This is a genomic window from Micromonospora sp. RTGN7, assembly GCF_033804645.1.
In the GTDB taxonomy this organism is placed as follows: Bacteria; Actinomycetota; Actinomycetes; order Mycobacteriales; family Micromonosporaceae; genus Micromonospora.
Genome location: NZ_JAPZLF010000018.1, coordinates 56433 through 111777 on the forward strand (window position 1 = coordinate 56433; position 55345 = coordinate 111777).

A 55345-nucleotide genomic window follows, 5' to 3' on the forward strand; every position below is an offset into this window, starting at 1 on the left:
CCCGGCGAACGACACCCCGAGCACCGCCACCGCCGCGACCAGCACCGGCAGGCCCGCGGGGCGGCCCACGGCGAGGACCAGCGACCCGGCAGCGAACGCGCCCTGCGCGCCCAGCAACGCCCGCTGCTTGCCGACCCGGCGGGCCACCGTCAGCCAGCCGGGGGTCACCAGCAGCGCCGGGGCGACGAACGCCGCGACCAGCACGGTGGTCAGCGCGGGGCGGCCCAGCGCGTACTCGGCGTAGTAGGGCACCCCGGCGAGCACCAGGTGCGTGGTGGTCGACATGGCCAGGTACGCGGCGACGAGCCAGCGGAACTGCCGGTCACGCAGGGCCGCCGTCAGGGCCCGCCACCCGCCCGTGGGGTGCCCCTGCCCGCCCGCGCCAGCGGCCCGGCGCAGCCGGCCGATACCCACCACCCCGACCAGCATCGCCACTGCGGTGACCGCCCCCAGGAGCAGCCCCATCCGCTGGTAACCGGCCCGGGTCGCGGTGTCCCCGCCGGTCAGTAGCGGTGCCAGCAGGCCGGCGACCAGGATCCCGGCGGTGAGCACCACCATCCGGAACGCCATCAGCCGGGTCCGCTCGTGGTAGCCGATGCGTAGGTCCGCCGGGGTGGCCAGGTAGGGCACCTGGTAGGCGGCGAAGAGCAGGTTCCCGGCGATGAAGCAGATCGCCACCCAGCCGGCGGCGGGCGCGCCGGTGAGCCCGCCGGGGACGGCGAACAGCGCGGCGAAGGCCACCGGCAGCAGGCAGCCGAGCAGCAGCAGCGCCCGCCGGTCGCCGCGGCGGGCCAACTGCACGTCGCAGCGGTGCCCCACCCACGGGTGCAGCAGCACGTCGACGACCTTCGGCGCCAGTAGCGTCAGGCCGGCCAACCACGGCGTCACCGCCAACACATCGGTGAGGAAGTACAGCAGCAGCAACCCGGGTACGGTGACCCACACACCCATGCCGAGCGAGCCGGTGGCGAAGCCGACCAGCGGCCCACGTGGTAGCCCGATGCCAGGGGCGCGGTGGGGGGTGTCGAGCCCGGTCATCGTTTGGTCCTTCCGCGACGGCACACCGCCCCCAATCCAACGGTTGCTGGATTGTAGGGGGACGATGGTGGCTGTGACCACACCCCGCCGTCGACCGGGTCGGCCCCGGCGTTCCGAGACCCGTGACACCCGCGAGGTGGTGCTCACCGCCGCCACCGCGCTGTTCGCCGCCCGGGGCTTCGACGCCGTCGGGCTGCGAGAGGTCGCCGCCGCCGCCGACGTCGACGTGGCGACGGTCTCCCACCACACGGGTACGAAGGCGCAGCTCTACGACGCCTGCTTCGCCCGGGTGTACGCCGCCGAGCGGGAGGTGCTGCAAGCCGCGGCGGGGCGTGCCCGCGATGCCCTCGACGCCAGCGCGCAGCAGGCCCTACGTGCCCTGCACGACCTGCTCGACGTGTTCGTCGACTTCCTGGAGGACCGGCCGGAGACCACCGCGTTGTGGCTGCGCCGCTGGCTGGAGCCGCACCGGCACGCCGAGCTCGACCAGCGCTATGCCGTCCCGCTGTACGACCTGGTCGAGCAGTTGCTGGCCGCCGCGGCGGCCAGCGGGGCGCTGGTCGAGCCGACCCCGCACGTCACGGTACGTAGCCTGGTGTGGGCGGTGCACGGGCACGTGGTGGCGCTGGCTGCCACCGGGGTGTCCCCGGCCCGGGAACGCCGAGAGTTCCGGGCGTTTCTGCACCGCTTCATCGACGCCCTCTACGGCCCCGCCGCTTGACTGGCGGACCCCGACCGCCGCATATTATCCAACACACGTCGGATTAACTGTCGGGAGGGGAACGCATGGGGACACCACCACGCGTCGCGGTCGTCGGGGCCGGCGCCGCCGGCCTGGCCACCCTCAAGGCCCTCGCCGACGCCGGCGTCCCCGCCGTCTGCTTCGAGGCCGCCGACACCGTCGGCGGCCTGTGGGTGTACGGGTCCCCCGACTCGCCCGCCTACCGCACCCTGCACCTGAACACCAGCAAGGCCCGCACCCAGTTCGCCGACCACCCCATGCCCGCGCACTGGCCCGACTACCCCGACCACACCCGCATCGCCGGTTACCTGCACGACTACGCGCGACGCTTCGGCCTGCTCGACGCCGTCCGCCCGGGGCACACCGTCACCGGCGTCACCCGGGGCGACGACGGCCGCTGGACCGTGCGGGCCACCGGCCCGGACGGCCCGACCGAGGTCGACGTCGAAGCGGTCGTCGTCGCCAACGGCCACAACCGGGTGCCCCGCCTGCCCGACCCCGGCTACCCGGGCCACTGCACCGCCGAAAAGATCCACAGCCACGCCTACCGCAGCCCCGACCAGCTCACCGACCGGCGAGTCCTGGTCGTCGGCGGCGGCAACTCCGCCATGGACATCGCCGTGGACGCCTCCCACACCGCCCGGCGCACCCTGCTGTCCCTGCGTCGCGGGGTGTGGGTCGTGCCCAAATACCTGCTCGGCCGCCCGTCGGACACCCTCAACGGGGCCCTCGCGCGCAGGCTGCCCTGGCGGCTACGTCAACGGATCAGCCAGAGCATGCTCGCCGCGACCGTCGGCTCCCCGGCCCGCTACGGGCTGCCCACCCCCACCCACGGATTTCTCCAGGACCACCCCACCCTCTCCGACGCGCTGCTGTCCCGGCTCACCCACGGCGCCGTCGAGGCCCGCCCCGGCATCGCCGCGTTCCACGGCGACCGGGTCGAGTTCACCGACGGCCGGGTCGACGAGATCGACCTCGTCATCTGGTGCACCGGCTACCGCATCGACATCGACTTCCTCGACCCGGCGCTGCTCGGCGCCGGCCCCGACTCCCTCCCGCTGTACCGGCACGTGTTCCACCCCGACGCCCCCGGCTTGACGTTCGTCGGGCTGATGCAGTCCACCGGCTCGGCGTTCCCCCTGGTCGAGGCGCAGGCCCGGCTCGTCGCCGCGCACCTGGCCGGCCGGTACGCGCTGCCCGACCCGGCCCGGCAGCGGGCCGCATGCCGCGCCGAACTGCGCGCCGCCACCGCCCGGTGGGGGCAGCGACGCCCGGCGATGCGGGTCGACTTCGACGGGTACCTGGCCGAACTGGGCCGGGAACTGGCCGCCGGTGCCCGCCGCGCCCGGACCCCCGGGGCGGCGGCGTGAGCACCCTTACCGGGCGGCGGGTCCTGGTCACCGGAGCACGGGGCACCTTCGGGAGTCACCTCTGCGCGGTCCTGACCGCGGCCGGCGCCCGCGTCATCGGCCTCGACCGGCATCCCGGCACCACCGCCGGAGTGCCGGTACTCGGCGCCGACCTGACCGACCCGCACGCCGCGCCCGCCGCCGTGCACGCCGCCGTCAACCGGCTCGGTGGCCTCGACCTGCTGGTCAACAACGCCGGCGTCGGCGGGCCCGCCCCGGCCGAACTCCCGCCCGACGACACCGTGCGCCAGCAGATCGAGGTGAACCTGATCGCCGCTTGGCGTACCACCGCGGCGGCGCTGCCCGCCCTCGTCGACGCCCGCGGTCGGGTGATCTTCGTGGCGAGCCGGATGGCCGTGCTGCCCCTGCCCCTCGCCGCCGCGTACGGGGTCAGCAAGCGGGCCCTCGTCGCGTACGCCGACGCGCTCCGACTGGAGGTCGGCACCCACGTCGGGGTCAGCGTGGTCTACCCCAGCATGGTGACCTCACCCATCCACGACAGCACCGTCCGCGCCGGGCTCTCCCTCGACGGGGTGTCCCGGCGGGAACCCGTCGAGGGCGTCGTCGCCGCGATCCTGCGCGCCGCCACCGCCCGCCGTGCCCCCCGCGACGTGGCCACCACCGGCCGGGGACGCCTGGAGATGGCCCTGGCCCGACACGCGCCCGCGCTCGCCGACCGCCTGGTGCGGCGTACCGTCGCGGCCCGGGTCGCCGCCGGTGACTTCGACGGCGCACCGCTGGCCGCAGGCCTGGTCCGGCGCCACCGCGACGCCGCCGGCTGACCGCCGCCGGCGGGCTGTCAGGGCGTCGCCGCGGCACCGATCGGGACACCCAGAGGTGGACCAGGTTCGGGCCGGGGGTCAGCACCAGCCCCAGGTGATGGGCCACACTACGGGGATGCCGGTCCTGCTGCGGGCCCCCGCGACCGCCCACCGTCCCGAACTGGTGCTCCGCCCATGGTGCGACACGGACATCGCCGAGCTGATCGAGGTCTACCGCGACCCGGAGCTGCGCCGTTGGGTGCGCAGCCCCGTCGACGACGTCAACGACGCCCGGCGGTGGGTGACCCGTAGCCGGCAGGGCTGGGCCGCCGGCAGCCGGTTCAGCTTCGCGGTGCTGGAGCCGCGACCTGCCGCGGACCGGCTCGTCGCCACGGTGGTGCTCAAGGAGGTCCTGCCCGGCCGCGAACAGGCCGAGGTCGGCTACTGGACGGCCGCCTGGGCGCGTGGGCTCGGCGTCGCGCCACGGGCGGTGGAGGCGGTCACCCGCTGGGCGTTCGCCCGGTTCGCCGCGACCGGGCTGGCCCGGCTGGAACTGCTGCACCAGGTAGACAACCTGGCTTCCTGCCGGGTGGCGGAGAAGACCGGCTACCTGTTCCAGGAGGTCCTGCCGGCCCGCGCGCCGTTTCCCCGTGACGGGCACCGGCACGCCCGCGCCGCGCCGCACCGCGCCCAGGCCTGAGTTGCCGCGTCGACCGGTCACGGGGAGTTCGACAATCGTCCCGGCATGGGCAAACCGATCCCGGGACGGAACTCGCCCTACGACGGTCGGCGGCCTCCTCGACGGCGCCCATCGTCACGTCACGTCCTCCGGGTCTCACACCCCAGGAGAGGATTCGCGCTCCGCGGTGGCGACCTTGACTTATTGATCGCTACCGATTTATCTTTTAGGAAACTTTCCTAACAGGAGGACGCCATGGGCGGTCGTACCGGTCCGCGAAGATCCACCCGCCTGCCATTGGCCGTCACGGTCCTGCTGGCCGTGGTCGGCGCCGTCGTCGCGCCGTCGACCGCGGCCCATGCCGCCGCTGGTCTCACCGCCAACTTCTCCTCGTCCGATAACGGTTCGTGGCGGATGGACAAGTACGTCATCAGCAATCCGACGACGACCGCTATCTCCGGGTGGACCATCGAGTTCGATCTGCCGGCTGGGGTGACCATGGGTAACGCCTACCACGGCACCGTCACCCGGGTCGGCGACCACGTCACGGTCGCCAACGCGCACTACAACGGCACCGTCGCCGCCGGTGGCAGCACCGAGCCGTACAGCTTCTGGTACATCGCGACCGGTACGGCCACCGCGCCGACGAACTGCCGGATCAACGGGAACAAGTGCGATGGCAGCCCCGACCGGGCACCGGGCACGCCGACCGGCCTCACGGTCGCCGGGCGGACCACCAAAACCCTGTCGCTGACCTGGACCGCCGCCGCCGCCACCGACTTCCCGATCGCGGGGTACGACGTGCTACGCGGCGGGACCGTCGTCGCGTCGGTCACCGGCACCGCGGCGACCGTCGGCGGGCTGACGCCGAACACCCCGTACACCTTCGCCGTCGTGGCCAAGGACACCCGCGGCAACACCTCGCCGGTGAGCGCCACCGTGTCGGCCACCACGCTCAACCCGGCCGACGACACCGTCGCCCCGCCGGCACCCGGTGGCCTGCGCAGCACCGCCGTGACCGCCAACAGCGTCACGCTCGCGTGGAACGCCGTCACCGACGCCAGCGGCATCGCCGGGTACGACGTCTACCGCGGCACCCAGCTCGCCACCACGGTCAACGGTACGGGCACCAGCGTCACCGTCGGCGGCCTCACCGCACTGACCGCGTACACCTTCACCGTCCGGGCCCGCGACACCTACGACAACGTCTCGCCCGCCAGCGCGCCGGTCACCGCCACCACCGACGACGTGATGGGCGCCGGCCGGTACGCCAAGGTCGGCTACTTCGTCCAATGGGGAATCTACGGCCGGCAGTACTTCGTGAAGAACCTCGACACGTCCGGCGCCGCGGCGAAGCTGACCCACATCAACTACTCCTTTGCCAACCTCGACCCGGTGAACCTGACCTGCCTGCAAGGCGTCACCCGGGGCACCACCCAGAACCCGCAGGACCCCGACCAGGGCACCGGCGCGGGCGACGCCGACGCCGACTACGGCCGACCGTTCAGTGCGGCGCAGTCGGTGGACGGCGTGGCCGACACCGGCTGGGAGAAGCTGCGCGGCAACTTCAACCAGCTCAAGAAGCTCAAGGCCAAGCACCCGCACCTGAAGATCCTGATCTCGCTCGGCGGCTGGACGTACTCCAAGTTCTTCTCCGACGCCGCGGCGACCCCCGCGAGCCGGGAGAAGCTGGTCCGCTCGTGCCTGGACATCTACCTGCGAGGCAACCTGCCGGTAGCCGGCAACTCCGGCGGGCCGGGCACCGCGGCCGGCATCTTCGACGGCATCGACCTCGACTGGGAGTGGCCCGGCGCCGAAGGGCACCCCGGCAACCACTGGGGGCCGCAGGACAAGGCCAACAACACGGCGCTGCTCGCCGAGTTCCGCCGGCAGATGAACGAACTCGGCGCGACCACCGGCAAGCGGTACCTGCTGACCGCGTTCACCCCGGCCGATCCGGCGAAGATCAACGCGGGGTGGGACATCAGCCGCACCGACGGCACGCCGAGCGTCTTCGACTATCTCGACTTCGCCAACGTGCAGGGGTACGACTTCCACGGTGCCGGCAGCGACAACTCGTGGGAGCCGAACCGCACCGGACAGCAGGGCAACCTGTACCGCGACGCGCAGGACCCGTACCCGTTCGAGTTCAGCGTCGAACGCGCCGTGCGCACGTACACCGACGCCGGGGTCAACCCGCGCCAGCTCACCGTCGGCTTCGCCTTCTACGGCCGGGGCTGGCAGGGGGTCGCCGCCGGGACCCTGCCGGGCGGCGGCTCGGCCAACGGGGAGTGGCAGACGGCCACCGGGGCGGCGCCCGGCCAGTTCGCCGAGGAAGCGGGCACCCGTGGGTACGCCAACCTGCTCGCGATGGTGCCCGGCTGCACCGTCCACCACGACACCCAGTCGGTCTCGTCGTACTGCTTCACCGGCAACGGCGGGCAGTGGTGGACCTTCGACGACCCGTGGGCGATCGGCCAGAAGACCACCTGGGCAAAGCAGCAGAACCTGCTCGGCGGCATGATCTGGGAAATGTCCGGCGACACCACCGCAGGCACCCTGATGTCCGCGGTGAACACCGGCCTGCCGTCACCGCGCTGACACCGACGCCGGGGGCGGCGGGCGCACCAAGCCCGCAGCCCCCGGGCAGGTACGCGAGGACTTCGTGCTGGAGACCGTGTACTGCGACACCGGCACCGCCCGGCTGCTGAAAGGGCGGACATGCGGCCCGGTGTTCGTCACCCACCGCCGACCGGGGCCGGGCAAGGTCGTCAGCCCGCGCGATGTCTGCCCGGACACCAGACTGGCCCGGCTGTCGTACGGGCAGGCCTGTGCCCTGCTGGACGGGCACACCGTGACGCGCGGGCCGGGCATCGGCTGGGACCTACGCGAGTACCGCCATTCCTTCCTTACTCACCTCGGCGAGCAGGGTACGAACCTGCTGATGCTGATGGCCAAGTCCCGACACAAGAAGCCGGAGAACGTCTGTCGCTACTTCAAGCCGTCCTCGGAAGCGATCGCCGAAGTCACGAACCTGCTGACGCCCGGCGACAGCACTCGCTGACCTTGAGTCCAAGATTTCGTGAATTCAGGATTTCTTGTACTGTCGTGGGATGCTGACTGTTGCCTCCGACATCGAGGTACTGGCGCGGTTCGGCCGTGCGCTCGCCGATCCGATCCGCTGCCGGCTCCTGCTCGCGCTGCGCGAGGCCCCGGCCTACCCCTCCGATCTCGCCGACCAACTGGGGATCTCCCGTACCCGGCTCTCCAACCATCTGGCGTGCTTGCGTGGCTGTGGCCTGGTCGTCACCGTGCCCGACGGCCGCCGCACCCGCTACGAGCTGGCCGACGAACGCCTTGGCCATGCGCTCGACGACTTGCGCACCACCGTGGTCGCGGTCGAGACCGACCGCACCTGTGTGGAGGCTGAGACGAAGGGGTGCTGCTGATGACCGCCCTATCCCTAAGCCCCACCCCGGCCCGCCGTGACGCGCTCGCCCGCCGGATACGGCTGCTGGTCGCGGCGACCATCACCTACAACGTCATCGAGGCGGTCGTCGCCATCACCGCCGGGACGCTCGCTTCCTCCACCGCGCTGGTCGGCTTCGGCCTGGACTCGGTCATCGAGGTATCCTCCGCGACGGCGGTCGCCTGGCAGTTCTCCGCCCGCGAGCACGCGGTGCGCGAGGCACGGGAGAAGACCACCCTGCGGATCATCGCACTGTCGTTCTTCGCGCTCGCCGCGTACGTCGCCGTCGACGCTGTACGCGCGCTGATCGGAACCGGCGAGGCCGACCGCTCGATCCCTGGCATCGTCATCGCCACGCTCTCACTGGCGATCATGCCGTTCCTGTCCGCCGCCCAACGCAAGGCCGGCCGCGAACTCGGCTCCGCCTCCGCGGTCGCGGACTCCAAGCAGACCCTGCTGTGCACCTACCTCTCCGCCGTCCTGCTCGTGGGCCTGGTCTTCAACGCCGCTTTCGGCTGGTCCTGGGCCGACCCGATCGCCGCCCTGGTCATCGCCGCAGTCGCGGTGAAGGAAGGCCGCGACGCCTGGCAGGGCAAGGGCTGCTGCGCCGCCCCCACCGCCGCGGTGGTGCCGCCGGTTGCCACCGCGGCGGACGCGTGCGGCTGCCGCCCCGGATGCGACTGACCCTTCCGGCGCCGGCCCCCACTGCCCTGCGGGGGCCGGTGCGGAGGCCAGCAGCCTCGTCGCGATTGGCGCCTCCAGCAGGTCCAGCGCATCATCGACCGCCCGCGTCGTCAGATAGCAGCCGGTCCCACTCCGACACCCGCCTGCCTGGTGGCACTGTCAGCAGCGAATCCAGGACCGCGCGCTGACCGGTGTTCAGCAGCCAGCCCGTACAAGGTGTCCCCGCCGAGCACGAGCAGCAGCACCACGGTCCCACGTCTGCTGGTTCGCCGCCTCCCGCACCGAGGCCACCAGCCGGGGCGGCGTCGTCACACCCGCACCCCACCCCGGCCCGAGCATCCGGGCCAACTCGTCGACCGGGGTCCGGACATCCGCCCCACCTGTCCCCGTCATCTCCGGACCGTGGACGCGGGAGCAACAGCCCAATTATCGAATTACCGGTAACGACAATCCAGAAATCAGGGCATACAAAACAGGCAAAACGACTGCACACCATAATGACAGTTATGTGCGCGCGGATCGCGATGAGCTGGGTGTGGCCCGCCGCGTCGACACCGCATGATGTTGAGCGCCAGCTGGTCTTCAGCGGTTAGCGCCGCAGGCCTTCGGTAGGCACGACACCGTTCTTCATTGGATGGGCGTGCAGGAGCTGGTTGAGTCGCCGGCGTGCGGCGTGGTCGAGCATCCCGGGTGCCAGGTTGAGGGTGAGGGTGTCGCCGGCGATGGTCAGCCGGGTGCCGTACCCGGGTGGCGAGCTGCTCAAGCGGACCGGACAGCTCGCAGGAACCTTCGAGGAAGCCGCGCAGCATCGGTCGACGAACATCGTCACCCACGCAGTGCTCGCTGGCCCGCGCGGCGGCAGGACCATGATCGGCAGGTTCTTGTGGTCGCCCTCCCACACCTGAATGCGGTAGGAGGCGGCGCGGCGCAGGTAGACCAGCTTCGCCCGCCGAGCCCGGTCCCCGTCGGCGGCGGCCTGCGTTGGGGTCAGCTCTACGGCAAACGCGCGCTGCAGGGTGCGCAGCGAGACCAGCTCAGCGCCGGCCACCCTTCAGCGAGACCGGCCGCGACCAGCCGCACCATCGCCGTCGTACGCTGCCCCGCCGCGTGGGCCTGGCGTAGCTGATACACCGCGGCGCTCCACTGCTCAGCGCTGGGCCTTACCATCTCGCCTCCGCGCGGTCGCGAGTGAAGTTCACCAATGTTGGTGGAGATCACACCGACGACGGTGGGCGGTGTGAAGCGCCGTCGGTGCCACCACGTTCTGCGATGGCGCAGATTCCTCGATGAGCCCCGCCGGCGGCGTCGGGCAGCCTCATCGGCCCGAGCGTTCCGCCGTGGTGCCAGCATGTCGTAACGGTCAGTGGCTACAGATCAATGGCGACTGGGCGGAGTTGCATGACCCGATCGACGCTGCGGGACTGGCAGCCATCACTGGTCCCGGACGATGATGCCTAGGTTGTGCGCCAGCGCCGGGGCCGCTTGTGCCAGCTGGCCGTGGTCGATGACGGCTCCGCGCAGACTTTCCCATCCGTCGGCGATGTCGAGCTCGCGGGCGCCGCGCAGGTCCAGCTTCTTGGCGGTCACCTTGGTGAATCGGGCTCGGTGTAGCGACGAGCCGGGGAAGGTCACGCCGATGAGGGTGGTGCCGCTGAAGTCGGTCTCGGTGAGGTCGCAGTCGCGGAACTCCACGTCCTGCAGGCGGGTGCCGCGCAGGTTCAGGCTGTCGATCTTGCAGCGTTGCAGGGTGACGCGACGCCAGGATCCGCCGTAGGCCTGCACGCCGGCGAGCAGTCCGTCGAGGAGCGTGACGTCGAGCAGTTCCGTGGCCGCCCAGTTGGCGCCGATCCAGCGGGTGCGCGCGATCCAGGTGTCGCTGAACCGAACCTGGCGGAAGTCGCCGCCGGTGAACGTGACGCCGGTCAACGCGCTTTCACTGAACTGGGCGCCGCTGGTCTGCGCGTCGTCGTGCTCGGTGCCGTCGAGGTGGATGTGTGTGTAGTCCTCGTCCTGGGCGAGGCCGCCGGTGAAGGGTTGCAGGTGGCGGGCGTACCGGAGGGCGGCGAGTTCTTGGGGCACGGTCAAGGGTGATGTCCTCGGAGGTGATGTCGGTTCAGGGTTTCATAGCGGGTGAGGTGTAGACGGTCGGGACACGGAAGCCGCCGAGCCAGGTGGCCGGGCCGGCGTTGCCGCGGCGTTCGAAGAGCAGGTCGCGGTGCGGGCCGAGGTGGAACCCGCGGCCCTGCCAGCCCATCACGGTGGGGTCGAGCACCGGCAGGAGTGCCGCCCAGGGGCCGGGGTCGTCGACTCGGTCGAGATCGTCGGCCCGCAGCCAACCGGCGGTGCCTGTGTCCAGGGTGACCGGCACGGCGCCGAGGCCGGCGAGCGCCTTGCGCACCACGGTCTTGGTGGCGCCCAACCACCAGACGGGGTCGTTCTCGGTGCCGGGGCCGAACGAGTACAGCCACCGGTGCACGAGCTCGCGGTAGCCGGCGGCCGCGCTCACCGGCTCAGGGGTGTCGCCGAGCCGTTCCCGCATCAGCGTCCAGCGCGGCCGGGACGTGCGCCAGCCGCCGGTAATGGGGCCCGGACGATGTCGGCGGTGGCGCCGAGGTGGGTGAGTACGCGCGAGGCCGTCCAGGGGTCGCCCGGGGTGACGGTCACCTTGACGTCAATCATCGGAACGGCAAGGCGCCGTGGCGGGCTCGGTGGCGGGCAGGACGGTCATCGCCCGAGCGGCCGCCTCCGGCGACCCGGCGCGGCATCCGGGTACCAGAGCGAGCCGGGCGCGGCGTTCATCCTCGGTCACGTGGCGCACCCGGTGATGGTGCCACAGCAAGCCACTCGAAGCTCTGGTCGGTGTCCGTGTCCCACTGAGAGCCGTGGACGCTCTGGCACGTCGACCCGGCCGGCCCCCAGCCCCGGGCGGCCGGGCCCGGCGCCCAGGTCGACCACGACGGGCCGGACGTCCCGCATCCACTCCGGCACGGCGCCCGCAACCGCAGCGGCCACGCTGCCGCATGGATGCCATCGGCACACCGAGCCGACCCGCTCATGGTCGATGGAAGTGCTCCGGCATCGACTTGTTGTCGCAGAAGGCGCGGTACATGACGTGCAGGCCCACCCGGCCCAGTGTCGGATGGGCGAAGGCGCCGGGGACCGTGCCGATCACGCGGAAGCCGTGCCGCTTGTACAGGTCAACCGCCGAGTGATTCGACTCGACCACGGCGTTGAACTGCATTCCCGCGTATCCGTGTCGCTGGGCCCAGTCCAGCGCGAATCGGCACAGCGCAGTACCCACACCGCGGCCGCGCGCATCGGCGGCGACCATGAAGCTCGCAGTGCAGACGTGTGATCCGGGACCCGGACGGTTTGGTCCCATCTTGGCGGTGCCCAGAACACGATCGTCGTCGACCGCAACGACGGTGAGCCCAGGCGGCGACTCAACCCAGACGTCGTGGGCTTGTCGAGCAGTCATCTGAGGGTCGTACGGAAACGTCTCCTCCGACTGCACGACCTCTCGCACGATCGGCCACACTCCATGCCAGTCAGCCTCGACGAACCTCCGGATCAGCACCCGGCGACGGTAGCGACGCCGGGCAACGAGGGCAACGGATTACCCGCGGACGCTGCGGCGCTCACGTCGTGCCACCTGCCTCGGCGTCGGCGGCCGGGGCTGCTCGTCGGGCACTCCGACGAGATCAGCGAAGCGGGGATCGACGGCGAGTAGGGGGCGCGGCCCGTACAACGCCATCGCGGTGAGCAGTTCGTCGCTGCCCCGTTCGCTCCACACCGGCCGGTGCTGCGGGTCCAGGTCGGCGTGATCACGCCGGGCCTGGCGTAGCAGCCGCCGGGCGGCGGCCCCGGTCTCCGGCACCTCGCTCAGCCACCACCCGCCGAGCAGGGTCACCCCGCAGCCCAGCAGCAGGCCGACGACGGAGGCGGGGCCGCCGGCGTCGCGGGACTGCACGGCGCTCTCCACCAGGCGCAGGATCCCGACGGCGGCGACGGCGAACAACGGCACCGCGCCGAGGGCGATGCGCCGGCGCTGCCACCGGGTCAGCAGCCACCCGTCGCGCAGCAGGCCGGCGACCAGCCTGCGCAGTGCCCGGTTGACCGCAGGGTCGGCGAGGACGGCGGCCCAGGTCTGCGGCCTCCGCACCGCGGCGTGCACTGCCCGCACCAGGGGCGCCGACCGGGCCGGGGGCGCAGCGACGGCGACCATGGTGGCCAGCTCCGCCAGCCGTAGCGCGTCGGCGCGGCGCAGTGTGGCCGCGGCGACCTGGCAGGCCAGGGCCGCCCGGTCGTTCAGGTACGCCAACTCCACCAGCCCCGGTTTGCCGCCGGCGGTACGCCGGCCGATCAGCCCGCGCACCGCCAGCGCGACGGCCAGCGCGGCGACGACCGCCACCGTGTAGTCCAGCAGGAAGTGCGGACCGTCGACACCCCAGAGCACGTGATCGATTATGGCGGGCACCGAGCCCGTGGAACAGCCCGCGAGGACGGCGTATACCGGCGCGCCGGCCCCTGACCCGCACTGGGTTGACGACGGCCTCGACGTGCGGTAAATAAGAGCCAGGAAGTTGAGTCGCTGCGACTCAACTAGATACCTTCGGCCAGGAGATCCGAGGAGGCACCACCATGCTGATGCGTACCGACCCGTTCCGTGAGATCGACCGGATCGCCGAGCAGTTCTTCGGCACCACCTCCCGCCCCACCGTGATGCACATGGACGCCTACCGCGACGGCGACCAGTTCTACGCCGCATTCGACCTGCCGGGCGTGGACCCGAACAGCATCGACTGCACGGTCGAACGCAACGTGCTGACCGTCCGCGCGCAGCGCCGCCGCCCGACCGGGGAGCGCGTCGAGCTCGTTGCCGCGGAGCGTCCGATGGGCACCTTCAGCCGGCAGTTGTTCCTTGGCGACACCCTCGACACCGACCGCCTCGAGGCCGGCTACGACAACGGGGTGCTGACGCTGCGCATCCCGGTCGCCGAGCGGGCCAAGCCACGGCGGGTGTCCGTCAGCACCAGCGGCAGTGGCCACAAGCAGCTCGACGCCTGAACCGCGCCGCGGCGGTTGTGGGGGGGGGGGGGGGGGGCCCCCCCCCCCCCCCCCCCCGACCCCGGACCGAAGGAAACCGCCCGGGCGCGCCTCACCGCCGATCCGAACGCTGGCTGAGAGTCTTTCTCGCATGCTGCGTCCTGAGTTTCCGGTGCTGTCGCGTGGTGCGGCCCGCCCGGCCCTGCCCGATGGCGGGTCGGGTGACTTCACCGAGGCGTGGCTGCGTAACCGACGGCTCTCCGAACACACCCGCGACGCGTACCGGCGGGACGTGGCGGGCTGGCTGGCCTGGTGCGCCGCGGGTGAGCTGGACCCGCTGCGCGTCAACTTCCTCGACGTCAACTCCTACGGCCGGGAGTTGGAGGGCGCCACGGCGGCACGCAGCGGCCGGCCGTTGAGCCCGGCCACCGTGGCCCGCAAGCTGTCGGCCCTGTCCAGCTGGTACGACTTCCTGGTCAAGCTGCGGGCCGTCGAGGCGAACCCGGTCTCCGGCGCTGACCGGCCCCACGTCGACCGGGACCACTCGGCGACGGTGGGGTTGACCCCGGAGGAGGTGGACGCGCTGCTGGCCGCCACGGAGGCCGAGACCGGGCCGGCCGCCGCGCGTAACCGGGCGGCGGTGGCGCTGCTGGCGGACCTGGGGCTGCGGGTGGGGGAGTTGGTCTCGCTGAACGTGACCGACCTGGGTGCGGAGCGGGGGCACCGCAGCGTCCGGTTCGTCGGCAAGGGCGGCAAGCCGCGCCGGCGGGCGCTGACCCCGTCCACCGCGTATGCCGTGGACGCCTACCTGGCCGAGCGGGCGGCGGCGCAGCAGGTGGCGGTGCCCGAGCTGGCCGGTCCGCTGCTGGTCACCGCCACCGGCGCCCGGCTGGATCGGCACTCGGTCTTCCGGCTGGTCCGCCGGCTGGCCCGCACCGCCGGCATCCCTGCGTGGGCGCAGCTGTCGCCCCACTCGCTGCGGCACGCGTTCGCCACGACCGCTCGCGCGGAGGGGGTGCCGCTGGAGGACGTGCAGGACGCGATGGGCCACGCCGACCCGCGGACCACCCGCCGCTACGACCGGGACCGGCACAACCTCGACCGCGATCCGGCGTACGTGATCTGGGCGGCGCGGGCCCGACGTCGGGGCTGAAACCCCTTACGGAGTGAGCAATCACTCCGCAAGGATGGGGGTATGACGACAACCGACCCTCCCCGTCGACGGGCACCGGGCATGACCCCCGACCACCGCCGCGCCGCGATCGTGCGGGCTGCCCTGCCGCTGCTCGCCACGCACGGCGCGGCGGTGACCACCGCCCAGGTCGCCCGGGCGGCCGGCATCGGCGAGGCCACCGTGTTCCGCGCCTTCACCGACAAGCAGGCTCTGCTCGACGCCTGCCTGGCAGAGGCGCTGCGCCCCGACACCGTCGTCGACCGGCTCGCCGAGATCCCCATGCGGCAGCCCTTGGCCGACCGCCTCACCGAGGCCGCCGACACGCTGCTGGCCCACCTGGACCGCATCGGCGCGGTGCTGCGCGCCCTGCACGTCCCCGACCACCCGACGACCCGTTCCCGACCCGACCCCGGGGCCCGCGCCCGGTCCACCACCGCCGTCCGCGACGCCGTCACGGCGCTGCTCGCCCCGGACGCCGACCGGCTGCGGCTGCCCACCGACCGGCTGGCGGAGCTGTTTATCGGCCTGCTGCCCACCCGCGACCAGTTCGCCGGCGGGCCGGTCACCCCCGCCGAACTGGTCGACGTGTTCCTGCGCGGAGCGCTGAGCCCCGGCGCGGCGGTGAGCGTCACTCTGAACCACACCATCGTGCCGGCCGTCGACCACCACGCCGCCGCCCGCTTCTTCGCCGACGTCATGGGGCTGTCCGTCCTGCCGCCGGCCGGTCGTGACGGGCACTTCGCCCCGGTGCGGGTCAACGACCAGCTCACCCTCGACTTCGCCAGCCTGCCCGGAACGCCGGGCCACCACCTTGCCTTCGACGTCGACCCCGACACCTTCGACGCCGCACTGGGGCGGTTACGTGAGGCCGGCGTGTCGTTCGGCGACGACCCCCGCACTCCGGACAACGGGGGCACCGACCATCCGCTCTGCCCGCGTGGGCTGTTCTTCGGCGACGACGCCGGCAACCTCTACGAGTTGATGTCCCCGGTCTGAGTCGAGCCGTCGGGTGCGCTGCTGGCGCCGGGTGCGCCGACCGTGGACGACGTGGGGTGGGCCAGGGCCGGGGCGAGTTGCTGCGCGCCGGGCGGCTGTCCGCCTACGGTCACAGGTGATGGGCGGTGAGCAGGCGTGGAGCCGGCCGGCCCGGCGGGGCCGGCCGGTGCGCACCGGTGTGCTGGCCGCCGGTGCGGGGCTGGTGTTGTGCCTGGTCGGGGTGGCCGGGTTGGGGGCGTGGAACGTGCAGGTGGTGACCGGGTCCTCGGGCCCGGTGCGGGACACCGCCGAGGGGTTCCTGCGGGAGGTGTCCGCGGGCGACGCCGATCGGGCGTACGGGCGGTTGTGCGCCGATGCGCGTAGCCGGTGGAGCGCGGCGGGGTTCGCCGCGTGGCTGCGGACCCCGCCGCAGGTCACCGGCTACGAGATCACCGACGTGGGGGTGGCCACCCGAGGCGGTCGTCCCCGGGGCACGGTGGTGGTGCGGCTGACCCGTGACGGCGGCGGCAGCGAGGAGCGGGAGCTGCCGGTGGTGCGGGAGGCCGACGGGTGGCGGGTGTGCGGCGACCCGTTCTGACCGGCGGGCGGGGCGCCTACCGGTCGCCGAGGTCCCCGGCGCGGTAGTGCCGTCGGCACAGCACCTGGTAGCGGACCTCGGCGCTGTCCATGGTGTCGCCGATGACGACCTGTTCGCCCTCGCGGACGACCCGGCCGTCAACGACGCGGGCGTTGAGCAGCCCCTCCCGGCCGCACCAGCAGAGCACCTCGACCTGGATGCGGGCCACCGAGTCGGCCAGTTCGAACAGCCGCCGGGCGGCGGGGAACAGGCAGGACCGGAAGTCGGTGGCCAGGCCGAAGGCGTACACGTCGACGTCGTAGTTGTCGACCAGCTCGGCCATCTGTTCGATGTGTTCGAGATCGTAGAACGACGCCTCGTCGCAGATGAGGTAGTCCACGCGTACCCCCTCGGCCCACGCGTCGCGGACCAGGTCGCGCAGGTCCAGGCCGTCGACTTCGATCGCGGAGTGGGCCAGGCCGATGCGGGTGGTGACCTGCGGGCCCAGCGACCGGTCGATGCGGGTGGTGACCAGGCCGCGGCGGCCCTGCCGGGCGTGGTTGTAGTTCATCTGCAACGCCATCGTGGATTTGCCGCAGTCCATCGGTCCCCAGAAGAACTTCAGCGCGGCGGCGTGCAGCGGCCGGCCGTTGACGCCCCGGGCGGCGGCGCAGCCGGTGGGCGGGTGCTCCAGGCCCGGAAGGGGCCGGGCCAGACAGATCGGGGCGGCGTCGTGGGTCACGTCGGGGCAGCCTAGTCCATCGGCGCCCACCTATCGGGGCGGTGCGTGGGTCGCCGCCGCCTGCGGCGGCGACCCGGTGCTGGCGGCGGCTACAGCACCCTCGGTGGGGTGTTGCCGGCGGCGATGATGGCCCGGCGGATCGGCACGAGGGCCAGCAGCGCGAAACCGACCACGAAGAAGATCAGCAGGGAGACCAGGCCCACCCGGTAGGAGGCGGTGAGCTGGAACACCAGGCCGAACGCCAGGGGGCCGAGCCAACTGGTGCCCTTGTCGCTGATCTCGTAGAAGCCGTAGTACTCGCCCTCCTTGCCGGCGGGGATGAGCTGGCTGAACAGCGACCGGCTCAACGCCTGGCTCCCGCCGAGGACCAGGCCGATGGCCCCGCCGAGGAGCATGAACTGTAGTGGGGCCTCGGCGGGCAGCCGGAACGCCGCGATGATGACCCCGATCCACAGTACGAGGCTGAGCAGCACGGTCTTCCACGCCCCGATCCGGCGGGCGAGAGCCCCGAGGGCGAGCGCGCCGCCGAAGGCGAGGAACTGCACCAGCAGGATCGTGGTGATCAGGGTGCTCTGGCCCAGCTTCAGCTCCTCGGTGCCGTACTGGCTGGCCAGGGTGATCACGGTCTGGATGCCGTCGTTGTAGACCAGGAACGCCAGCAGGAACAACAGGGTCAGCGGGTACGCCCTGACCTCCCGCACGGTGCGGCCGAGCTGCCGGAATCCGCCGGTGAGCACGTTGCCGCCGCCGCCGCGCAGCGCCTCGGCGGTGGGGCGTTCGCGCAGCCAGCGCAGCGGCACCAGGGTGAACACCGCCCACCACACCCCGGCCGACACGATCGACCAGCGGGCCAGGTCCAGGGTGCGCTGCGGGTTGCCCTCCTCGCTGAACATGGTCACCGCGATCAGGTTCAGCGCCAGCAGCACCCCGCCGCCGAGGTAACCGATGGCCCAGCCGCGGCTGGAGATGCCGTCGCGTTCGTCGGGGCCGCCGAGCAGCGGCAGGAACGAGTTGTAGACCACCACGGCGGCGCCGAAGGAGATGTTGGCGACGATGAACAGCGCCCCGCCGAGCAGGTACCGATCGCCGGTGACGAAGGCCATCGCGACGGTCGCCCCGGCGCCGGTGAACGCTGCCGCGCCGAGCAGCCGCTTCTTGTGTGTCGAACGGTCGGCGACCGCCCCGATCACCGGCAGCACGAACACCGTGAGCAACACCGACAGGGAGATCAGGTACGGGTAGTAGGAGCCGGCGGCGACGCGGATGCCCAGCGGGTGGACGTACCCGTCGCAGCTGTCCGCCCCGAGTTCACAGCCAGCGGCCAGTTCGGCGACGGTGGTCAGGAACGGGCCGAGGAAGACGGTGATGACGGTGGTCTGGAAGGCCGAGTTGGCCCAGTCGTAGAGGTACCAGCCGCGCCGTTCGCGGGCGGTGGCCGCCGGTGGTGGGGTGTCCACCACCGGGGTGACCGTCTCGGCCATGGGTTCCTCCGCCGGGTTGTCAGGCGGCCCAGTGGCCGCGGCTGCGGTAAACGTCGCGCAGCACGCCGACGTGATCGGTCATGATGCCATCCACACCAAGATCAAGTAACTCGTGCATCTGGGCAGGTTCGTCGATCGTCCAGACGTGCACGTGCAACCCGAGCCGGTGGGCGTAGGCGATCAGCCGACGGTCCACCACCGGGATGCGCCCGTAGGTCGGTGGCACCTGCGCGGCCACCACCGACGGGTGCAGCCGCACCGGCCGCCCGTGCAGGGACGCCAGCCGCAACCGGGCCACACCGCGCATGCCGAGGCCGGTGGCGACCTGCCCGCCGGTGGCCGCCCGCAGCCGGGCCAGCCGGGCGTCGCTGAACGAGGCGAGCAGTACCCGGCCGCCGGCGTCGGCGCGGTCGACAGCCGCGACGGTCGCCTCGACGCCGTCGTCGGCCTTGACGTCGACGTTGAAGCGCACCTGCGGCCAGCCGGCGAGGACGTCGTCGAGGCGGGGCACCACGGCGGCGCCGCCGACGCGCACCGAGGCCAGGTCGGCCCAGCGCAGGTCGGCGATGCGCCCCGGCGCGCCGGTGAGCCGGCGAAGGGTGGGGTCGTGGAAGACCACGGCCACCCCGTCCGCGGTGGCGTGCACGTCGGTCTCGACGTACCGGTAACCCAGGTCGATGGCCCGGGTGAACGCGGCGACGGTGTTCTCGTCGCCCTCGGCCGCGCCGCCCCGGTGGGCGAACGCCAGCGGCGCGGGGGCGTCGAGGTAACCGGAGCGAGCCTGCACGTGGGGCAGTATGCCCGGCCGCGGCTTTCCCTGTCCGCCGGGTGACCGGTCGCGGTACGCCCGCGCCGCGGTTTCCCGGTTCCGGGGCGGGGCGTTGCCCGCGGTCCGAGGCGGCGCTAGGTTGGACGTCGTGACTGCCGGGTCGGCCATGGGCCACGAGCGAGCAGGGCACCCGGCCGGGGCATGAGCGCCGGGCGTCCACGCGCCCCGCCGTGCCTGCCGAGTGGCCCACCTGCCTGCTTCTCCCACCCGCACCACCGCGCGGTGGTGCGTTCCCGCGCGGTGGTCGTCGCCGAGGCGACGACACGCGCCCCGGTCACGTTCCCACCCGCACGGGGACGTTCACGCAGCTCAGAAAAGGACAACCGGATGCCCGACGATTTCAACCAGCAGGTCATCAAGGAGTTCCGCGCCCACGGCGGGCGGGTCGGGGGGTGGTTCGAGGGGGCCCGGCTGCTCCTGCTGACCACCACCGGGGCGCGCACCGGCGTCCCGCACACCACCCCGCTGGGCCACCTGACCGACGAGCGGGGCCGGGTCCTGGTCATCGCCTCCGCCGGGGGAGCACCGCGGGACCCGCAGTGGTTGCGCAACCTGCGGGCCGACCCGCGGTGCTCCGTCGAGGACGCGACGTCGACCTGGCGGGGGCCGGCCGGCGGGCGGGCCGCCCCCCACCGCCCCCCCGCCCACGCCCGCCCGGGGGGCGCCGCCCCCCGCCCGCGGCCGGGGCCGCCCGGGGGGGTCCCCGGCCGGGCGACCGGGTGTCGGGCGTTCCCGTCTTCGGCGGCGCGTCCTGCGGCGCCCGGGCCCTGTGTCACACCGACCCCCGCCCTGACGGGCCCGCCATCGGGTCGGCGAGGGGGAGCCATGTCGGAACCGCCGTAGGCGCCCGTCAGGGCAGTCGGCGGCGGTGCGCGCGGCTGATGTCGCTCGGGCGGCCCGGGTCGACGTGCCGGGGCCGGTCGGGTTCGTCGGGGCGCAGCGGGACGAGGGCGTCGGTGACCGCGTCGATGATCGCGTCGGTGGCCAGGCGGGCCGAACCCGGGGCGGCCGGGTCGACGCCGCTGAGGTCGACGGGCGCGCCGAAGTGCACCCTCAGCACCGGGCGGCGGCGCACCGCCCGCGCGACGGCGCGCAGCATCCCCTTCGGGGCCTGGTAGGGCAGCACCTCGTGGGAGCCCCACTGGGCGACGGGGACCACGGTGGCCCCGCTGGTGAGGGCGAGCCGGGCGGCGCCGGTCTTGCCGCGTTCGGGCCACATGCCGGGGTCCAGACCGATGCGGCCCTCCGGGTACACCAGGACGACCGACCCGTCGGCCACGGCGGTGGCGGCGTCATCGAGGGCCCGGTGCACGGCGGCGGTGCCCCGGTCCACGCGGATGTGCCCCGCGTGGCGCATAGCCGAGCCGAGCAGCGGGGCGCGGAACAGCCCGGCGGTGGCCATGATCCGGGGAGCCACCCCGCGGGCCCGGCACGCGGCGGCGAGCACCACGGGGTCGAAGGGGCTGATGTGGTTGGCGGCCAGGATCAGCGGGCCGCGGCGCAGCGCCTCGGGCACGTCGCCGCTGACCCGCAGGCGGGCCACGAGGGCGACGACGACGTGGGCGAGCAGCAGCGCGGCGCGCCAGATCAGCGGTGGCCGCCAGGCCGGGCAGGTGGTGTCCATCAGCGCGCATGGTCGCACGCGCGGACCCGGTCACGCGGCACGGGGGAGCGGGAGCGGGCCGTACGGCGGTGGTGATCAGGGTCATTGGTCCCGGGCCTCTTCGGGACTACCGCCCCTGCCGCATCGTCTACGACGAGCAGTAGTATCTACTACGTCTCGTAGTATGCAAAAATCCTGGGGGTAACTGGTGGACGCGTTGGACGTCGCCCGCTGGCAGTTCGGTGTCACCACCGTCTACCACTTTCTCTTCGTACCGCTGACCATCGGCCTGTCGGTGCTGGTGGCGATCCTCCAGACCCTGTGGCACCGCACCGGCAACGAGAAATACCTGAAGCTCACCAAGTTCTACGGCAAGCTCTTCCTGATCAACTTCGCCATGGGCGTGGTGACCGGCATCGTGCAGGAGTTCCAGTTCGGCATGAACTGGAGCGACTACTCCCGCTTCGTCGGCGACATCTTCGGCGCCCCCCTGGCCATCGAGGCACTGGTCGCGTTCTTCCTGGAATCGACCTTCATCGGCCTGTGGATCTTCGGTTGGGACCGGCTGCCCAAGCGGCTGCACCTGGCCGCCATCTGGGCCGCCGCTATCGGCAGCAACCTCAGCGCGTACTTCATCCTCGCCGCGAACTCGTTCATGCAGAACCCGGTCGGCTACCGGATCAACCCCGAAAGCGGCCGGGCCGAACTCACCGACTTCGTGGCCGTGCTGACCAACAAGGTCGCCATGATCACCTTCCCGCACACCATCGCCGGCGCGTTCCTGGTCGCCGGCTCGCTGCTGGTCGCCGTCGCCGTGTGGCACCTGGTGCGCAACCGCGACTCCGCCGACACCCCCGCCTACCGCTTCGCCGCGAAGTTCGGCTCCTGGGTAACCCTCGTCTCCGCCGCCGCCGTCGTCATCACCGGCGACATCCAGGGCAAGATCATGACCCAGGTGCAGCCGATGAAGATGGCCGCCGCCGAGGGCCTCTACACCACCGAGTCGCCCGCCTCGTTCTCCGTACTCACCGTCGGCAGCCTCGACGGCAGCCGCGAGGTGTTCGCCCTCAAAATCCCGTACCTGCTGTCCTGGCTGGGCACCGGCGACCCGAACGGCACCGTGCAGGGCATCGACGACCTCCAGGCCCAGTACACCGCCCAGTACGGCGCCGGCAGCTACACCCCGATCATCCCGGTGACCTACTGGAGCTTCCGCTTCATGATCGCCTTCGGGCTGGCCGCCGCCGCAATCGCCCTGCTGGTGCTCTGGAGCCAACGCAAGGGCCGCACCCCCACCAGCAAGTGGCTGCTGCGCGCCGGGCTGGTCATGCCGCTGCTGCCCCTCGCGGCGAACTCCTTCGGCTGGATCTTCACCGAGATGGGCCGCCAGCCGTGGATCGTCTTCGGCGAGATGCTCACCCGCGACGGCGTGTCCCGCAGCGTCTCCATGACCGAAGTACTCACCTCGTTCGCCGCCTTCACCCTCATCTACGCCGTCCTCGCGGTGATCGAGGTCAAACTGCTGCTGCGCTACGCCAAGGCCGGCGTACCCGACCTCACCGACAACCCCGACATCGACGACACCCACGACGACGCCGAGCGCCCGCTCGCGTTCGCCTACTGATCACCGGAGACAACCGTGGAACTCACCACCATCTGGTTCCTGCTCGTCGCGGTCCTGTTCACCGGGTACTTCATCCTCGAGGGCTTCGACTTCGGCGTCGGCATGCTGCTGCCCGTACTCGGCCGCAACGACAAGGAACGCCGCGTCCTGATCAACACCATCGGCCCCGTCTGGGACGGCAACGAGGTCTGGCTCATCACCGCCGGCGGCGCCATGTTCGCCGCCTTCCCCGAGTGGTACGCCACCCTCTTCTCCGGCTTCTACCTGCCGCTGCTGCTGATCCTGCTGGCCCTGATCATCCGCGGCGTCGCCTTCGAATACCGCCACAAGCGCCCCGAACCCACCTGGAAACGCCGCTGGGACGCCGCCATCTTCTTCGGCTCCCTCATCCCCGCCATCCTCTGGGGCGTCGCCTTCGCCAACATCCTGCGCGGCGTACCACTGGACGTCGACCACGAATACGTCGGCGGCCTACTCAACCTGCTCAACCCCTACGCCCTGCTCGGCGGCGCCACCACCGCCGCCCTGTTCCTCACCCACGGCGCCGTGTTCATCGCCCTCAAGACCGTCGGCGACATCCGCCACCGCGCCCGCACCCTCGCCGTACGCCTCGGCATCGGCACCGCCGTCCTCGCCGTGGCGTTCCTCTCCTGGACCCTCACCATCCGCTCCAGCACCGCCGCCGTCGTCCTCGCCGTCGGCGCCGCCCTCGCCCTGCTCGCCGGCCTCGCCGCCGCCCGCGCCCACCGAGAGGGCTGGGCGTTCACCGGCACCGCCGTGGCCATCGCCCTCGCCGTGGCCACCCTCTTCGCCGCACTGTTCCCGAACGTGCTGCCCTCCACCGGCGACCCGGCCGGCACCCTGACCGCCACCAACGCCGCCTCCACCCCCTACACCCTCAAGATCATGACCTGGGTGGCGGTCATCTTCACCCCCATCGTCCTGGCCTACCAGGGCTGGACCTACTGGGTGTTCCGCAAGCGCATCGGCGTCGCCCACATCCCCGAGCACTGACACCACAACACACAACACCCGGAAACGGGGGCCGGCGCGGATTTCGCGCGCCGGCCCCCACCGGCATCGGCAGACACCCCGGGCCGAAAACCGGCCACCAGCAGCCCACCCACCGCTATGGTCGCCCGATGCACCCCGCCGTCGACGTCCGGGAACTCACTCCCGACGACCTCACCGCAGCCTGGACACTCGGCCGCCACGCCTTCGGATCCGACCCCCAACCCCCACCGCACGCCACCACCGACCAGCCCGGCCTGACCCGCTACGGCGCCTTCGACACCACCGGACAACTCCTCGGCAAAGCCGTCGACCTGCACCACGACCAATGGTGGAACGGCCGCCCCGTCACCGCCGCCGACGTCGGCGGCGTCGCCGTCGCCCCCGCAGCCCGCCGCCGCGGCGTCGCCCGCGCCCTACTCACCGGCCTCCTCCGCGGCGCCCACGACCGCGGCGCCGCCGTCAGCGCACTCTTCCCCACCACCACCGCCGCCTACCGCGCCTGCGGCTGGGACGTCGCCGGCGCCCTACGCACCCTCGACATACCCACCGCAGCCCTACCACCCCACCGACCCCCACCCCACCTGACCGTCCGCGACGGCGGCCCCGCCGACCTACCCGCCGTCACCGACCTCTACGAACACGTCGCCCGCCACCGCCGCGGCCTCCTCACCCGCCGCGGCCCCCTCTACGACCACCCCACCGACGCCCTGCCCACCGACGGCCTCACCCTCGTCGAACAAGACGGCCACCTCGTCGGCTACGCCACCTGGAACCGCGGCCGCGGCTACGGCCCCGACGCCGTCCTCACCGTCGACAACATCCACGCCACCACCACCGACGCCGCCCGCACCCTCGTCGGCCTCCTCGCCACCTGGGCCAGCGTCACCCCCACCCTGCGCCTGAGCCTGCTCGACGGCGACCCCATCACCGCCCACCTACCCATCGAAATCGCCCGGGAACACCACCGCGACACCTGGATGCACCGACCCGTCGACATCACCCGCGCCATCACCCAACGCGGCTGGCCCACCCACACCCACGGCACCACCACCTTCACCCTCCACGACGACCTCGCCGACTGGAACACCGGCACCTGGCGCCTCGACATCGCCGACGGCACCGCCGAACTGCACCGCACCACCACCGACACACCCCTACACCTGACCGTCCGCGGCTTCGCCCAGCTCTACACCGGCGCCAGCAACGCCGAAACCCTCCAGCACGCCGGCCTGCTACACACCGACGCCACCGCTGACCCCCGCCCCCTCGACCTGCTCGCCGCCGCCGGCCCCGCCCACCTGCACGACTACTTCTGACCCCCACACACCACCGCGCCCCCGCCGCTGTTGCGACGGGGGCGCGGTGGGGGACAGGCACACCTGCCGACGGATCAGCCAGCCTCCCGCAACTCCGCCAACCGCGCCTCAATCTCCGCCAACTCCGCCCGCAACCTCCCCGCCTGCTGCTCCGCCTCCGCCCGCTCCGCACCCATGATCTGCTCCACCGCCTCCTGCACCCCCGGAACATCCACCAACGCCACCATCCGCAACGCCTCCGCCGGCTTCACCACATACGGCTTCGCCAACGACTTCGCGCCCTGCTGCGCCGCCACCGTCCACTCACCATCGGCGTACGCCAACGTCACCGTCAACCCCGCCGGCCCCTTCGCCTTCACCGCCTTCACCGGCCGCCGCACCGGCTTCGACTCCACCTGCTGCTCCACCCTCGGCTCCTCCCGCCGCGCCGCTGGCACCCGCGGCGTGTCCAGCACGAACTCCGGCTCCGGCGCCACCACCGGCGGCTCCGACTCCGACTCCGGCTCCGGCTTCACCTCCGCCACCTTCCGACCCGCACCCCGCGGCGCCACCGCCACATCGGCGGGGGAGAACGGCAACTCGTCACGACCGAACCGCACCACCACGAACTCGTCGGACACCGACGGATCAGTCAACTCCACCACCTGACCCACCTGACCGGCGACCTGCCCCGCCGACGAGGTGAACACCACCCTCGGCTTACGTCCGGCAGCCAATGCCTCCCGGATGTTCTGCACCTCATCACTGGACAAACCCTGGCCCGCGCCCATCACAACCCTCTTCCGTACACCTGTCTGATTCCTGCCTTGATACCAGCACGCTCCGACACCCGGAAGATCAACCCCCCAACGCCCGCAACGCCCGGTCCGCGTGCTCGTTCATCCCCAACTCGCTGTGCACCACCTCCACCACCCGCCGGTCGGCACCGATCACAAACGTCATCCGCCGCGTGCTCAACGGCCCCAACGGCAGCCGCCGCAACACCCCTAACTGCCGCGCCACCACACCCTCGGAGTCCGACAACAACGGATAGTCGAACCCGTGCAACCGGGAGAACTCCGCCTGCTTCTCCACCGAATCCCGACTGATCCCCACCCGCGAAGCCCCCACCGCCGCGAACTCCGCCGCCAGATCCCGGAAGTGACAGCTCTCCGCCGTACACCCCCGCGTCATCGCCGCCGGATAGAAGAACAACACCACCGGCCCCGACACCAGAAACTCCGACAACCGCCGCGGCACCCCCGACTCGTCGGGCAACTCGAAATCCTCCACCACGTCACCGACCCGCACATCTGCCACCTCGACCACCCTCCACACAGCCCGCGTCCCGACGCCGGCAGCGTAAGCGATCACCGGTGCCACCGCGCTGCCCACCACCGCCCGCCCCCACCGGTAACCTCACCACCACCACGGGGAAGGAGTAACCCATTGAACCCGGTCACCATCATCACCGGCGCAAGCCGAGGCATCGGCGCCGCCACCGCCCGCCGCCTCGCCCACGACGGCCACCACATCGCCATCGGCTACCGCCACGACCACGACGCCGCCAACGCCGTCGCCGCCGACATCCGCGCCACCGGCCGCCACGCCGTCGCCGTCGCCGCCGACACCCGCGACCCCGACGCCATCACCCGCCTCTTCGACGCCGCAGCCGACCTCGGCCCCCTCACCGGGCTGGTCAACAACGCCGGCGTCACCAGCCCCATCGGCCCGTTCACCGACCTGCACCCCGACGACCTGCGCCACGTCGTCGACGTCAACCTCATCGGATACGTCCTCTGCGCCCAACAGGCCGCCCGCCGCCTCACCCACGGCGGGGCCATCGTCAACGTCTCCTCCGCCGCGGCCACCCTCGGCAGCCCAGGGGAGTACATCCACTACGCCGCCGTCAAAGCCGCCACCGACACCCTCACCATCGGCCTGGCCAAGGAACTCGCCCCCCACGGCATCCGCGTCAACGCCGTCGCTCCCGGCATCATCCGCACCGACCTGCACGCCCACTCCGGCGAACCCGACCGCCCCGACACCGCCGCCGGCCGCATCCCCCTCGGCCGCGCCGGCGAACCCGACGAGATCGCCGCCGCCATCACCTGGCTACTCAGCCCCGACGCCAGCTACACCACCGGCACCGTCCTCCGCGTCTCCGGCGGCCTCTGACCAGGCACCCTTTCAGCGGCGGGCCCGCCACCGCTTGGCGCGCAGCAGGTAGCGCAGCACCCCGACCGGGCCCGTCGAGGCAGGCCAGTTGTCGGTACGGAAGTAGGCGTCGGCCCCACCGTCCAAAAAACCACCGAGCCGCAGAGGAAGTCGGCGGCCGGCGACAGCACGAACGCCACCCACTCGCCGACGTCCGCCGGCTTACCGTGTCCGCCGATCGGCACAGCCAACTGCTCGACCGCCGCCTTCTAGCCCCGGGCCATCTGCTCATCATGGTGCCCGCTGCGGTCAACGCGGGCCGCCAGCCGCTCGGACCCTGGGCCGCTCCGTCAGCCCGTGAACAACTTCGCCGCCGTCAGCACCGTCTGCACCACCCCGTACCCCAGCAGCGCAGCCACCACCAACCACGAGATCCACAACCGACCCACCTGCCCGGACGGACCCTTCCTCATCGCGCCATCCCTCCTTCCACCCCTTCCGGGGCGACGGACGCCGGCTCGTGGAACCGCTCCGGCACCGGCCGCACCAGCAAGTTCGCCACGAACCCCACCGCCAGCACCACGACCATCGTCAACAACGCCGGCCGGTATCCCGCCGCCGTCAGCGTCCCCGGCTCACCCTTCGCGTCCAGGAACCCGTTGACGATCAACGGCCCGGCGACCCCCGCCGCCGACCACGCCGTCAACAACCGGCCGTGAATCGCTCCCACCTGGAACGTGCCGAACAGGTCCCGCAGGTACGCCGGCATCGTGGCGAACCCACCCCCGTAGAACGACAGGATCACGCACGCCAACAACACGAACAGCGCCGTCGCCACCTGCCCGAACAACGCCAGCAGCAGGTACAACACCATCCCCACGCCCAGGTACACCATGTACACCGGCTTGCGGCCGATCAGGTCCGACGCCGACGACCACACGAACCGGCCGCCCATGTTGAACAGCGACAGCAGCCCCACGAAACCACCCGCCGCGGCCACCGACACCGCCGACACGCCCCCCTCGCGGAAGAAGTCCTGGATCATCGGGCTGGCCTGCTCCAGGATGCCGATCCCGGCGGTCACGTTGCAGAACAGCACCACCCACAACAGCCAGAACTGCCGCGTACGCACCGCGTTCGCCGCCGACACGCTCGCCGTGGTCACCATCGGCTTCGCCGTCGCCCGCGCCGGGTCGAACCCCGCCGGCCGCCAGTCCGCCGCCGGCACCCGCACGTTCGCCACCCCGAACATCATGATCACGAAGTAGCCGATCCCCAGCGTCACGAACAGCCACACCAGCGCCGACCCCGACGCCGTCGAGCCCGCGTTCCCCGGGTTGTAACCAGGGTCGAAGAGCGACAGCAGCTGCCGGGACAGGGGAGAGGCCACCATCGCGCCACCCCCGAACCCCATGATCGCCAACCCGGTCGCCAGTCCCGGCCGGTCCGGAAACCACTTGATCAACGTCGACACGGGGGAGATGTAGCCGATTCCCAACCCGATCCCGCCCAGCACCCCGTACCCCAGGTACAACAGCCACAACTGACCCGCCGCGATCCCCACCGCACCCACCAGGAACCCCATCGCCCAGAAGCACGCCGAGACGAACATCGCCTTACGCGGCCCGTTGCGTTCCACCCACGTGCCGGCGACGGCCGCCGACAACCCCAGCATCACGATCGCGATGCTGAAGATCACCCCGATCGCCGTCTGGCTCGCGTCGAAGTGGGCGATCAGGGAGTTTTTGTACACGCTGGTCGCGTAGACCTGCCCGATGCAGAGATGGATCGCCAACGCCGCCGGCGGAATCAGCCAACGGCTGTACCCCGGTGGCGCGACGGTGAATCGACGATCGAGTGCGGAGAGCATGTTGCCTTCTTCCCGAAAGTTGGCGAAGAACTCTCCGCCTCACGTTTTGTTCCGCACGCCCTCGGACCAGCCGTGTACGGGGCACAAGGCGGGTGAGTCGACGCACGGCGGCGACAGGCGCGTCGGCGACGGCGATCGAACACGCACTACCTGGCGGCGCGGCTGCTCGTACGGCGGATGCCGCCGCCTGTGGTCGTCGGCCGCACGCAGACCCAGCGGACTCTTCGACGAACTGGACAGTGCCCTTCGAGGGGTGACGCGTTCGGACGGCAGTCCCGGCGTCCGAAGCAGCTCCAGTATCCGATTCGATAATCCACATTATGTAAAGTAGAACTTTCCGGGGCCTCCTCCGGAAGCGGTTCGCCCTCGGCGGCGCCCGTGCCGCACCCGACGGCCGGAACGCCCGACACCGACGCCACGGGCGCCCCCGGGCGGTCTCGGCCCGTACGGACGGCGCGGCGACGAGCGCTTCCGGTCGACTGACCACCTGAAGCCGGCCGAGCAGGTCCGGCGGCCTTCCACCGGCCCGCTCGGCGGCGCTGACGCCAGATGCCTCTCCGGGGACGCCGGTCGTCCCGCCACCCGCCTTCGGCAGGTCCATCCCAGTGGCGCTCCATCGCCGAGCCCCGGCCGCCCCCAACGGACGGGACCGACTCCGCTCCCCCTTCGCAGGACTCGCCGACAACCCGAAAATCATGCATAATATCCCTTATGCATGACAAGCAGGACGAATCGGCAATAGGGCTGATCGAGGAGTTCCTGACCGCCCGCGCCACTCGCAAGCCGTCCCCGCACACGCTGGAGGCCTACCGCCGGGACCTGCGCACGGTGGCGGCCCTGGCCGCCGAGGGTGCCGCCCCTCCCCTGCCGACGGAGGCCCTGGCGGTGACCGCCCTCTCCCCCAGGGTCATGCGGGCGGCGTTCGCCCGGTTCGCCGCTCCCCGCGCCGTGGCGTCGGTGCACCGGGCCTGGTCGACGTGGAACAGCTTCTTCTCGTTCCTGGTCGCCGAGGGGGTGGTGGCGGGTAACCCGATGCCGGCGGTGGACCGGCCGCGCGCTCCGCTCCCCCAGCCCAAGCCGTTACTCGGCGAGGACACCCCGGAGCGGTTGCTGGCGGCGGTGTCGCGGGAGGACGGTCGGCAGCGGGACCCGTGGCCGGAGCGGGACGTGGCGGTGTTGGCGTTGGCGCTGTGCGCGGGGCTGCGCCTGTCGGAGCTGCTGGCGTTGCGGGTCGCTTCGCTGGTGGGGCGGCCGGGTGAGCGTCGGGTCGACGTGACGGGCAAGGGGGGCCGGCCGCGGGTGGTGCCGATCGAGCCGGAGCTGGACCGGGTGCTGGTGGCGTACGTGGACAGCCGGGTGCGGCGGTTCGGGTCGCGGTCGGTGCGGCCGGATTCGCCGTTGCTGATGGACCGGCGGGGTGAGCCGCTGCGGCGGGGTGGGTTGCAGTACCTGGTGGAGTCCTGTTATCGGCGGGCGGGGGTGGTCGACCGGGTGCCGCGTGGGGCGCAGTTGCACGCGTTGCGCCACACGTTCGCGACGCGGTTGGCGGAGGACGGGGCGAGCGCGGCGGAGATCATGCGGTTGTTGGGGCATGCGTCGTTGGCGTCGTCGCAGACGTACATCGAGGTGACGGCGGGTCAGCAGCGGGCGGCGGTGCGGTCGAACCGGACCAACCGGGCGTTGGTGGGTTTGGTGTCGGTGGAGGGTGTGGCGCGGTCGGTGGGGTGACCGGTGGGTGTGGGTGTGGCAGGGTGGGTACGCGACTGGCGGCACCGGGGATGGGTTTGACCATCGGGGAGCTCGTCGCGGGGGTCGTCCGCCTGGGCTCCCGCGGACGAGGTGGTGTCATGTCTTCTTCCTCTTCTTCTTCGGTTTCTGCGGGTGCGGCGCGGTTGTTGCCGGGTGCTCCGGTGGCGCGGCAGGTGTTGGGTGAGGTGGCGGCGGAGGTCATCCGGTTGCGGGCGGCGGGGGTGACGCCGTCGTTGGCGACGGTGTTGGTGGGTGACGACGACGCGAGCGCCGGTTACATCCGAATCAAGCAGCGGCAGGCCGCGGAGTTGGGTTTCGCGTCGCCGCATGTGCATCTGTCGGCGTCGGCGTCGCAGGCCGATCTGCATCGGGTGATCGAGGACTTCAATGCCGATGGTGGGGTGCACGGGGTGTTGGTGCAGCATCCGGTTCCGGGGCATCTGGACTATGACCGGGCGTTGCAGGTGCTTGATCCGGACAAGGACGTCGACGGTATGCATCCGGTGAACATGGGGCGGTTGGCGTTGGGGTTGCCGGGGCCGTTGCCGTGTACGCCGGCGGGGATCGAGGCGTTGTTGGCGTTCCATGGGGTGCCGGTGGCGGGTCGTGAGGTGGTGGTGTTGGGGCGGGGTGCGACGTTGGGGCGGCCGTTGGCGATGTTGTTGGCGCAGAAGCGGCCGACGGCGAACGCGGCGGTGACGGTGGTGCACACGGGGGTGGCGGACTGGCCGCGGTACACGCGGCGGGCGGAGATCCTGGTGGCGGCGGCGGGGGTGCCGGGGATCGTGCGGCCGGAGCATGTGCGGGTGGGTGCGGTGGTGGTGGGTGGTGGGGTGCGGTATGAGGGTCGGCGGTTGTTGCCGGATGTGGATGAGTCGTGTGCGCGGGTGGCGGGGGCGATCACGCCGCGGGTCGGTGGGGTGGGGCCGACGACGGTGGCGATGTTGTTCCGCAATGCGGTGGCGGCGGCGCGGGGGGCGGCGGCGCGGGGTTGACGTAGTCACCGGGGGCCTGCGGTGTGATCGGGTGGCGGGGTGGTGGTGCCTGTACCACCCGAATGTTCTTTTCCCTCCGAGTTCGCTGACCGTTGTGGTGCGGCGGCGGCCGGTGGCCGGTCGTGCCGCGGCCTGAGGGGGCTGTCCCGGTGTTCGTGCGGTTTCAGCCGAGGTCGACCACGAGGGGGCGGTGGTCGGAGATGGTGGTGGCGGGGGTGGTGACGGCGGTGACCGGTGGGAGGCGGTGGCGGTGGTCGCGGTCGGCGAGGATGTGGTCGAGTTGGACGCGGGGGTGGGCTGCGGGGTAGGTGGGGCGGCGGCCGAGTGGGGTCCAGCCCGAGACGAGCCTGCTGAGGCCGGCGGGGAGGTTGAGGTCGCCGAGGAGGATGCGGGGGGCGGGTAGGGCGCGGAGGGCGCGGATGGTGTGGCGGAGTTGGTGTGCGTTCCAGCCGGGGACGAAGGACAGGTGGGTGGCGGCGACGGTGATGTCGCCGTGGGGGGTGTCGAGGACGGCGGCGAGGACGACGCGGGGTTCGTCGCGCAGGAGGGTGAGGCCCCGGCCGGGGATGTAGGCGGGTGAGCGGAGGGGTGCGGGTTCGAGGCGGGTGATCTGCCAGGTGCGGACGGGGTGGCGGCTGATCAGGCCGATGCCGTAGCAGGGTTCGCCGTGTCCGTCGTCGTCGTGGCGTAGGGGGCGGAACTGTTCGCCGGGGGTGCCGACGATGGCGGCGGCGAAGCGGTGTTCGGGTGCGTGGAGGGCGCGGGCGGCGATGGCGGTGAGGTCGAGGTTCCCGCTGCGGGTCTGGTCGCGGTCGACTTCCTGTAGGGCGAGGACGTCGGCGTCGAGGGCGGTGACGGCGGTGGTGAGCCGGTCTGGGTCGACGAGCCCATCGGTGAGGGATCGGCCGTGGAGCAGGTTGAAGGTGGCCAGGCGCACTCTTTGCACCTTACGTGGGTCGTGGGAGGGTTGCCGGATGTTGAGGGTGTTGGTGTGTTCGATGGTCGTGTTTGTGGTGGTGGGGTGGGCGGGGTTGTGGTTGCGGCGTCGGCGGGGGCGGTAAGGGTGGGCCCGGGGGGTGATCCGTTTGGCCGAGCGCGCTGGTTTCGTCTTCGAGGAACGCGAGGAACGCGAGGAACGCGAGGAACGCGAGCCGGACGGGATGCAGCGGTGGGTGAGGCGGGACACAGGGGTTCTCGGTAGGTGGGCCGGCCTGCGGTCGGGTGGGCAGAATTACCGCCCGTGGATTTCTTGTCGCTGACCACGCTGCTCGCCGCGGCCGCCATGGCTGGTTGGGTCGACGCGGTGGTGGGTGGTGGTGGGTTGTTGTTGCTGCCGGCGTTGTTGGTGGTGGCGCCGGGGTTGCCGGTGGCGACGGCGTTGGGGACGAACAAGCTGGCGGCGATCGCGGGGACATCGACGGCGGCGGTGACGTATGCGCGGCGGACGAAGGTCGATTGGGCGGTGGCGGGGCCGTCGGCTGCGTTGGCGGTGGTGACGGCGGGGGTGGGTGCGGCGTTGGCGGGGCTGGTGCCGGCGTCGGCGTACCGGCCGGTGGTGTTGGGGGTGTTGGTGGCGGTGGCGGTGTTCGTGGTGGCGCGGCCTCGGTTGGGGGTGGTGGCGCAGCCGCAGCGGCGCACTCGGGGGCGGGTGGTGGCGGTGGTGGCGGTGGCGGGGTTGGGTGTCGCGGCGTACGACGGGTTGATCGGTCCGGGTACGGGGACGTTCCTGGTGGTGGCGTTCACGGTGTTGGTGGGTGCGGATTTCGTGCAGGGGTCGGCGATGGCGAAGGTGGTGAACGCGGGCACGAACCTGGGGGCGTTGGTGGTGTTCGCGGCGACGGGGCATGTGTGGTGGTTGTTGGGCGCGGCGATGGCGGTGTGCAACGTGCTGGGGGCGGTGGTGGGTGCGCGGATGGCGTTGCGGCGGGGGTCGGGCTTCGTGCGGGTGGTGTTGTTGGTGGTGGTGCTGGCTTTGGTGGCGAAGTTGGGCTACGACCAGTGGTTGTCCTCCTGACCCCCCGAGGGCCTCGGGGGGTCAGGGCGGGGGGTCAGGCGTGGCGGACGACGTCGTCGTAGTCGAGTCGGGGCAGTCGAGGGAAGGCGTCGGGGCCGGGCTTGCCGAGGTTGACCACGAGCAGGGAGCGCCAGGTGGTGTCGGTGAAGAACTCGCGGTCGACGCCGTCGGTGTCGAAGCCGGCCATGGGTCCGGCGGCGAGGCCTGCGGCGCGGACGGCGAGGAGCCAGTAGCCGATCTGGAGGGCGGCGTTGAAGCGGGCCATGGTTTCGCGGGCGGGGTCGGCGGCGAAGTCGTCGCGCATCTCGGGTCGGATGGGGAAGGTGCGGTGGGTGAATTCGTGGAAGTGGGTGTCGGCGGCGAGGACGGCCACGACGGGGGCGGTGGCGGTCTTGGCGCGGTTGCCGTCGGCCATGTGGGTGAGGAGGCGTTCGCGGGTTTCGCCGGGGCGGATGTAGAGCACCCGCAGGGGTTGGGTGTTTGCGGCGGTGGGTGGGTACTTGGCGAGGTCGAAGATGGCGCGCAGTTGGGCGTCGGTGACGGGTTCGTCGGTGAAGGTGTTGGCGGTGCGGGCGTCGGTGAACAGTTGGGCCTGGGCGGTGGGGTGGAGGGCGATCAGGTCGGGCGTGACGGTGTCGGTCATAAGTGGTGTTTCCTTCACTCCAGGACTGGATGACTTCTTCGACGGTAGCAGCTAGTTATTTCGAAGTTGATTCGCGGTGGGGGCGCCCGTATCCTGGGTTTCATGACGCTGCGCTCCCCCAACGGCCAGACCCCACGGTCGTGCGACGGGGGCCTGACGCAGGCGTTCGCATTCCTGGGAAAGCGGTGGAACGGGGTGCTGCTGGGGACCCTGGCGCACGGGCCTGCGGGGTTCGCCGAGTTGGCCCGCGCGTTGCCGGGGATCAGCGAGTCGGTGTTGTCGGACCGCCTCGGCGAGCTGGGCCGGGTGGGGTTGGTCTGCCGCACGGTGCGGGAGGGCCCCCCGTTGGGGGTGAGCTACGAGCTGACGGAGCGGGGCGCGGCGGTGTTGCCGGCGTTGGACGCCCTGGCCCGGTGGGCGGACGAGAACCTGCCTGCCGAGAGATGCTCCTCCGGCTGAGCGTGTGATCATCGGCGGATGCCGTTGCGCGCCGAACACGACCGGGTGCTGTTGGGGCGGCTGTTGGGCCGCGATCCGGCGCTGCACGCGTACCAGTTGGGTGACCTGGACGACTTCTTCTGGCCGTACACGTCGTGGTTTCGTCGCGGCGAGCAGGTGGCGCTGCTGTACCACGCCGTGGTGCCGCCGACGTTGCTGGCGTTCGCCGACGCCGCTGGCCGGCGGGAGTTGGCGGCGCTGCTGGCCGAGTTGGCGCCGGTGCTGCCGGCCCGGCTGTACGCGCACCTGTCCCCCGGCCTGGCGCCGGTGCTGGATGGCTGGTTCGAGGTGGTCGACGGTGGCCGGCACGTCAAGATGGCGTTGACCGACCGGGGGCGGCTGGCGGCCGCGGTCGGTGAGGGGCAGCCGCTGGGGGCGGCCGACCTGCCGGAGCTGACCGAGCTGTACGCGGCGGCGTACCCCGGTAACTGGTTCGATCCGAGGATGCTCGACACCGGCCAGTACGTGGGGGTGCGCCGCGCCGGGCTGCTGGTGGCGGTGGCCGGGGTGCACGTGTATTCCCCGACGTGGCGGGTGGCTGCGCTGGGCAATGTGACCACCCGGGTCGGCTACCGGGGTCGGGGGCTGGCCCGTGCGGCCGTGGCGGCGCTGTGCCGCCGACTGGTCGGGCGGGTCGACCAGGTGACGTTGAACGTCAGGGCGGACAACGTGGCGGCGGTGCGGCTGTATCGGGGGCTGGGGTTCACCGCGGTGGCCGAATACGGCGAGTACGCGTTGACCGCGCGTTCAGCGGTGCCGGGTGGGTGAGTCGAATCGGCCGGCGCGGATCTGGCGCAGCGCTTGCCGTCGAATGTCCCCGGTGAGGGTGTCGACGTAGAGGCGCCCGGCGAGGTGGTCGGTCTCGTGTTGCAGGGCGCGGGCGAGGAATCCGCTGCCGGAGATGGTCAGCGGCTCGCCGTGCTGGTCGAAGCCGTGGGCGGTGGCGTGCAGCGCACGGTGGGTGGGAAAGTACAGCCCGGGGATGGACAGGCAGCCCTCGTCGTCGTCCTGGGGTTCGTCGGACAGTTCCAGCGTCGGGTTGATCAGGTGGCCGCGGTGGCCGTCGGCGTCGTAGACGAACACCTGGGCGCTCACGCCGATCTGCGGGGCGGCGACGCCGGCGCGGCCGGGGGCGCCGAGCAGGGTGTCCATCAGGTCGCCGACCAGGGCGCGCAGGTCGGCGTCGAAGCTGGTCACCGGTTCGCAGGTGGTGCGCAGCACGGGGTCGCCGATGATCCGGATTGGCCGCATCGTCATGGCAGCAGGTTAGTCGGTGCGTGGCCCGCTGCCGGCGCGGGGTGCGCGGCAGGGGGCTGGGGGCGGGGACGTCGGACCCCCCCTCACTGGGAGCGCTTCCACACCGTCCGGGCCACTGCGCCTCGTCCGTTCAGTGGATTTCCCCCCGACATGTCGTGAGCCTGCTCGATGCGACTCCCGTTCGCTTGGTACTGTGCGTCACTGGTCATGTGAACCATGACACAGTGCCCCCACAGTCCGGAGAATCCGATGTGCCAGCACCTACCCACCTGCCCCTCCGCCGAAGCGACCGACAGGGAAGCCGCCCGGGTCCTGGCCTGCTTCCCTGAGCAGGGCTGGAGCCTGCTCTGCAACGGCGTCATCGCCTTCGAGGACACCGGCGAGCTGCTCCCCGACGGCAGCACCATCGCCCCCCGCCGCGGCCCGGCCCGACACGCCCTCGCCGCCTGAGCAGTTCACCCAGCGTCAACCCGATCCACGCAGGTCGACCACCGGCTGACCCCCCGGTCGGGACCCCCTCCCAGGTCGACGCACCCGCCGGGGCGGCGCGAACCACCGCCCCGGCGCGCCACGTCAGTCCTCGAACGCCTCCGGCGACGGGCACGAGCAGACCAGGTTCCGGTCGCCGTACGCGCCGTCGACCCGCCGCACCGGCGGCCAGTACTTCCCGGCCCGGTCCACCCCCACCGGATACGCCCCCACCGACCGCGGATACGGGTGCGACCACTGGTCACCGGCCGCCATCGCCGCGGTGTGCGGGGCGTTGGACAGGGGATTGTCCCCCGCCGGCCACTGACCGGAACCCACCTTGTCGATCTCCGCCCGGATCGCGATCATCGCCGCGCAGAACCGGTCCAGCTCGGCCAGGTCCTCACTCTCGGTCGGCTCCACCATCAGGGTCCCCGCCACCGGGAACGACATCGTCGGCGCGTGGAACCCATAGTCGATCAGCCGCTTCGCCACGTCGTCCACGCTCACCCCGGTCGCCTTCGTCAACGGCCGCAGGTCCAGGATGCACTCGTGCGCCACCAGGCCCTTGTTGCCGGCGTACAGCACCGGGAAGTGGTGTCGCAGCCGCGCCGCCACGTAGTTCGCCGCCAGCACCGCCACCCCGGTCGCCCGGGTCAGTCCCGCCGCGCCCATCATCCGCAGGTACGCCCACGGGATCGGCAGGATCCCCGCCGACCCGTACGCCGCCGCGGAGATCACCGGACGGCCCACCTCCGGCCGCCGCAGCGGGTCACCCGGCAGGAACGGCGCCAGGTGCGCCCGCACGGCCACCGGACCCACCCCCGGCCCACCCCCGCCGTGCGGAATGCAGAACGTCTTGTGCAGGTTCAGGTGCGACACATCCGCCCCGAACTTCCCCGGCTTGGCGAACCCGACCAACGCGTTGAGGTTCGCCCCGTCGACGTACACCTGCCCGCCGGCGTCGTGGACCTTCGCGCACAACTGCGCGATGCCCGTCTCGTACACCCCGTGCGTCGACGGGTACGTCACCATGATCGCCGCGAGGGCCCCCCGATGCTTGTCGATCTTCGCGTCGAGGTCGACCAGGTCGATGTTGCCGTCGCCGTCGCAACCCACCACGACCACCCGCATCCCCGCCATCACCGCGCTCGCCGCGTTCGTGCCGTGCGCCGACGACGGGATCAGACACACGTCCCGGTGCCCCTCACCGCCACCCCGGTGATACGCGCGGATCGCCAGCAGCCCCGCCAACTCCCCCTGCGACCCGGCGTTGGGCTGCACGCTGACCGCGTCGTAGCCGGTCACCTCCGCCAGCCAACCCTCCACCTGGGCGATCATCTCCCGATACCCGGCGGTCTGGTCCGCCGGCGCGAACGGGTGCAGGTGCGCGAACTGCGCCCAGCTCACCGGCTCCATCTCGGTGGTCGCGTTCAGCTTCATCGTGCACGACCCCAGCGGGATCATCCCCCGGTCCAGGGCGTAGTCGAAGTCCGCCAACCGCCGCAGGTACCGCAGCATCGCCGTCTCCGAGTGGTGGCTGCGAAACACCGGGTGGGTGAGGAAGTCCGACGTGCGCACCAACGACGCCGGCAGCGCCACGTCGACGTCACCGTCGACGCCGTCGACCCCGAACGCCGCCCAGACCGCCGCCAGATGCGCCACCGTGGTCGTCTCGTCGCAGGTGACCCCCACCCGGTCGGCGTCGACGAACCGCAGGTTCACCCCGCGCCCCGCCGCGTCGGTGACCACCCGCTCCGCCCGCCCCGGCACACACGCGGTGACGGTGTCGAAGAACGCGACGTCCGCGACGGCCACCCCACCGGCGCGCAACCCGGCCGCGAGCCGCGCCGCCATGGCGTGGGTACGCGCCGCGATGCCCCGCAACCCGTCCGGGCCGTGATACACGGCGTACATGCCGGCCATCACCGCCAGCAGCACCTGCGCGGTGCAGATGTTACTGGTCGCCTTCTCCCGCCGGATGTGCTGCTCACGGGTCTGCAACGCCAACCGGTACGCCGGGTTGCCGTCGGCGTCGCGCGACACCCCCACCAGGCGCCCCGGCAGCATCCGCTCCAACCCCGAACGCACCGCCAGGTACCCGGCGTGCGGGCCACCGAAGCCCATCGGCACCCCGAACCGTTGGGTGGTGCCCGCGGCCACGTCCACGCCGATCTCCCCTGGCGGACGCAGCAACGTCAACGCCAACAGGTCCGCCGCCACGCACACCAACGCCCCGACCCCGTGCGCCGCCGCGACCAGCGCGGCGTGTTCCCGCACCGCCCCGGACGCCCCCGGGTACTGCAGGTGCAGGCCGAAGAACTCCGCCGGCAACTGCCCGGCGTCGACGTCGACCACCCGCACGTCGATGCCCAACGGCTCCGCCCGGCTGCTGATCACCGCGATGGTCTGCGGCAGCGCGTCGGCGTCGACGACGTACACGTTGCTGCGGCTCTTCGACGCCCGGCGGGCCAGGGTCATCGCCTCCGCCGCGGCGGTGCCCTCATCGAGCATGGAGGCGTTCGCGGTGGCCAACCCCGTCAGGTCGGTCACCATCGTCTGGAAGTTCAGCAGCGCCTCCAACCGGCCCTGACTGATCTCCGGCTGATACGGGGTGTACGCGGTGTACCAGGCCGGGTTCTCCCACACGTTACGGCGGATCACCGCCGGGGTGTGCGTGCCGTGGTACCCCAGGCCGATCATGGACACGGCGACGGTGTTACGCCCCGCCAGGGCCCGCAGCTCGGCCAGGGCGTCGTGCTCGCTGGCCGGCTCCGGCAGGTCCAGGGTGCCGTGCCAGCGGATCACCTCGGGGATCGCGGCGTCCATCAGCTCGTCGACCGAGCCGTAGCCGACGGCCTCCAGCATGCGGCGCTCGTCGGCCGGGTCGGGGCCGATGTGACGGGCGGCGAACTGCTCTACGGTCATGGGTGGCGCTCCCGGAAAGGGTGAGGTCGACAGGTCGGCCTCCCCCTGAGTCACACCCCGGGAAGGGTGCTCCACAGTGCCTGCCCACGGGGTCCTTCTGCCTGAGAGGTTCCGGGGAGGAAGCTGCCCCTTCGGCGCCGGCCCGGCTGCACACCGGGTGGTCTCTCCCCCGTGGGTGATCGGCACCATCCACGCTACCAGCGCCGCCGTCACCGGCGGATGTCGTCCCCCGGACGTGGATCAACCCGGCACCGGCGCCGCGCCGGCAGCCCCCACCGCCGGCGCCGGCGCCGCGGTCAGCCGGTCGGCCAGGGCCGGCAGCAACGCACCCAGCGGCCCGTCGACCCGCACGGCGGCATACCCGTCGCCCCGCGTCACCCCCTGGTTGACGATCCCCACCGGGATGCCCCGTTTCGCCGCCCGGATCACGAACCTGCGCCCCGACATCACCGTCAACGACGACCCCAGCACCAGCACCGCCCGGGCCCGCTCGACCAGGTCGAAGCAGCGGGCCACCCGCTCCCGGGGGACCGTCTCCCCGAAGAACACCACGTCCGGTTTCAACACACCGGTGCGGCACCACCGGCAGTCCACGGTCCGGAACCGGGCCACCTCCCCGTCGGCGAGATCGACATCACCATCGGGGTTGACCGCCGCGACCGCCGCGTCGAACCCCAGGTTGGCCTCGCGCAACCGCCCGTCCAACTCCCCGCGGGAGCTGCGGTCACCGCAGCCCAGGCACACCACCTCGTCGAGGCGCCCGTGCAGCTCCACCACCGGCGCCGACCCGGCCGCGGTATGCAACCCGTCGACGTTCTGGGTGATCACCGAATCGACCAGCCCGCCGCGCTGCAGGCGGGCCACCGCCCGGTGCCCGTCGTTCGGAGCCGCCCGGGCGATCATGCGCCACCCCAGGTGACTACGCGCCCAGTAACGCCGCCGCGCCAGCGGATCCCCGGTGAACGCCTGATACGTCATCGGAGTGTGCCGGCGGGCCACCCCGCTGGGCCCCCGGTAGTCGGGGATCCCCGAGTCGGTGGAGAGCCCCGCCCCGCTCAGCACCACCACACCGCCCTCGGCGAGCAGCCCCACCAGCGCTTCGAACGTCTCGGTCACGGCGTCCATGCTGCCTCAGCGGCCACCACGCCGGCGACCGCCCCGCGGCGTGACGCTCCTCGCCGACAACCAGGTGCCGGCCCGCCGCGGAAGCTACGGTGACGGGTATGCGCGTCGTCATCGCCGGAGGACACGGCAAGATCGCCCAACTGCTGCACCGGGAACTCACCGGCCGCGGCGACACCGCCGTCGGGTTGATCCGCAACCCCGAGCACGCCCCGGCGCTACGCGCCGCCGGCGCCCACCCGGCCGTGGTCGACCTCGAACACGCCGACGTCGACCAGGTCGCCGCCCACCTCAGCGGCGCCGACGCGGTCGTCTTCGCCGCCGGCGCCGGCCCCGGCAGTGGCGCCGCCCGCAAGGACACCGTCGACCGGGGTGCCGCCGCGCTACTCGCCGACGCCGCCGAGCGGACCGGCACCCGCCGCTACCTGCTGATCTCCTCCATGGGGGTGGACACCCCGCCGCCCGCCGACGAGGTGTTCGCCGCCTACCTGCGGGCCAAGAAAGCCGCCGAGGACGACCTCACCGGCCGCGACCTCGACTGGACGATCCTGCGACCCGGGCGACTCACCGACGACCCACCCACCGGACGGATCACCCTGGCCCGGCACACCGACCCCGGGGCCGTCACCCGCACCGACGTCGCCCGGGTCCTCGTCGCCCTGCTCTACCACCCGGGCAGCGCCGGCGCGGTCCTGGAACTCGTCGGCGGCAACACCCCGATCGCCGACGCTGTCGCCGCCGTCGACCACCCCTGACCGGCCCTCAGCCGCCCACGGCCCGCCGCAACTGCTGACTGGCCGCCCCCGCCGCCGCCGCGTCGGCGCGCAACTGTTCCCCCTGCGCCGACAGGTACCCCTGCCACTGGCTCAGATGCTGCTGCGCCGTGGCCACCACCGCCAACAGCGTCTCGTGCCGCGCCTCCCACTCCCGCACCTGCCGCTGCAGGTCCTCCGACCGCGACCCCACCGCCTGTGCCGGCACCGAGTCGGCCCGCCGATGCGCCTCGGCGAGGATCTCCTCGGCTTGCCGCCGCGCGTCGGCGATGATCTCCGCGCCCTCCTCGCTGGCCTCACCGATCGTCCGGTTCGCCTCGTCCTGCGCGCGCACCGCCAACTCGACCACCATCGGGTCCGGGCCCGGCGGGGCGACGCTGGGCAACGCCCCGTGCCGCAACATCTCCACCTGCTGCACCAGGCCCTCGTTCTCCCGCCGCAACCGCCCCACCTCGCCGTCGAGCAACGCGATCCGCTCGTCGGCCGACCGCGCCACATCGGCGATCTCCTCCACCGACATCCACTCGCTGCCCCGGAACCGCCGCGCCTCCACCGCGCCCAACGCCCGAACCGTGTCATCGTGGCGGGCGTCGCCCCGGTCGACGCTCATCGCGCACCCGTCCCGGTGAAGTCCGGCACCCCGGCGGCCACCGCGCCCGCGAGAGGCGGATACAGGGAATGGTCGTAACTCTCGGCCAAGATCCGCCCCTCCGGCACCCCCGAAGCCACCAGGGCGGCGATCGACTCCCGGGTCATCTGCGGGCTGCCGCACACCAACACCTCGGTGTCGTGCCACGGCCCCAACCGCACCGCCGTGTCAGCGGCCGTGCCCACCGCCCCCGACCACTGCCAGCCCACCTCCACCGTCGGCACGTACCGCAACCGCCCACCAGCGGGCCACCCGGCGGCCAACTCCCGCACCGCCCGGTCGTCGTACAGGTCGTCCGGGGCGTTCCCGCCCACCACCAGGGTCGTCTCCCGCCCCGGGCCCTGCCGCAACGCCTCCACCACCGCCCGCAAGGGCGCCAGCCCGGTCCCCCCGGCCACCAACAGCAACGGCAGCTGCGGCGACCGGTCGTACGACGACAACGCCGCCCCCAACGGAGAACCCAACAACACCTGCTCACCCACCTTCAACCGACGAACCAGGTGCGTGGAGAACCGGCCCGCCGCGCGGACGTGGAACTCGATCGTGCCGTCCGGACGTGGCGCGTTCGCCGGCGACAGGTACCGCCACAGGCGAAGGTGCGGCACCTGCACCGGCAACGACTGCCCCGGCCGGTACTCGCACAGGTAGTTCGGGCGCACCGTGAACACGCACACGTCCGCGCGGCGCCGCTGCACCGCCAGGACCTCCGCCTCCCAGTACGGCGGCGAGGACCGCTCCGCCCGCGCCGCGCCCGTCAGCATCAACCGGGTCACCACCTCGTACGCCGCCGCCCACTGCGCCCGCAACTGCGGCGTCCACCGCGGCCCGAGGAACCGCTCCAACGTCGCCAGCAACGCCTGCCCCACCCACACGTAGTGCCACTCCCCCAGCGGCACCTCCCGGCCCTGCCGATCCGCGCCCCGGAACCGGCGGTGGTCGGCGCCCAACCGCTGCGCGAACGCCGCCAACTCCCGCTCGTCGTCGACGTGGGACACGATGTGCCCCAACGCCGCCAGCAGCTTGTCCTCCTGGTACCGCATGTTCGTCGGAAACATCGACCGCGCCTCCGGGGCGATCACGAACAGGGTGGCGTAGAAGTACTTCGCCGCCTCCGGACCCGCCGCGCTGAACTGCGCCCAACTCTGCCGTAACGCCGCGACGTCCATGCCTCAGTCCTCCCGCCCGCGGGCGGCGTCGTGCCGCTGCCGCAGGGTCAGCTCCGCCACACCGTCCGAGCCCCGGCCGCCCTCCGGCGGCCACAGGTTCGGGTTCGGCACCCGGGTGTCGTAGTAACGGTGATGCACGGCGTGCAACGCCGCCCATCCCACACTGCCGTTGAGCCACGACCAGTCACCGTGCACCGGCCGCCCCGCCCGCTCCTCCTGCGCGCAGAACCTCATGAACAGCTCCGACTCGGTGTGCGGATCCGACATCCGCACCCCCGCCTGCCGGAACGAGTGCAACACCGCCTGGTTGATCACCAACGCCGCGTGTTCCCGCCACAACGTGTCCTCCCGCGACGTGTCCAACCCCAAACCCCGCGCCACCGGCAGCAACTGGTCGTAACGGTCCGGGTCAACAAGGTTCCGGGTGCCGATCTCGTCGCTCAGGTAGTGGCCGTTGAACGGGGCGCAGCTGTAGTCCACCCCACCCACCCGCAACCGCATGTTGCTGATCACCGGCACGGCGTGCCACCGCAGTTTCAACTCCTCGAACCACGGATACGCCGGATGCGCCAACGCGACCTCCCGCACCAGGTCCCGCGGCACCTCCACCAGCGTCGGATCCTCGTACGCCGTCTCCACCACCCACGGCAGCACGTCGAACCGGCCCGGCACCGGCGGGATGCGCCACCCACACCGCAACGCCGCGTCCGTCATCGCCACCTGAGCCGGGTCACCCAGCACCGACCCGTCAGCGCACCGGTGCCCGCAGTAGCGGATCAACTGGTCGTTCCAGACCCGCGCCCGCGGACCCACCCCCGGGAGGTCCGGCGCGAACACCGTCATCACCGACTGGATCCGGCCGCTGTTGTCCGCCACCGCCAGGTGCTGCGCCAACTCCCGGGCGATCCCCGCCACCGTCGTCACGTCACGCTGGTCCCGGACCCGTAGACCCGACCACCGCACCCGACCCACGCAACGCGCCGACTGCCGCCACGCGACCTTCGCCCCGTACACCAGCTCCTCGGAGGTGTGTCGGTACGTGCCGGTCAGCGCGATTTCCTCCCGCGCCTGCCCGACCCGCGCGGCCACCCCCGGCAGCCGCCGCTCGGCGTGGAACAGGCGGAGGAACTCCTCCGCCTCCGCGAGGACGTCCGCGACCGGCGGGGACCCGACCCGGGCACCAGGCGCCACCGGGCAACCCGATCCGCCTCCGCCCACGGCAATTCCGTCGACGTCCACCACGGCAATGGCGGCGTGACTGTCAGTCTGCACTGCTGTTCAAATCCGATCGTCGGGCAGGCGACCTCGCCGCTCCCTGCGTCGTCCCGGCACACGGTCCACCAACTCCCACCACCGGCCGCCACCCAAGGTGGCCTCCCTAGATGGGGGCGAACGCCGCACACAGGATTACCGTCGACACAAAAACTGTCAACAAGACGACTCAAACCGGGAATGTCCACACCCGACGGCTCCCGCGGACCACAGCGGACACCACCCCCGCGCCGGGGTCACCGCCCGCAGGTCACGACCGACAGCCAGGGCGCCGCTGACCGGATCGCCCACCGCGTCGCGCAGGCGGCTCAGCCCGCCCGGCGTCGCGCCCGCCGCGCCGCCAACTCGTCGCCCACCGACTCCACCGCCGGCTCCTGCGCCACCACGCCCACCGACTCCGCCGGCAGATGCGACAACGAACCCTCGATCTCCTTGAACGCACCGCCGATCGCGATGCCGAACACGCCCTGGCCACCCTGCAACAGGTCGACCACCTCCTCCGGCGACCGGCACTCATACACCGTCGTGCCGTCCGAGATCAACGTGATCCCCGCCAGATCGGCCACCCCACGCGACCGCAAAGCCTCGATCGCCTTCCGGATGTTCTGCAACGACACCCCGGCGTCCAACAACCGCTTCACGACCTTCAACACCACCAGGTCGCGGAACGAATACAGCCGGGACGTCCCCGAACCCGACGCGTCCCGCACGCTCGGCAGCACCAACGAAGTCCGCGCCCAGTAATCCAACTGCCGGTACGTGATGCCCACCGCGTGGCAGGCCGTCACACCCCGGTAGCCCACCGCACCGTCACCCTCAGTCGCCGGCCCCGCCGGCACCACACCCGTCCCCTGCGTTTGCGTACCAGGCTCGGGATCTCGCGGCTCGTGCATCCGGACAACCTCCCCGCCAGTACGGTGACACGCCGCATCCGGAACGTGCACCCCTCGACACGGCAACCCTATAGCGCGCTCGAAGGGTTACCGTGCAGAAGAGGACACGACACGCCGCGCGGCGACCACAAAGATCACCCACCCACTCGGCGGATCACCCACAGTGACCACGCCGGGGCGGGGAAGACACGGAACCACACCAGCAGCGACGTTCAGCCCGCGAAATCCTCCGGACGCACCTGATCCAGGAACTCCCGGAACTTCTCCACCTCGTCCTCCTGCTCGTCCGGAATCACGATCCCCGCCTCACTGAGGACCTGCTCCGCACAACGAATCGGCGCACCGACCCGCAACGCCAACGCGATCGAGTCACTCGGCCGCGCCGACACCCGCACCCCGTCACCGATCAACAGATCCGCGTAGAAGACGTTCTCCTTCAACTCGGTGATCTCCACCGCCCGCAACGGCGCCTGCAACGCCGCCAACACGTCCCGCAGAAGATCATGCGTCAACGGCCGAGCCGGCTTGACTCCCTGCTGCTCATAAGCGATCGCCGTCGCCTCCACCGCACCGATCCAAATCGGCAGATAGCGATCCCCCTCGACCTCCCGCAGCAGAACGATCGGCTGATTGCTGGGCAACTCCACCCGAACCCCGACCACGCTCAGCTCGCGCACCGCCGCCTCCGTGTCGTTGTCACCTACGCCCGCACCCCGCCCTTCCCTGCACGGTACACGGACCGCGACACGCACATCCCGTACGCTCCGCCCACCGCCCGAGCCGGAAAGGGTTACCCCGGCAAGCCTACGACACGCACCCCGCGGCAGATCTTTCCCACCGCCCCCACCAACACCACACGGCCCGGGACCACCGCCCCGGGCCGCGCAGCACACCCCACGATCAACGACCCAACGTCGACCGCAACCCCACCCGCACCAACGCCGCGTGCAACTGCTGCGACAACGCCACCAACTCACGCGCCGTCTCCGCCGCCCGCGCCCGCGCCGCCGGATCACTCTGCCGCGCCAACGGCGCCACCAACTGCGCGAACAGACCCACCTCCCGATCCGCCGCCGTCCGGTAACCCCGCAGATGCCGAGGCTCCAACCCGTACGCCGCCAGACCCGCCACCGCCCGCGCGATGATCAACGCATCCCCGTCGTACCAACCCGGCGGATCGGACACCAGGATCCCGAGCCGCTCCAACTCACCCAACGTCGAGACGTCGATCCCACTCCGCGCGACCAGATCAACCCGACCCAACCGCACCTGCGCCGAATCCACCGGCTGCTCAGCCGCCGGACGACCCGGCACCTCACCATCCGGGCCCACCGCCACCAACGTCGGACGCGACGGCGCCGGACCATCCACCGACCCGTCCCACTGCGCCAGCTGCTCACGGATCACCCGCAACGGCAGATACTGGTCCCGCTGCGCGGTCAACACGAACCGCAACCGCGCCACATCGTCCCAGGAATACTTCCGGTACCCCGAAGCCGTCCGCTGCGGCTCCACCAGCCCTTCGGCCTCCAGGAACCGCAACTTCGAAATCGTGACGTCAGGAAACTCCACCCGAAGCTGCCCCAACACCTCGCCGATACTCATCAGCGGATGCGCACGGGCCGCCCCGGGCGGCGTCGAAGCCGCAGGCTCGTTCACCCCCGGCCGGCCTCCTCCTCCGGGCGCGGACCGGCGATGAACACCACACGGAACTTGCCGATCTGCACCTCGTCACCATTGCTCAACGTGGCCGCCTCGACCCGCTCCCGATTCACGTACGTCCCGTTCAAACTCCCGACGTCACGCACCGTGAACGTTCCACCGTCGCGGTGGAACTCGGCATGCCGCCGGGACACCGTCACATCATCCAGGAAGATGTCACTGTCCGGATGCCGGCCACTCGTCGTCACATCATGATCCAACAAGAACCGGGCGCCCGCATTCGGACCCCGACGAACCACCAGCAGCGCCATACCCGGCGGCAACGAACCGGACATCCGGCTCGGCACCACATCGGTGTCCGGCCCCTCCAGCACTTCGTCGAGCGAACCGAGATTGAGCGTCGAAGTGACGTCGAGCGGGGGGAACTCGTCGTCTGGCCGCGTCATGGGACCACCTCACGGATCTGTTTCGCGTCGGCGTCGGGTGATGGCGGGTCTGGCCGCCGGGCAGTCCACCCGGCGGCTGGCTCCCCGTGCCCGGAAAGGCAATCCCGCAACGCTCAACTCATTGGGTTCTCGGTCAACTGGACGAGCCTAGCCAGCGCCGAAATGCAGGGCAACCGGACGCGCGGACAACAACACCACACGCCCCACGGACACTCAGCTCTCGGTGAGCTCGCGATACGCCCCGGCGGTCAGCAGCCCGTCCACCGCCGCCGGATCATTCGGCGTGATCTCCAACAACCAACCCACACCGTACGGATCAGAGTTGATCACCTCCGGAGTATCCACCAACGACTCGTTCCACGCCGCCACGACCCCACTCAACGGGGCGTAGAGCTCGGACACGCTCTTGGTCGACTCGATCTCACCCAACGAGTCACCCGCAGCGACCTCCGCGCCCACCTCCGGCAACTGGACGTACACGATGTCACCCAGCGCGTCCTGCGCGAAGTGCGTGATGCCGACCCGGACAACACCCGAACCGTCACCCGCCACCCACTCGTGCTCGGCGGTGTACCGCAGATCCTCAGGAATCACCAGACGCGCCCTTCACCGTCGTACGACCATCGCTGCACCGGAGAACCGGCGCGCCGCGCCGGTCACGAAACCGGACGGGCGTGTTCCAACTTCACAGGCTCGTGCAACGCCGAAACCTCGGCGACCTCACGATCCTCGACGATCACGTTACCGCCGTCACCAGCAACCGACGCGGCCACCCCGCCCGGAATCCGTAACGCCGTCGCCATCGTCGTCGGATCACCGATCACCGTGATCGTGAACGGACCCGTCAACGAACGACCGTCCACCACCAAAGCACCATCCCCGCCATCCAGGAAGAACGTCGACGCGATCACCCGCACCGCCCCACCCCCACCGGAGATCTGCATCGCCTCCGCACCCGCACCCCGCAACTCCTGCACCGCGTCCAGGATCCGGTACGCCGAGATCGGCTTCGGCCCCGCCTCGAACCGCACACTCAACCCCGGCCCCCGCGCCGGCAACGTCCCCGCCAGGATCCCCAACTCGTCCGCCCGCCGCGTCGCCTCTTTCAACGCCGCCTGCCGACCCTGCTCACCCGAGCGCAACTGCCGCTGACTCTCCTCCAACGCCTCGATGTCCTGCCGCAGCCGCTTGTCCCGCGAATCCAGATCCGAGAAGATCCGCACCAGGTCCTCCTGCCGCGTCGCCGCCGACGTCGGATCCGTCGACGTCGTCCGCAACTGCACCACCAGGGTGAACCCCAACAACCCCAGCAACAACGCGATCATCGCCCCCGCCGAGGTGAACCGCCGCCCCAACCCGAACCAAGCCGGAGCGTCCCCCACCGCAGCCGACAGCCGCACCGTCGGCGCACCGTCCGGCGCCAACGCCCCTTCACCCTCCGGCGCCAACGGGCCACCCACATCCGACGGCTCCGACTGCCCCGCCGCCGCACCCGGACGCGCCGAACCCACCGGTCGCCCGGCACCCGTCTCGCTCTGCTCCCCGCTCATCCCCACAAACCTACGCCCGGAACAGGTGCCGACGAATCGCCGCCACATTCCCGAAGATCCGTACCCCCAGCACGACCACCACCCCGGTGGACAACTGCCCACCCACCCCCAACTGGTCACCCAGATACACAATCAAGCCCGCCACCAGCACATTCGAGATGAACGACACCACGAACTGCTTATCGTCGAAAATCCGGTCGAGCTTCGCCCGCACCCCACCGAACACCGCGTCCAACGCGGCCACCACCGCGATCGGCAGGTACGGCTGCAACGCCGCCGGAACAGTGGGATCGAGATACACCCCGAGCACCACACCGGCGAGCAACGCCAACACCGCGATCATCGGCCACCTCGGGAAGGGCTGGGAGACGAACCAGAGCCGGAAGGCTCAGGCCTGGACGAACCCTCGACACCCGACCCCGACACGGACGGACTCGGACTGACCGACGGCTCGGCGTAGCGTAACCGTGGCTCCGGCGCCGCCGGCAAGGTGACGTCCTCCACCTCCCGCACCTGGAACGACAACCCCACCGACTCCACCAGGTCCCGCATCAGATACGCCGCCCGAGAGTCCTCGAACCGGTCCCGCAGCGCCCCCGGCCCGATCGCCGACACCTCATACGGACCCGTCACCGGCCGAAAATCCACCAGGATCGCCTCACCCGCCGACCTGATCGTCGACGTCGCCGTCAACCGCTGACCATTGATCGCCACCGCCTCCGCACCCGCCGCCCACAAATCATTCGCCACCTTCTGCAGATCCGTGTACAACACCCGCGGCGGACCACCCCCCGAACCGGTCAACCCGTCCTTGTCAGCCACCGGCGCATCGGCCAACCGCACCACCACACCATCACCACGGACCCGCCCCAGCCCGGTACCCGCCTCCAACCGGCGCAGCCGCGACGCCTGCGAACCACTCAACGCCGCATCCCGCTGCCGACCGACCTCCTCACGCAACCGGTCCGCCCGCGCAGCCAACCCGTCGGTCTCCGCCTCGCGCTCCTTGATCTGCGCCACCAACCCGGCCCGCGCCTGGCTGCGCCCCGGCTCCTCGGCCACCGTCTGCCGGTACGCCACCGCGAAGAGGAAACCCAACGCCACGACCACCACCAGGCTGACCGTCCGCGACGACCACCCAGGCCGCCCCGACGGCGACGGCGACGACCGGCGCCGGGCCGCCGCGTCCGCGTACCCCGGATCCAGCGGATTGCCGAACAACTCGGTCAGAAAATCCGCCGTGTACACCCGACCCGCAGGACCTCGCTCCTCGCCGTCAGGCCGCTGCTCCGCCCCGCCGCGCGTCGGACCAACCGTCATGCCACCACCCCGGGTGTACCGGCCCGCACCGCCCGGACCAGCCGGGCCGCCTGAACCACGTACAGCGCGCCCGCCGCCCAGTACAGCACCAGCCCCCACCACGCCAGACCCCAGCCGATCGCACTCGCGGTCGTCGCCGTGACCGCCGACGCCGCGTGTCCCCCCAGCAGGACCGGAAAGGCGGCCAGCAGCAGGAAGGTGGCGGTCTTGCCGACGTAGTGCACCGGCGGCGGACCGTACCCGTGCCGGCGCAGCACCCCGAGCGAACCCAGCAGCAGCAACTCCCGAGCGAGCAGCGCGGCGGTGAACTGCCACGGCACCACCTCGCGCGCCGTGAACGCCAGCAGGGTGGCCAGGATGTACAACCGGTCGGCCAGCGGGTCCAGCAGCTCACCGAGACGGCTGACCTGATGCAGCCGGCGGGCGACCCAGCCGTCGACCCAGTCCGTGGTGCCCCCGATTGCCAGCACCACCACCGCGGCGACGTCGTCGTGCGACACCAGCAGCAGGTAGAGGAAGAGCGGGACGCCGAGCAACCGGACGAAGCTGATCAGGTTGGGCAGGGTGAGGATCCGGTCCCCGCTCGGCGCTGCCCCCGGGCCGTCGGGGGTCTGTGCGGGCAACGCCCCCGTCGGCCGACGCGACACCGAACCTCCCTCAGCAGCACGATCCGACGCCCGCGTGCGGGCGCTGCGGAAGGACGTGCGCGTTGCCGGGCCGGCGACGCCGGCGCCTGTGTGGGCCCCGGGTCGGGACCTCCCCTGGTCGGCCGTGGTCGCTGGGACCACCGGCCGGTGAATTGCGCTGTCACTATATCCGGCTGGCTTTCGGCTTCCGGTCCGGCAGGTTGTCGTTCGGGTGCGCGTTGCTGGGCTTGTGGCGGAGTTCACGTTGCGTAGAGCGTCCTAGGACACTGGCGGAGAGGGGCAGGATCTACAGGAGCGCGCCCGTCCCCGCTCAGGCGGTACGAGCCGGGATGTCTGACTGGGCATCCGCCGGGGCCGGCACGGCGGCCTGACCGAACGCCCGCAGCGCCAGCAGCAGCTCATGCTGGGCTCGGGGCGGCATCCGGTCCAGCACCGCGCCCACCGCCCGGTGCCGGCGCTGCGCCAACTCCCCCAGCAGGGCCTCGGCGGCCGTCGTCGGCACCAGTCGGACCTCGCGGCGGTCCCGCGGGTCGGCGACCCGTCGCAACAGCCCGATCGCCTCCAGCCGGTCGCAGAGCCGGCTCGCCGACGACGGCACCACGTCGAGCAACTCCGCGAGCCGGTTCACATTGGTGCGCGGACGGGCGCTGATCAGCGATAGCACACGCAGCTGCGTGGGCGACACCGTCATCTGGTGCCGGGAACCCGCAGGGTCCAGGACGCCGACGAGCGCCTCGGCAGCCGCGGCGATTGCCGCGGCGAGATTCAGAGGTTGCTCCACCGACGTCCCCTGCGAATGTCCGGTCGTGTTCCGCCTACCGCCCCGTCACCGCGCCCAGCCGACCGCTTGCCCGCCCCGGCCCCGCCAGTCGAGGCAGACGACCACGGCGTCGTCACGAAGATCGGCGTCGGCGTGGTAGGCCTGCAGCCCGCGCATCACCGTACCAACTGCCTCGGTAGCCGGCTGCAGCCGCGTCGCGCGCATGGACCGCGCCATGGCCCGTTCCCCGTACGGCTCGCGGCCACCGGGCGCCGCGGCGTACACACCGTCGCTGATGACGAAGAGCCGGTCCCCCGGCTCCACGGTGAACTCCTGCAGCTCGTAGCGGGTCTCGGCGAACATGCCCAGCGGCAGTTGCTGCTCCAGCGGCACCCGGGCGACCGCGCGACCGCGCAGCCGCAGCAGGTGCGGGGAACCGGCGTCCACCGCCCGCACCCGGCCGGTGGTGGTGTCCAGCTCCAGCAGCAGCGTCGCCACGTGCCGCTCGCCCCGGTGCTGGAAGAAGATGGTGTCCGAGGCCAACTCGGCCTGTTCGACCAAACCGCCACCGGAGCGGCGGGCGTTGCGCATCGCGTTGACCGTCACCGCCGTCAGCAGCGCCGCCGACAGGCCCGTGCCGGCGCCGTTGAGCACCGTCACGGTGAGCCGCTCACCGTCCACCGACCAGTCGAAGTGGTCACCGTTGACCGTGTACGCCGGTTCCAGCTGCCCGGCCAGCAGGAACGCGCCGTGCGTCACGCTGCGGCCCGGCAACAGGTCCCACTGCATCTCGGCGGCCATGCTCAGTCGCTCCCGGCGGCGGGCCCGGCGGTACCGGTCGGTCTGCCGGTCGGCCGCGCGCAGCGCGAGCGCCAACTCGCCGGCGATGTCCCGGGCCGTGTCGACCGTGGCCGCCGAAGGGCTGGCAGGCAGTTCGACCAGGAGCACGCCGAGTCGTTCGCCCCAGACCGTCAGCGGAAGGTAGACCCGGCACCGGCCGTCGTCGCCGGAGTCGAACACCGGCTGCTGGCTGCTGAAGCACCGCTGGGCCACGCCGTGGCAGGCGAGGAATCCGGCATCGGGCAGGTCGGGGTCGAGCACGGGCCACAGGCCGCTGATCCGGTAGTCGGCGACGAACACGTCGGTCCGCGACGCGTCCAGGGTGCCACGCAGGGCCCGGTCCGCAGCCTCGGCCAACAGGTCGGGCGGTGCCTCACGCAGGGCGCGGGCCACCGCTCCGGACGTGTCCGACATGATCCCCCTCCGGCAACTCTTGCTGTAGGGCAAGCATCATACGGAGGGCCGGTGCCGGCCGGCGGGCGCGGTCGGCCTCTCCCGTCGACATGCTCGCCTCCGGGGAGGTGTCGGAGCGCCGAGGCGACCCCCTGGCCTGCGCGGTATCGCCTCGGCGGCCCTCGGATGGCCGCGATACTGACCGCGGGGCAACGGCGAGGGAGGTACGGCGGTGAACGCGGCCAACGGCGCGGCGGTGGTGGTCGGGGTGGACGGCTCGGAGCAGGCACTGCGGGCCGTCCGGCTCGCCGCCGGGGAGGCAGCCCGCCGGGGCCGGGCCCTGCGGGTGGTGCACGGCTTCATCTGGCCGCTGATGCGCGTGCCCCTCGGCCCGGCACCCGGCAGCCCACCCGGTGCCGGGCTGCGCGAGCAGGCCAACCGCCTGGTCGCCGAGGCGGTGGCCGAGGCAGAGACGGCCGAACCGGGCCTACGGGTCACCGGGGAGGTCATCGACGGGGCGGCGTCAGCCGTGCTGGTCGGCGAGTCCCCCACCGCCGCGCTGATCGTCCTCGGCGGCCGAGGGCTGGGCGGCTTCGCCACGCTGCTGATCGGCTCCGTGGCGGTCCAGGTCGCCGCGTACGCCGACTGCCCGGTGCTGGTCGTCCGTGGCACCGCACGGGCCGACGGGCCCGTCGTGGTCGGGGTGGACGGTTCCGCGCTGTCCCGCGCCGCCGTGGAGTTCGCCGCCGAGGAGGCGGCGACGCGCGGCGTCGCCCTGCGGGCCGTGCACGCCTACCGGCACCCGGGCGCCGAGGGACCGGGCGACATGCAACCCCTGGTGTACGACGAGGGCCAGCTGCGCCGCGAGGAGCATCGGGTGCTCGACGAGTCCCTCACCGGCCTCGAGAAGCGCTGGCCGCAGGTGGCCGTCGAGCGGGTGGCGACCCGGCAGCGGCCCGCCGCGGCGCTCGCCGAGGCGTCCCGGTCGGCGCAGCTGCTGGTGGTCGGCGGCCGGGGCCGCGGCGAGTTCACCGGCCTCGTCCTCGGCTCGGTCAGTCACGCCATGCTGCACCGCGCCGACTGCCCGGTCGCCGTGGTCCGCGCCCCCGCCTGAGACCGACCCGGATCGTGCGGTCCGTTCCCCCGGGTGCGGACCGGGACGACGATTGGCCACGCCGGGGGCGGGTAGACGGCGTACGCCAACGGGCCCAGCGACCTGAAGGAGGCGGCGATGCCAGGACCACGACCGGGCAGCAACGCATACGACAAGCAGCGGGCACGGCTACGCGATCTGATCGAGAACTCCGGCCGGGCGGCAGACCAGGAGGCCAACCAGGTCGCCAACCGGATCCTGCGCGACGACCGGGGACAGCGCGGCGTCGTACGGGGCGAACGAACCTACGGCCCCAAGGGCGAACGCGAACCGGGCGATCCCCGGTGAGCGGGGCGAAACTGGTCGACGGGGCCATCGCCGGAGCGGTGGGCAGCGCCGCGCTGAACATGGTCAGCTACCTCGACATGGTGCTGCGCGCCCGACCGGCCAGCAGCACCCCCGAGGAGACCGCCGGGCGGGTGGCCCGACTCGCCCACGTCGACCTGGGGCCCGCGGGCCGCGCGGGGCCCCCCCCCCCCCGGCGCCGGCGCCCGGGGGGGGGGGGGGGCGGGGGGGGCCGCCCGCCGCCCCCCCCCCCCGGGGGGGGGGGGCCCCCCCCCCCCCCCGGCCCCCGGGGCCCCCCCGCCCCGCCGCCCCCCCCCCCCCGGGGGCCGCGGGCCCCTGCTGGGGTACGGCATCGGCGTCGCCGCCGGCGCCGCCTTCGCCGTGCTGGTGGGGGGCCGCCGCGCCTCGCTGCCGGTGGCGGTGGGGCTGCTCGGCGGGGGCGTCATGGCGATGTCGGACGGCTCGATGACCGCGCTGGGCGTGACCGACCCGCGCCGGTGGAGCCGCACCGACTGGATGTCGGACATCGTGCCGCACCTGGCGTACGGGATGGTGGCCGCAGCCACCTGGAACCGGCTGCGGCCACCGTCGTCGTCCCGGCGGTGCTAGGCGCTGTCGTCGTCGGCCACCTTGCCGGCGGCCGGGCCGTACGGCGACACCTGGCCGCGCGGCACGGTGCGGCCCCGGTCGCCC

General features: G+C 72.0%; 60 protein-coding genes, 2 pseudogenes and 1 riboswitch (2 of these 63 only partly in view). Of the genes and pseudogenes, 28 read left to right on the forward strand and 34 right to left on the reverse strand.

What is annotated here, in order from left to right; all coding sequences use genetic code 11:
* Positions 1 to 1038, reverse strand: the 5' portion of a protein-coding gene (locus SNR22_RS22960) for an MFS transporter (RefSeq protein WP_320068707.1). Its footprint begins 312 nt before the window's first position; 1038 of the gene's 1350 nt are visible here — the first part of the coding sequence; its start codon is at positions 1036 to 1038; its stop codon lies beyond the left edge, outside the window.
* Between the two features lie 64 nt (positions 1039 to 1102).
* Between SNR22_RS22960 and SNR22_RS22965 the strand changes: the two genes are divergently transcribed.
* The 8 genes from SNR22_RS22965 to SNR22_RS23000 all read left to right on the forward strand — a co-directional run bounded on the left by SNR22_RS22965 (position 1103) and on the right by SNR22_RS23000 (position 8782).
* On the forward strand, positions 1103 to 1759 hold the full coding sequence (locus SNR22_RS22965) for a TetR family transcriptional regulator (protein ID WP_320068708.1): 657 nt from the start codon (positions 1103 to 1105) through the stop codon (positions 1757 to 1759).
* Between the two features lie 65 nt (positions 1760 to 1824).
* Complete coding sequence (locus tag SNR22_RS22970) at positions 1825 to 3150, forward strand: flavin-containing monooxygenase (RefSeq protein ID WP_320068709.1); 1326 nt, start codon at positions 1825 to 1827, stop codon at positions 3148 to 3150.
* Complete coding sequence (locus SNR22_RS22975) at positions 3147 to 3971, forward strand: SDR family oxidoreductase (RefSeq protein WP_320068710.1); 825 nt, start codon at positions 3147 to 3149, stop codon at positions 3969 to 3971. Before SNR22_RS22970 ends, SNR22_RS22975 begins: the two co-directional genes overlap by 4 nt.
* A gap of 115 nt (positions 3972 to 4086) precedes the next feature.
* Entirely contained in the window at positions 4087 to 4650 is a 564-nt protein-coding gene (locus SNR22_RS22980) for a GNAT family N-acetyltransferase (protein WP_320068711.1), read from the forward strand.
* Positions 4651 to 4926: 276 nt separating this feature from the next.
* The gene (locus tag SNR22_RS22985; RefSeq protein ID WP_320068712.1) at positions 4927 to 7230 is read left to right on the forward strand and encodes a glycosyl hydrolase family 18 protein; all 2304 of its coding nucleotides are present in this window, start codon (positions 4927 to 4929) and stop codon (positions 7228 to 7230) included.
* Between the two features lie 64 nt (positions 7231 to 7294).
* On the forward strand, positions 7295 to 7693 hold the full coding sequence (locus SNR22_RS22990) for a hypothetical protein (protein ID WP_320068713.1): 399 nt from the start codon (positions 7295 to 7297) through the stop codon (positions 7691 to 7693).
* Between the two features lie 49 nt (positions 7694 to 7742).
* Positions 7743 to 8078, forward strand: coding sequence for a metalloregulator ArsR/SmtB family transcription factor (locus SNR22_RS22995; RefSeq protein ID WP_320068714.1), 336 nt, complete (start codon positions 7743 to 7745; stop codon positions 8076 to 8078).
* A complete protein-coding gene (locus SNR22_RS23000) occupies positions 8078 to 8782 on the forward strand; it encodes a cation transporter (RefSeq protein WP_320068715.1) in 705 nt (234 codons plus the stop codon). The genes SNR22_RS22995 and SNR22_RS23000 overlap by 1 nt, the downstream gene beginning before the upstream one ends.
* Positions 8783 to 9371: 589 nt before the next feature.
* Here SNR22_RS23000 and SNR22_RS23005 read toward each other — a convergent pair.
* The 5 genes from SNR22_RS23005 to SNR22_RS23025 form a co-directional block, all read right to left on the reverse strand.
* Positions 9372 to 9830 carry a hypothetical protein gene (locus SNR22_RS23005; protein WP_320068716.1) on the reverse strand — a complete coding sequence of 153 codons (459 nt, stop codon included), beginning with the start codon at positions 9828 to 9830 and terminating at the stop codon, positions 9372 to 9374.
* A 383-nt stretch (positions 9831 to 10213) separates the two neighbouring features.
* Positions 10214 to 10861 (reverse strand): pentapeptide repeat-containing protein, encoded by a 648-nt coding sequence (locus SNR22_RS23010; protein ID WP_320068777.1) that lies wholly within the window; start codon positions 10859 to 10861, stop codon positions 10214 to 10216.
* Between the two features lie 34 nt (positions 10862 to 10895).
* Positions 10896 to 11321: a DNA glycosylase AlkZ-like family protein gene (locus tag SNR22_RS23015; protein ID WP_320068717.1), complete on the reverse strand. Its 426-nt coding sequence runs from the start codon at positions 11319 to 11321 to the stop codon at positions 10896 to 10898.
* Positions 11322 to 11834: 513 nt separating this feature from the next.
* Positions 11835 to 12359 carry a GNAT family N-acetyltransferase gene (locus SNR22_RS23020; RefSeq protein WP_320068718.1) on the reverse strand — a complete coding sequence of 175 codons (525 nt, stop codon included), beginning with the start codon at positions 12357 to 12359 and terminating at the stop codon, positions 11835 to 11837.
* Positions 12360 to 12398: 39 nt separating this feature from the next.
* Entirely contained in the window at positions 12399 to 13238 is an 840-nt protein-coding gene (locus SNR22_RS23025; protein WP_320068719.1) for a TIGR04222 domain-containing membrane protein, read from the reverse strand.
* Positions 13239 to 13423: 185 nt separating this feature from the next.
* Between SNR22_RS23025 and SNR22_RS23030 the strand changes: the two genes are divergently transcribed.
* From SNR22_RS23030 to SNR22_RS23045, 4 genes are all read left to right on the forward strand, one after another.
* Positions 13424 to 13849: an Hsp20/alpha crystallin family protein gene (locus SNR22_RS23030; protein ID WP_320068720.1), complete on the forward strand. Its 426-nt coding sequence runs from the start codon at positions 13424 to 13426 to the stop codon at positions 13847 to 13849.
* Positions 13850 to 13979: 130 nt separating this feature from the next.
* On the forward strand, positions 13980 to 14981 hold the full coding sequence (locus tag SNR22_RS23035) for a tyrosine-type recombinase/integrase (RefSeq protein WP_320068721.1): 1002 nt from the start codon (positions 13980 to 13982) through the stop codon (positions 14979 to 14981).
* A 42-nt stretch (positions 14982 to 15023) separates the two neighbouring features.
* Positions 15024 to 15998 carry a TetR family transcriptional regulator gene (locus SNR22_RS23040; protein ID WP_320068722.1) on the forward strand — a complete coding sequence of 325 codons (975 nt, stop codon included), beginning with the start codon at positions 15024 to 15026 and terminating at the stop codon, positions 15996 to 15998.
* A 118-nt stretch (positions 15999 to 16116) separates the two neighbouring features.
* Positions 16117 to 16575: a hypothetical protein gene (locus SNR22_RS23045; protein WP_320068723.1), complete on the forward strand. Its 459-nt coding sequence runs from the start codon at positions 16117 to 16119 to the stop codon at positions 16573 to 16575.
* A 16-nt stretch (positions 16576 to 16591) separates the two neighbouring features.
* Here SNR22_RS23045 and SNR22_RS23050 read toward each other — a convergent pair whose 3' ends face one another.
* From SNR22_RS23050 to SNR22_RS23060, 3 genes are all read right to left on the reverse strand, one after another.
* Positions 16592 to 17296, reverse strand: coding sequence for a thymidine kinase (locus tag SNR22_RS23050; protein WP_413775688.1), 705 nt, complete (start codon positions 17294 to 17296; stop codon positions 16592 to 16594).
* An 89-nt stretch (positions 17297 to 17385) separates the two neighbouring features.
* A complete protein-coding gene (locus tag SNR22_RS23055) occupies positions 17386 to 18777 on the reverse strand; it encodes an MFS transporter (RefSeq protein WP_320068724.1) in 1392 nt (463 codons plus the stop codon).
* Between the two features lie 19 nt (positions 18778 to 18796).
* The gene (locus tag SNR22_RS23060) at positions 18797 to 19564 is read right to left on the reverse strand and encodes a glycerophosphodiester phosphodiesterase (protein WP_320068725.1); all 768 of its coding nucleotides are present in this window, start codon (positions 19562 to 19564) and stop codon (positions 18797 to 18799) included.
* 369 nt (positions 19565 to 19933) lie between these two features.
* Here SNR22_RS23060 and SNR22_RS23065 point away from each other — a divergent pair, with 369 nt between their 5' ends.
* Positions 19934 to 20449, forward strand: coding sequence for a nitroreductase/quinone reductase family protein (locus SNR22_RS23065; RefSeq protein ID WP_320068726.1), 516 nt, complete (start codon positions 19934 to 19936; stop codon positions 20447 to 20449).
* Between the two features lie 7 nt (positions 20450 to 20456).
* Here the strand turns inward: SNR22_RS23065 and SNR22_RS23070 are convergent, their stop codons facing one another.
* A complete protein-coding gene (locus SNR22_RS23070) occupies positions 20457 to 21230 on the reverse strand; it encodes a lysophospholipid acyltransferase family protein (protein ID WP_320068727.1) in 774 nt (257 codons plus the stop codon).
* Between the two features lie 187 nt (positions 21231 to 21417).
* On the opposite strand from SNR22_RS23070, the gene SNR22_RS23075 reads away from it, so the two are divergent.
* The 3 genes from SNR22_RS23075 to eis all read left to right on the forward strand — a co-directional run bounded on the left by SNR22_RS23075 (position 21418) and on the right by eis (position 25163).
* Entirely contained in the window at positions 21418 to 22833 is a 1416-nt protein-coding gene (locus SNR22_RS23075; RefSeq protein ID WP_320068728.1) for a cytochrome ubiquinol oxidase subunit I, read from the forward strand.
* 15 nt (positions 22834 to 22848) lie between these two features.
* A complete protein-coding gene (gene cydB, locus SNR22_RS23080; protein ID WP_320068729.1) occupies positions 22849 to 23847 on the forward strand; it encodes a cytochrome d ubiquinol oxidase subunit II in 999 nt (332 codons plus the stop codon).
* A gap of 128 nt (positions 23848 to 23975) precedes the next feature.
* Complete coding sequence (gene eis, locus SNR22_RS23085; protein WP_320068730.1) at positions 23976 to 25163, forward strand: enhanced intracellular survival protein Eis; 1188 nt, start codon at positions 23976 to 23978, stop codon at positions 25161 to 25163.
* Positions 25164 to 25237: 74 nt separating this feature from the next.
* On the opposite strand, the gene SNR22_RS23090 is transcribed toward eis, so the two are convergent.
* Complete coding sequence (locus SNR22_RS23090; RefSeq protein WP_320068731.1) at positions 25238 to 25933, reverse strand: hypothetical protein; 696 nt, start codon at positions 25931 to 25933, stop codon at positions 25238 to 25240.
* Positions 25934 to 26000: 67 nt separating this feature from the next.
* Complete coding sequence (locus tag SNR22_RS23095; RefSeq protein WP_320068732.1) at positions 26001 to 26462, reverse strand: peroxiredoxin; 462 nt, start codon at positions 26460 to 26462, stop codon at positions 26001 to 26003.
* Positions 26463 to 26591: 129 nt separating this feature from the next.
* Here SNR22_RS23095 and SNR22_RS23100 point away from each other — a divergent pair, with 129 nt between their 5' ends.
* Positions 26592 to 27320 (forward strand): glucose 1-dehydrogenase, encoded by a 729-nt coding sequence (locus SNR22_RS23100; protein WP_320068733.1) that lies wholly within the window; start codon positions 26592 to 26594, stop codon positions 27318 to 27320.
* Positions 27321 to 27649: 329 nt separating this feature from the next.
* Here the strand turns inward: SNR22_RS23100 and SNR22_RS23105 are convergent, their stop codons facing one another.
* Both SNR22_RS23105 and SNR22_RS23110 read right to left on the reverse strand, forming a co-directional pair.
* A complete protein-coding gene (locus SNR22_RS23105) occupies positions 27650 to 27772 on the reverse strand; it encodes an MFS transporter small subunit (RefSeq protein WP_320068734.1) in 123 nt (40 codons plus the stop codon).
* Positions 27769 to 29169, reverse strand: a complete 1401-nt coding sequence (locus tag SNR22_RS23110) for an OFA family MFS transporter (protein ID WP_320068735.1) — start codon at positions 29167 to 29169, stop codon at positions 27769 to 27771. The genes SNR22_RS23105 and SNR22_RS23110 overlap by 4 nt, the downstream gene beginning before the upstream one ends.
* 711 nt (positions 29170 to 29880) lie before the next feature.
* On the opposite strand from SNR22_RS23110, the gene SNR22_RS23115 reads away from it, so the two are divergent.
* Both SNR22_RS23115 and SNR22_RS23120 read left to right on the forward strand, forming a co-directional pair.
* Positions 29881 to 30897, forward strand: a complete 1017-nt coding sequence (locus SNR22_RS23115; RefSeq protein WP_320068736.1) for a tyrosine-type recombinase/integrase — start codon at positions 29881 to 29883, stop codon at positions 30895 to 30897.
* A gap of 119 nt (positions 30898 to 31016) precedes the next feature.
* Positions 31017 to 31913, forward strand: a complete 897-nt coding sequence (locus tag SNR22_RS23120) for a bifunctional 5,10-methylenetetrahydrofolate dehydrogenase/5,10-methenyltetrahydrofolate cyclohydrolase (RefSeq protein WP_320068737.1) — start codon at positions 31017 to 31019, stop codon at positions 31911 to 31913.
* A 163-nt stretch (positions 31914 to 32076) separates the two neighbouring features.
* On the opposite strand, the gene SNR22_RS23125 is transcribed toward SNR22_RS23120, so the two are convergent.
* Positions 32077 to 32850, reverse strand: coding sequence for an endonuclease/exonuclease/phosphatase family protein (locus tag SNR22_RS23125; protein WP_320068738.1), 774 nt, complete (start codon positions 32848 to 32850; stop codon positions 32077 to 32079).
* Positions 32851 to 33153: 303 nt separating this feature from the next.
* Between SNR22_RS23125 and SNR22_RS23130 the strand changes: the two genes are divergently transcribed.
* On the forward strand, positions 33154 to 33927 hold the full coding sequence (locus SNR22_RS23130) for a sulfite exporter TauE/SafE family protein (RefSeq protein ID WP_320068739.1): 774 nt from the start codon (positions 33154 to 33156) through the stop codon (positions 33925 to 33927).
* A gap of 34 nt (positions 33928 to 33961) precedes the next feature.
* Here the strand turns inward: SNR22_RS23130 and SNR22_RS23135 are convergent, their stop codons facing one another.
* Positions 33962 to 34570, reverse strand: a complete 609-nt coding sequence (locus tag SNR22_RS23135) for a malonic semialdehyde reductase (RefSeq protein ID WP_320068740.1) — start codon at positions 34568 to 34570, stop codon at positions 33962 to 33964.
* A gap of 102 nt (positions 34571 to 34672) precedes the next feature.
* Here SNR22_RS23135 and SNR22_RS23140 point away from each other — a divergent pair, with 102 nt between their 5' ends.
* Both SNR22_RS23140 and SNR22_RS23145 read left to right on the forward strand, forming a co-directional pair.
* On the forward strand, positions 34673 to 35029 hold the full coding sequence (locus SNR22_RS23140; protein ID WP_320068741.1) for a helix-turn-helix domain-containing protein: 357 nt from the start codon (positions 34673 to 34675) through the stop codon (positions 35027 to 35029).
* An 18-nt stretch (positions 35030 to 35047) separates the two neighbouring features.
* A complete protein-coding gene (locus SNR22_RS23145; RefSeq protein ID WP_320068742.1) occupies positions 35048 to 35836 on the forward strand; it encodes a GNAT family N-acetyltransferase in 789 nt (262 codons plus the stop codon).
* Here SNR22_RS23145 and def read toward each other — a convergent pair.
* A complete protein-coding gene (gene def / locus SNR22_RS23150) occupies positions 35816 to 36325 on the reverse strand; it encodes a peptide deformylase (protein ID WP_320068743.1) in 510 nt (169 codons plus the stop codon). The two genes, SNR22_RS23145 and def, sit on opposite strands and share 21 nt — an antisense overlap.
* Positions 36326 to 36574: 249 nt before the next feature.
* Here def and SNR22_RS23155 point away from each other — a divergent pair, with 249 nt between their 5' ends.
* Positions 36575 to 36775, forward strand: coding sequence for a DUF5999 family protein (locus SNR22_RS23155; protein WP_320068744.1), 201 nt, complete (start codon positions 36575 to 36577; stop codon positions 36773 to 36775).
* Between the two features lie 123 nt (positions 36776 to 36898).
* Here SNR22_RS23155 and gcvP read toward each other — a convergent pair whose 3' ends face one another.
* Both gcvP and SNR22_RS23165 read right to left on the reverse strand, forming a co-directional pair.
* Positions 36899 to 39721, reverse strand: a complete 2823-nt coding sequence (gene gcvP / locus SNR22_RS23160) for an aminomethyl-transferring glycine dehydrogenase (RefSeq protein WP_320068745.1) — start codon at positions 39719 to 39721, stop codon at positions 36899 to 36901.
* A 79-nt stretch (positions 39722 to 39800) separates the two neighbouring features.
* A riboswitch (glycine riboswitch) is annotated at positions 39801 to 39901 on the reverse strand.
* Between the two features lie 60 nt (positions 39902 to 39961).
* Complete coding sequence (locus SNR22_RS23165) at positions 39962 to 40846, reverse strand: NAD-dependent protein deacetylase (RefSeq protein WP_320068746.1); 885 nt, start codon at positions 40844 to 40846, stop codon at positions 39962 to 39964.
* 98 nt (positions 40847 to 40944) lie between these two features.
* Here SNR22_RS23165 and SNR22_RS23170 point away from each other — a divergent pair, with 98 nt between their 5' ends.
* Positions 40945 to 41598, forward strand: a complete 654-nt coding sequence (locus SNR22_RS23170) for an NAD(P)H-binding protein (protein ID WP_320068747.1) — start codon at positions 40945 to 40947, stop codon at positions 41596 to 41598.
* A gap of 7 nt (positions 41599 to 41605) precedes the next feature.
* On the opposite strand, the gene SNR22_RS23175 is transcribed toward SNR22_RS23170, so the two are convergent.
* The 14 genes from SNR22_RS23175 to SNR22_RS23240 form a co-directional block, all read right to left on the reverse strand.
* Complete coding sequence (locus SNR22_RS23175) at positions 41606 to 42226, reverse strand: hypothetical protein (protein ID WP_320068748.1); 621 nt, start codon at positions 42224 to 42226, stop codon at positions 41606 to 41608.
* Positions 42223 to 43431 carry a globin domain-containing protein gene (locus SNR22_RS23180; protein WP_320068749.1) on the reverse strand — a complete coding sequence of 403 codons (1209 nt, stop codon included), beginning with the start codon at positions 43429 to 43431 and terminating at the stop codon, positions 42223 to 42225. The genes SNR22_RS23175 and SNR22_RS23180 overlap by 4 nt, the downstream gene beginning before the upstream one ends.
* 3 nt (positions 43432 to 43434) lie before the next feature.
* Positions 43435 to 44622 (reverse strand): nitric oxide synthase oxygenase, encoded by a 1188-nt coding sequence (locus SNR22_RS23185; protein WP_320068750.1) that lies wholly within the window; start codon positions 44620 to 44622, stop codon positions 43435 to 43437.
* A gap of 389 nt (positions 44623 to 45011) precedes the next feature.
* On the reverse strand, positions 45012 to 45596 hold the full coding sequence (locus SNR22_RS23190; RefSeq protein ID WP_320068751.1) for a MerR family transcriptional regulator: 585 nt from the start codon (positions 45594 to 45596) through the stop codon (positions 45012 to 45014).
* Between the two features lie 212 nt (positions 45597 to 45808).
* On the reverse strand, positions 45809 to 46273 hold the full coding sequence (locus tag SNR22_RS23195) for a bifunctional nuclease family protein (protein ID WP_320068752.1): 465 nt from the start codon (positions 46271 to 46273) through the stop codon (positions 45809 to 45811).
* Between the two features lie 223 nt (positions 46274 to 46496).
* On the reverse strand, positions 46497 to 47201 hold the full coding sequence (locus SNR22_RS23200; protein ID WP_320068753.1) for a MerR family transcriptional regulator: 705 nt from the start codon (positions 47199 to 47201) through the stop codon (positions 46497 to 46499).
* Positions 47202 to 47251: 50 nt separating this feature from the next.
* On the reverse strand, positions 47252 to 47704 hold the full coding sequence (locus tag SNR22_RS23205; protein WP_007071101.1) for an FHA domain-containing protein: 453 nt from the start codon (positions 47702 to 47704) through the stop codon (positions 47252 to 47254).
* A 213-nt stretch (positions 47705 to 47917) separates the two neighbouring features.
* Entirely contained in the window at positions 47918 to 48298 is a 381-nt protein-coding gene (gcvH, locus tag SNR22_RS23210) for a glycine cleavage system protein GcvH (protein ID WP_320068754.1), read from the reverse strand.
* 62 nt (positions 48299 to 48360) lie between these two features.
* Positions 48361 to 49254 carry a DUF881 domain-containing protein gene (locus SNR22_RS23215; protein WP_320068755.1) on the reverse strand — a complete coding sequence of 298 codons (894 nt, stop codon included), beginning with the start codon at positions 49252 to 49254 and terminating at the stop codon, positions 48361 to 48363.
* 10 nt (positions 49255 to 49264) lie between these two features.
* The gene (locus SNR22_RS23220) at positions 49265 to 49597 is read right to left on the reverse strand and encodes a small basic family protein (RefSeq protein WP_007071104.1); all 333 of its coding nucleotides are present in this window, start codon (positions 49595 to 49597) and stop codon (positions 49265 to 49267) included.
* Positions 49594 to 50574 (reverse strand): DUF881 domain-containing protein, encoded by a 981-nt coding sequence (locus SNR22_RS23225; protein ID WP_320068756.1) that lies wholly within the window; start codon positions 50572 to 50574, stop codon positions 49594 to 49596. The genes SNR22_RS23220 and SNR22_RS23225 overlap by 4 nt, the downstream gene beginning before the upstream one ends.
* Positions 50571 to 51221: a CDP-alcohol phosphatidyltransferase family protein gene (locus tag SNR22_RS23230; RefSeq protein WP_413775689.1), complete on the reverse strand. Its 651-nt coding sequence runs from the start codon at positions 51219 to 51221 to the stop codon at positions 50571 to 50573. Before SNR22_RS23230 ends, SNR22_RS23225 begins: the two co-directional genes overlap by 4 nt.
* 310 nt (positions 51222 to 51531) lie before the next feature.
* Complete coding sequence (locus SNR22_RS23235; protein WP_320068757.1) at positions 51532 to 52002, reverse strand: MarR family transcriptional regulator; 471 nt, start codon at positions 52000 to 52002, stop codon at positions 51532 to 51534.
* 45 nt (positions 52003 to 52047) lie between these two features.
* Positions 52048 to 53235 carry a PP2C family protein-serine/threonine phosphatase gene (locus tag SNR22_RS23240; protein WP_320068758.1) on the reverse strand — a complete coding sequence of 396 codons (1188 nt, stop codon included), beginning with the start codon at positions 53233 to 53235 and terminating at the stop codon, positions 52048 to 52050.
* 211 nt (positions 53236 to 53446) lie between these two features.
* Here SNR22_RS23240 and SNR22_RS23245 point away from each other — a divergent pair, with 211 nt between their 5' ends.
* The 4 genes and pseudogenes from SNR22_RS23245 to SNR22_RS23255 all read left to right on the forward strand — a co-directional run.
* Entirely contained in the window at positions 53447 to 54328 is an 882-nt protein-coding gene (locus SNR22_RS23245; RefSeq protein WP_320068759.1) for a universal stress protein, read from the forward strand.
* Positions 54329 to 54445: 117 nt separating this feature from the next.
* A complete protein-coding gene (locus tag SNR22_RS23250; protein WP_320068760.1) occupies positions 54446 to 54655 on the forward strand; it encodes a phosphatidylethanolamine-binding protein in 210 nt (69 codons plus the stop codon).
* A pseudogene (locus SNR22_RS29465) lies at positions 54652 to 54859 on the forward strand (hypothetical protein); the annotation flags it as partial. The gene SNR22_RS23250 and the pseudogene SNR22_RS29465, both read left to right, overlap by 4 nt.
* A 117-nt stretch (positions 54860 to 54976) precedes the next feature.
* Positions 54977 to 55261 (forward strand): annotated as a pseudogene (locus tag SNR22_RS23255) (hypothetical protein); the annotation flags it as partial.
* Here SNR22_RS23255 and SNR22_RS23260 read toward each other — a convergent pair.
* Positions 55258 to 55345 carry the 3' portion of a hypothetical protein gene (locus SNR22_RS23260; RefSeq protein WP_320068761.1) on the reverse strand. Its footprint extends 110 nt past the window's final position, so only the last 88 of its 198 coding nucleotides appear in the window; its start codon lies beyond the right edge, outside the window — the gene reads right to left on this strand; its stop codon occupies positions 55258 to 55260. The pseudogene SNR22_RS23255 and the gene SNR22_RS23260 sit on opposite strands and share 4 nt — an antisense overlap.

Bases quoted from the DNA above. Each gene is read 5' to 3' on its own strand.
- SNR22_RS23065 (WP_320068726.1), top strand. From the start codon at position 19,934: ATGCCCGACGATTTCAACCAGCAGGTCATCAAGGAGTTCCGCGCCCAC.
- def (WP_320068743.1), bottom strand. From the start codon at position 36,325: ATGACGATGCGGCCAATCCGGATCATCGGCGACCCCGTGCTGCGCACC.
- SNR22_RS23045 (WP_320068723.1), top strand. From the start codon at position 16,117: ATGGGCGGTGAGCAGGCGTGGAGCCGGCCGGCCCGGCGGGGCCGGCCG.
- SNR22_RS23070 (WP_320068727.1), bottom strand. From the start codon at position 21,230: ATGGACACCACCTGCCCGGCCTGGCGGCCACCGCTGATCTGGCGCGCC.
- SNR22_RS23205 (WP_007071101.1), bottom strand. From the start codon at position 47,704: ATGACGCGGCCAGACGACGAGTTCCCCCCGCTCGACGTCACTTCGACG.
- SNR22_RS23165 (WP_320068746.1), bottom strand. From the start codon at position 40,846: ATGGACGCCGTGACCGAGACGTTCGAAGCGCTGGTGGGGCTGCTCGCC.
- SNR22_RS23115 (WP_320068736.1), top strand. From the start codon at position 29,881: ATGCATGACAAGCAGGACGAATCGGCAATAGGGCTGATCGAGGAGTTC.
- SNR22_RS23090 (WP_320068731.1), bottom strand. From the start codon at position 25,933: ATGGGCGCGGGCCAGGGTTTGTCCAGTGATGAGGTGCAGAACATCCGG.
- SNR22_RS23035 (WP_320068721.1), top strand. From the start codon at position 13,980: ATGCTGCGTCCTGAGTTTCCGGTGCTGTCGCGTGGTGCGGCCCGCCCG.
- SNR22_RS23135 (WP_320068740.1), bottom strand. From the start codon at position 34,570: ATGACCGACACCGTCACGCCCGACCTGATCGCCCTCCACCCCACCGCC.
- SNR22_RS23015 (WP_320068717.1), bottom strand. From the start codon at position 11,321: ATGCGGGAACGGCTCGGCGACACCCCTGAGCCGGTGAGCGCGGCCGCC.
- SNR22_RS22965 (WP_320068708.1), top strand. From the start codon at position 1,103: ATGGTGGCTGTGACCACACCCCGCCGTCGACCGGGTCGGCCCCGGCGT.
- SNR22_RS23120 (WP_320068737.1), top strand. From the start codon at position 31,017: ATGTCTTCTTCCTCTTCTTCTTCGGTTTCTGCGGGTGCGGCGCGGTTG.
- SNR22_RS23250 (WP_320068760.1), top strand. From the start codon at position 54,446: ATGCCAGGACCACGACCGGGCAGCAACGCATACGACAAGCAGCGGGCA.
- gcvP (WP_320068745.1), bottom strand. From the start codon at position 39,721: ATGACCGTAGAGCAGTTCGCCGCCCGTCACATCGGCCCCGACCCGGCC.
- SNR22_RS23105 (WP_320068734.1), bottom strand. From the start codon at position 27,772: ATGAGGAAGGGTCCGTCCGGGCAGGTGGGTCGGTTGTGGATCTCGTGG.
- SNR22_RS23175 (WP_320068748.1), bottom strand. From the start codon at position 42,226: ATGAGCGTCGACCGGGGCGACGCCCGCCACGATGACACGGTTCGGGCG.
- SNR22_RS22995 (WP_320068714.1), top strand. From the start codon at position 7,743: ATGCTGACTGTTGCCTCCGACATCGAGGTACTGGCGCGGTTCGGCCGT.
- SNR22_RS23215 (WP_320068755.1), bottom strand. From the start codon at position 49,254: ATGAGCGGGGAGCAGAGCGAGACGGGTGCCGGGCGACCGGTGGGTTCG.
- SNR22_RS23170 (WP_320068747.1), top strand. From the start codon at position 40,945: ATGCGCGTCGTCATCGCCGGAGGACACGGCAAGATCGCCCAACTGCTG.
- SNR22_RS23240 (WP_320068758.1), bottom strand. From the start codon at position 53,235: ATGTCGGACACGTCCGGAGCGGTGGCCCGCGCCCTGCGTGAGGCACCG.
- SNR22_RS23225 (WP_320068756.1), bottom strand. From the start codon at position 50,574: ATGACGGTTGGTCCGACGCGCGGCGGGGCGGAGCAGCGGCCTGACGGC.
- SNR22_RS23200 (WP_320068753.1), bottom strand. From the start codon at position 47,201: ATGAGTATCGGCGAGGTGTTGGGGCAGCTTCGGGTGGAGTTTCCTGAC.
- SNR22_RS23220 (WP_007071104.1), bottom strand. From the start codon at position 49,597: ATGATCGCGGTGTTGGCGTTGCTCGCCGGTGTGGTGCTCGGGGTGTAT.
- SNR22_RS23140 (WP_320068741.1), top strand. From the start codon at position 34,673: ATGACGCTGCGCTCCCCCAACGGCCAGACCCCACGGTCGTGCGACGGG.
- SNR22_RS23000 (WP_320068715.1), top strand. From the start codon at position 8,078: ATGACCGCCCTATCCCTAAGCCCCACCCCGGCCCGCCGTGACGCGCTC.
- SNR22_RS23190 (WP_320068751.1), bottom strand. From the start codon at position 45,596: ATGCACGAGCCGCGAGATCCCGAGCCTGGTACGCAAACGCAGGGGACG.
- SNR22_RS23110 (WP_320068735.1), bottom strand. From the start codon at position 29,169: ATGCTCTCCGCACTCGATCGTCGATTCACCGTCGCGCCACCGGGGTAC.
- SNR22_RS23055 (WP_320068724.1), bottom strand. From the start codon at position 18,777: ATGGCCGAGACGGTCACCCCGGTGGTGGACACCCCACCACCGGCGGCC.
- SNR22_RS22970 (WP_320068709.1), top strand. From the start codon at position 1,825: ATGGGGACACCACCACGCGTCGCGGTCGTCGGGGCCGGCGCCGCCGGC.
- eis (WP_320068730.1), top strand. From the start codon at position 23,976: ATGCACCCCGCCGTCGACGTCCGGGAACTCACTCCCGACGACCTCACC.
- SNR22_RS23040 (WP_320068722.1), top strand. From the start codon at position 15,024: ATGACGACAACCGACCCTCCCCGTCGACGGGCACCGGGCATGACCCCC.
- SNR22_RS23155 (WP_320068744.1), top strand. From the start codon at position 36,575: ATGTGCCAGCACCTACCCACCTGCCCCTCCGCCGAAGCGACCGACAGG.
- SNR22_RS23180 (WP_320068749.1), bottom strand. From the start codon at position 43,431: ATGGACGTCGCGGCGTTACGGCAGAGTTGGGCGCAGTTCAGCGCGGCG.
- SNR22_RS23030 (WP_320068720.1), top strand. From the start codon at position 13,424: ATGCTGATGCGTACCGACCCGTTCCGTGAGATCGACCGGATCGCCGAG.
- SNR22_RS23145 (WP_320068742.1), top strand. From the start codon at position 35,048: ATGCCGTTGCGCGCCGAACACGACCGGGTGCTGTTGGGGCGGCTGTTG.
- SNR22_RS22980 (WP_320068711.1), top strand. From the start codon at position 4,087: ATGCCGGTCCTGCTGCGGGCCCCCGCGACCGCCCACCGTCCCGAACTG.